Annotated in this window: 50 protein-coding genes (1 of these 50 only partly in view); 14 read left to right on the forward strand and 36 right to left on the reverse strand. The window is 72.3% G+C overall.

The window, feature by feature from the left end; genetic code table 11:
• From ABEA93_RS28585 to ABEA93_RS28600, 4 genes are all read right to left on the reverse strand, one after another.
• A partial coding sequence (locus ABEA93_RS28585; protein ID WP_345678703.1) for a serine/threonine-protein kinase occupies window positions 1-1224 on the reverse strand: 1224 nt, incomplete at its 3' end.
• A 43-nt stretch (window positions 1225-1267) separates the two neighbouring features.
• A complete protein-coding gene (locus tag ABEA93_RS28590) occupies window positions 1268-3571 on the reverse strand; it encodes a protein kinase domain-containing protein (protein ID WP_345678704.1) in 2304 nt (767 codons plus the stop codon).
• Between the two features lie 289 nt (window positions 3572-3860).
• A complete protein-coding gene (locus ABEA93_RS28595; protein WP_345678705.1) occupies window positions 3861-5342 on the reverse strand; it encodes an MFS transporter in 1482 nt (493 codons plus the stop codon).
• 114 nt (window positions 5343-5456) lie between these two features.
• Window positions 5457-5972: a cupin domain-containing protein gene (locus ABEA93_RS28600; protein WP_345678706.1), complete on the reverse strand. Its 516-nt coding sequence runs from the start codon at window positions 5970-5972 to the stop codon at window positions 5457-5459.
• Between the two features lie 211 nt (window positions 5973-6183).
• On the opposite strand from ABEA93_RS28600, the gene ABEA93_RS28605 reads away from it, so the two are divergent.
• A complete protein-coding gene (locus tag ABEA93_RS28605) occupies window positions 6184-6984 on the forward strand; it encodes a hypothetical protein (protein ID WP_345678707.1) in 801 nt (266 codons plus the stop codon).
• 72 nt (window positions 6985-7056) lie between these two features.
• Here the strand turns inward: ABEA93_RS28605 and ABEA93_RS28610 are convergent, their stop codons facing one another.
• The 3 genes from ABEA93_RS28610 to ABEA93_RS28620 form a co-directional block, all read right to left on the reverse strand.
• Window positions 7057-7377 carry a hypothetical protein gene (locus tag ABEA93_RS28610; protein ID WP_345678708.1) on the reverse strand — a complete coding sequence of 107 codons (321 nt, stop codon included), beginning with the start codon at window positions 7375-7377 and terminating at the stop codon, window positions 7057-7059.
• 85 nt (window positions 7378-7462) lie between these two features.
• Entirely contained in the window at window positions 7463-8770 is a 1308-nt protein-coding gene (locus ABEA93_RS28615) for a hypothetical protein (protein WP_345678709.1), read from the reverse strand.
• A gap of 440 nt (window positions 8771-9210) precedes the next feature.
• The gene (locus ABEA93_RS28620; protein WP_345678710.1) at window positions 9211-9633 is read right to left on the reverse strand and encodes a nuclear transport factor 2 family protein; all 423 of its coding nucleotides are present in this window, start codon (window positions 9631-9633) and stop codon (window positions 9211-9213) included.
• Window positions 9634-9815: 182 nt separating this feature from the next.
• On the opposite strand from ABEA93_RS28620, the gene ABEA93_RS28625 reads away from it, so the two are divergent.
• Window positions 9816-11417 carry a phosphotransferase gene (locus tag ABEA93_RS28625; protein WP_345678711.1) on the forward strand — a complete coding sequence of 534 codons (1602 nt, stop codon included), beginning with the start codon at window positions 9816-9818 and terminating at the stop codon, window positions 11415-11417.
• Between the two features lie 38 nt (window positions 11418-11455).
• Here the strand turns inward: ABEA93_RS28625 and ABEA93_RS28630 are convergent, their stop codons facing one another.
• From ABEA93_RS28630 to ABEA93_RS28650, 5 genes are all read right to left on the reverse strand, one after another.
• On the reverse strand, window positions 11456-11656 hold the full coding sequence (locus ABEA93_RS28630) for a hypothetical protein (RefSeq protein ID WP_345678712.1): 201 nt from the start codon (window positions 11654-11656) through the stop codon (window positions 11456-11458).
• A 158-nt stretch (window positions 11657-11814) separates the two neighbouring features.
• A complete protein-coding gene (locus tag ABEA93_RS28635) occupies window positions 11815-12519 on the reverse strand; it encodes a DUF305 domain-containing protein (RefSeq protein WP_345678713.1) in 705 nt (234 codons plus the stop codon).
• A 293-nt stretch (window positions 12520-12812) separates the two neighbouring features.
• Window positions 12813-14117 carry a copper amine oxidase gene (locus ABEA93_RS28640; RefSeq protein WP_345678714.1) on the reverse strand — a complete coding sequence of 435 codons (1305 nt, stop codon included), beginning with the start codon at window positions 14115-14117 and terminating at the stop codon, window positions 12813-12815.
• Window positions 14118-14218: 101 nt separating this feature from the next.
• Window positions 14219-15187, reverse strand: a complete 969-nt coding sequence (locus ABEA93_RS28645; RefSeq protein ID WP_345678715.1) for a Tat pathway signal sequence domain protein — start codon at window positions 15185-15187, stop codon at window positions 14219-14221.
• Window positions 15188-15757: 570 nt separating this feature from the next.
• Complete coding sequence (locus ABEA93_RS28650; RefSeq protein ID WP_345678716.1) at window positions 15758-16363, reverse strand: TetR/AcrR family transcriptional regulator; 606 nt, start codon at window positions 16361-16363, stop codon at window positions 15758-15760.
• Between the two features lie 184 nt (window positions 16364-16547).
• Here ABEA93_RS28650 and ABEA93_RS28655 point away from each other — a divergent pair, with 184 nt between their 5' ends.
• The 4 genes from ABEA93_RS28655 to ABEA93_RS28670 all read left to right on the forward strand — a co-directional run bounded on the left by ABEA93_RS28655 (window position 16548) and on the right by ABEA93_RS28670 (window position 20453).
• Window positions 16548-17702, forward strand: coding sequence for a thiamine pyrophosphate-dependent enzyme (locus ABEA93_RS28655; RefSeq protein WP_345678717.1), 1155 nt, complete (start codon window positions 16548-16550; stop codon window positions 17700-17702).
• Entirely contained in the window at window positions 17699-18757 is a 1059-nt protein-coding gene (locus ABEA93_RS28660; RefSeq protein WP_345678718.1) for an alpha-ketoacid dehydrogenase subunit beta, read from the forward strand. Before ABEA93_RS28655 ends, ABEA93_RS28660 begins: the two co-directional genes overlap by 4 nt.
• Window positions 18758-18836: 79 nt before the next feature.
• On the forward strand, window positions 18837-20198 hold the full coding sequence (locus ABEA93_RS28665) for a dihydrolipoamide acetyltransferase family protein (protein ID WP_345678719.1): 1362 nt from the start codon (window positions 18837-18839) through the stop codon (window positions 20196-20198).
• 108 nt (window positions 20199-20306) lie between these two features.
• A complete protein-coding gene (locus ABEA93_RS28670) occupies window positions 20307-20453 on the forward strand; it encodes a hypothetical protein (protein ID WP_345678720.1) in 147 nt (48 codons plus the stop codon).
• Between the two features lie 104 nt (window positions 20454-20557).
• Here ABEA93_RS28670 and ABEA93_RS28675 read toward each other — a convergent pair whose 3' ends face one another.
• Window positions 20558-21232 carry a DUF4097 family beta strand repeat-containing protein gene (locus tag ABEA93_RS28675; RefSeq protein ID WP_345678721.1) on the reverse strand — a complete coding sequence of 225 codons (675 nt, stop codon included), beginning with the start codon at window positions 21230-21232 and terminating at the stop codon, window positions 20558-20560.
• 261 nt (window positions 21233-21493) lie between these two features.
• Here ABEA93_RS28675 and ABEA93_RS28680 point away from each other — a divergent pair, with 261 nt between their 5' ends.
• The gene (locus tag ABEA93_RS28680; RefSeq protein WP_345678722.1) at window positions 21494-22237 is read left to right on the forward strand and encodes a GbsR/MarR family transcriptional regulator; all 744 of its coding nucleotides are present in this window, start codon (window positions 21494-21496) and stop codon (window positions 22235-22237) included.
• Between the two features lie 23 nt (window positions 22238-22260).
• On the opposite strand, the gene ABEA93_RS28685 is transcribed toward ABEA93_RS28680, so the two are convergent.
• The 3 genes from ABEA93_RS28685 to ABEA93_RS28695 form a co-directional block, all read right to left on the reverse strand.
• A complete protein-coding gene (locus ABEA93_RS28685) occupies window positions 22261-23085 on the reverse strand; it encodes an SDR family NAD(P)-dependent oxidoreductase (protein WP_345678723.1) in 825 nt (274 codons plus the stop codon).
• A gap of 5 nt (window positions 23086-23090) precedes the next feature.
• Entirely contained in the window at window positions 23091-23573 is a 483-nt protein-coding gene (locus ABEA93_RS28690) for a nuclear transport factor 2 family protein (RefSeq protein WP_345678724.1), read from the reverse strand.
• A gap of 85 nt (window positions 23574-23658) precedes the next feature.
• Window positions 23659-24708 (reverse strand): hypothetical protein, encoded by a 1050-nt coding sequence (locus tag ABEA93_RS28695; protein ID WP_345678725.1) that lies wholly within the window; start codon window positions 24706-24708, stop codon window positions 23659-23661.
• Window positions 24709-24918: 210 nt separating this feature from the next.
• Between ABEA93_RS28695 and ABEA93_RS28700 the strand changes: the two genes are divergently transcribed.
• Both ABEA93_RS28700 and ABEA93_RS28705 read left to right on the forward strand, forming a co-directional pair.
• Window positions 24919-26172, forward strand: a complete 1254-nt coding sequence (locus ABEA93_RS28700; protein WP_345678726.1) for an acyl-CoA dehydrogenase family protein — start codon at window positions 24919-24921, stop codon at window positions 26170-26172.
• On the forward strand, window positions 26169-27335 hold the full coding sequence (locus tag ABEA93_RS28705; RefSeq protein WP_345678727.1) for an acyl-CoA dehydrogenase family protein: 1167 nt from the start codon (window positions 26169-26171) through the stop codon (window positions 27333-27335). Before ABEA93_RS28700 ends, ABEA93_RS28705 begins: the two co-directional genes overlap by 4 nt.
• A 74-nt stretch (window positions 27336-27409) precedes the next feature.
• On the opposite strand, the gene ABEA93_RS28710 is transcribed toward ABEA93_RS28705, so the two are convergent.
• Entirely contained in the window at window positions 27410-27847 is a 438-nt protein-coding gene (locus tag ABEA93_RS28710) for a nuclear transport factor 2 family protein (protein WP_345678728.1), read from the reverse strand.
• 127 nt (window positions 27848-27974) lie between these two features.
• On the opposite strand from ABEA93_RS28710, the gene ABEA93_RS28715 reads away from it, so the two are divergent.
• Window positions 27975-29396 (forward strand): NAD-dependent epimerase/dehydratase family protein, encoded by a 1422-nt coding sequence (locus ABEA93_RS28715; protein WP_345678729.1) that lies wholly within the window; start codon window positions 27975-27977, stop codon window positions 29394-29396.
• 262 nt (window positions 29397-29658) lie between these two features.
• Window positions 29659-31266 carry an ABC transporter substrate-binding protein gene (locus ABEA93_RS28720; RefSeq protein WP_345678730.1) on the forward strand — a complete coding sequence of 536 codons (1608 nt, stop codon included), beginning with the start codon at window positions 29659-29661 and terminating at the stop codon, window positions 31264-31266.
• Here ABEA93_RS28720 and ABEA93_RS28725 read toward each other — a convergent pair.
• The 11 genes from ABEA93_RS28725 to ABEA93_RS28775 form a co-directional block, all read right to left on the reverse strand.
• Window positions 31241-31630 carry an alpha-L-rhamnosidase C-terminal domain-containing protein gene (locus ABEA93_RS28725; protein ID WP_345678731.1) on the reverse strand — a complete coding sequence of 130 codons (390 nt, stop codon included), beginning with the start codon at window positions 31628-31630 and terminating at the stop codon, window positions 31241-31243. The two genes, ABEA93_RS28720 and ABEA93_RS28725, sit on opposite strands and share 26 nt — an antisense overlap.
• Before the next feature lie 19 nt (window positions 31631-31649).
• Window positions 31650-32660, reverse strand: coding sequence for an acyl-CoA dehydrogenase family protein (locus ABEA93_RS28730; protein ID WP_345678732.1), 1011 nt, complete (start codon window positions 32658-32660; stop codon window positions 31650-31652).
• On the reverse strand, window positions 32657-33790 hold the full coding sequence (locus tag ABEA93_RS28735; protein ID WP_345678733.1) for an acyl-CoA dehydrogenase family protein: 1134 nt from the start codon (window positions 33788-33790) through the stop codon (window positions 32657-32659). Before ABEA93_RS28735 ends, ABEA93_RS28730 begins: the two co-directional genes overlap by 4 nt.
• Window positions 33791-33799: 9 nt before the next feature.
• Window positions 33800-34603: an enoyl-CoA hydratase/isomerase family protein gene (locus tag ABEA93_RS28740; protein ID WP_345678734.1), complete on the reverse strand. Its 804-nt coding sequence runs from the start codon at window positions 34601-34603 to the stop codon at window positions 33800-33802.
• 61 nt (window positions 34604-34664) lie between these two features.
• Entirely contained in the window at window positions 34665-35774 is a 1110-nt protein-coding gene (locus ABEA93_RS28745; RefSeq protein WP_345678735.1) for a zinc-binding dehydrogenase, read from the reverse strand.
• 248 nt (window positions 35775-36022) lie between these two features.
• Complete coding sequence (locus tag ABEA93_RS28750) at window positions 36023-36634, reverse strand: TetR/AcrR family transcriptional regulator (RefSeq protein WP_345678736.1); 612 nt, start codon at window positions 36632-36634, stop codon at window positions 36023-36025.
• 118 nt (window positions 36635-36752) lie between these two features.
• The gene (locus ABEA93_RS28755; RefSeq protein ID WP_345678737.1) at window positions 36753-37511 is read right to left on the reverse strand and encodes a FadR/GntR family transcriptional regulator; all 759 of its coding nucleotides are present in this window, start codon (window positions 37509-37511) and stop codon (window positions 36753-36755) included.
• A gap of 116 nt (window positions 37512-37627) precedes the next feature.
• A complete protein-coding gene (locus ABEA93_RS28760; protein WP_345678738.1) occupies window positions 37628-38809 on the reverse strand; it encodes a CaiB/BaiF CoA transferase family protein in 1182 nt (393 codons plus the stop codon).
• A 214-nt stretch (window positions 38810-39023) separates the two neighbouring features.
• Window positions 39024-39779, reverse strand: a complete 756-nt coding sequence (locus ABEA93_RS28765; RefSeq protein ID WP_345678739.1) for a TetR family transcriptional regulator — start codon at window positions 39777-39779, stop codon at window positions 39024-39026.
• Window positions 39780-39872: 93 nt separating this feature from the next.
• Complete coding sequence (locus ABEA93_RS28770; RefSeq protein WP_345678740.1) at window positions 39873-40514, reverse strand: TetR/AcrR family transcriptional regulator; 642 nt, start codon at window positions 40512-40514, stop codon at window positions 39873-39875.
• A 63-nt stretch (window positions 40515-40577) separates the two neighbouring features.
• Window positions 40578-41534 carry an alpha/beta hydrolase gene (locus ABEA93_RS28775; RefSeq protein ID WP_345678741.1) on the reverse strand — a complete coding sequence of 319 codons (957 nt, stop codon included), beginning with the start codon at window positions 41532-41534 and terminating at the stop codon, window positions 40578-40580.
• Between the two features lie 223 nt (window positions 41535-41757).
• On the opposite strand from ABEA93_RS28775, the gene ABEA93_RS28780 reads away from it, so the two are divergent.
• A complete protein-coding gene (locus ABEA93_RS28780; protein ID WP_345678742.1) occupies window positions 41758-43698 on the forward strand; it encodes a flavin-containing monooxygenase in 1941 nt (646 codons plus the stop codon).
• A gap of 171 nt (window positions 43699-43869) precedes the next feature.
• On the opposite strand, the gene ABEA93_RS28785 is transcribed toward ABEA93_RS28780, so the two are convergent.
• The 6 genes from ABEA93_RS28785 to rhaI all read right to left on the reverse strand — a co-directional run bounded on the left by ABEA93_RS28785 (window position 43870) and on the right by rhaI (window position 51656).
• Complete coding sequence (locus tag ABEA93_RS28785; RefSeq protein WP_345678743.1) at window positions 43870-44523, reverse strand: LutC/YkgG family protein; 654 nt, start codon at window positions 44521-44523, stop codon at window positions 43870-43872.
• Entirely contained in the window at window positions 44520-45956 is a 1437-nt protein-coding gene (locus ABEA93_RS28790) for a lactate utilization protein B (RefSeq protein WP_345678744.1), read from the reverse strand. The genes ABEA93_RS28785 and ABEA93_RS28790 overlap by 4 nt, the downstream gene beginning before the upstream one ends.
• The gene (locus ABEA93_RS28795) at window positions 45953-46732 is read right to left on the reverse strand and encodes a (Fe-S)-binding protein (protein WP_345678745.1); all 780 of its coding nucleotides are present in this window, start codon (window positions 46730-46732) and stop codon (window positions 45953-45955) included. Before ABEA93_RS28795 ends, ABEA93_RS28790 begins: the two co-directional genes overlap by 4 nt.
• 40 nt (window positions 46733-46772) lie before the next feature.
• Window positions 46773-48272: a rhamnulokinase gene (locus ABEA93_RS28800; RefSeq protein WP_345678746.1), complete on the reverse strand. Its 1500-nt coding sequence runs from the start codon at window positions 48270-48272 to the stop codon at window positions 46773-46775.
• 121 nt (window positions 48273-48393) lie between these two features.
• A complete protein-coding gene (locus ABEA93_RS28805; RefSeq protein WP_345678747.1) occupies window positions 48394-50442 on the reverse strand; it encodes a bifunctional aldolase/short-chain dehydrogenase in 2049 nt (682 codons plus the stop codon).
• Between the two features lie 47 nt (window positions 50443-50489).
• Window positions 50490-51656 carry an L-rhamnose isomerase gene (gene rhaI, locus ABEA93_RS28810; RefSeq protein WP_345678748.1) on the reverse strand — a complete coding sequence of 389 codons (1167 nt, stop codon included), beginning with the start codon at window positions 51654-51656 and terminating at the stop codon, window positions 50490-50492.
• Between the two features lie 173 nt (window positions 51657-51829).
• On the opposite strand from rhaI, the gene ABEA93_RS28815 reads away from it, so the two are divergent.
• Window positions 51830-52897: a LacI family DNA-binding transcriptional regulator gene (locus tag ABEA93_RS28815; protein ID WP_345678749.1), complete on the forward strand. Its 1068-nt coding sequence runs from the start codon at window positions 51830-51832 to the stop codon at window positions 52895-52897.
• A 122-nt stretch (window positions 52898-53019) separates the two neighbouring features.
• On the opposite strand, the gene ABEA93_RS28820 is transcribed toward ABEA93_RS28815, so the two are convergent.
• Window positions 53020-55491: a beta-glucosidase family protein gene (locus ABEA93_RS28820; protein WP_345678750.1), complete on the reverse strand. Its 2472-nt coding sequence runs from the start codon at window positions 55489-55491 to the stop codon at window positions 53020-53022.
• A 73-nt stretch (window positions 55492-55564) separates the two neighbouring features.
• Here ABEA93_RS28820 and ABEA93_RS28825 point away from each other — a divergent pair, with 73 nt between their 5' ends.
• The gene (locus ABEA93_RS28825; RefSeq protein WP_345678751.1) at window positions 55565-56203 is read left to right on the forward strand and encodes a TetR/AcrR family transcriptional regulator; all 639 of its coding nucleotides are present in this window, start codon (window positions 55565-55567) and stop codon (window positions 56201-56203) included.
• On the opposite strand, the gene ABEA93_RS28830 is transcribed toward ABEA93_RS28825, so the two are convergent.
• Window positions 56173-57462, reverse strand: partial view of an alpha-L-rhamnosidase-related protein gene (locus ABEA93_RS28830; protein WP_345678752.1) — the 3' portion only. 1074 nt of this gene lie beyond the right edge of the window; the window shows 1290 of its 2364 coding nt (coding positions 1075-2364); its start codon lies beyond the right edge, outside the window — the gene reads right to left on this strand; its stop codon occupies window positions 56173-56175. The genes ABEA93_RS28825 and ABEA93_RS28830 overlap by 31 nt on opposite strands.

A 57462-nucleotide genomic window follows, 5' to 3' on the forward strand; every position in this document is an offset into this window, starting at 1 on the left:
GACGGGCGGCGACGCGGCCCCGGCCGCTTTCACGCCGCCGTCGCCGCGCAGCGACCAGGCCGCGGCGACGCCGCCGGCGACGGCGACCGCGCCGACGCCGAGCAGCCCGACGAGCAGCTTGCGGCGGCTCGGATCGGGCCCCGGCGGCGGAGGCGCGTGCGGCGGCCGCGGGGGCATGTCGACGGCCGTGCCCGGCGCCGTCAGGGGAACCGTCGGCGGGGGGAACACGGCAGGGCCCGGCGTGGACGCGTCGGTGGGGTCCACGGGCCGGCTCCACGTGGTGGCCCCCGCGATCGCCTCGTGCGTCGCGCCGACGGGGTCGGGCGGCCGGATCGGCGTCGTGCCTCCCGCCATCACCTGGTCCATCGCGACGATGTCCGCGGTGAGGTCCGGCGGGAGCCAGCTTCCCGCCGACGCGGGCGGGCCGGTGCGGTCGACATACGCGATCACGTCGCGGGGTGTGGGGCGGTCCTCGGGGTTCTTGGCGAGGCATCGCTCGACCATGCCGCGGATCGCCGCCGGGACCGCGGAGGTGTCCGGGGCGTCGTACAGGACACGGTGCAGCACGTCGGGCACGGAGCCGCCGCCGAACGGGGGCACGCCCGTCGCCGCGTACAGGATCGTCGCGCCGAGGGCGAACACGTCGCTCGCCGCCATCGTGGGCCCGGCCAGGGCCTGTTCGGGCGCCATGTACCCGGGGGTGCCCATCACGGTGCCCGCCGCCGTGAACGGCGTGCCGTCCATCAACCGCGCGATGCCGAAGTCGATGACGTGCGGCCCGTCGAGCGCCAGCATGACGTTCGCGGGCTTGAGGTCGCGGTGCACCAGTCCAACCGCGTGAATGCCCTCCAACGCCTCGGCGATCCCGGCGAGCAGGGCGCGCAGCGGAGCTTCGGGCAGCGGGCCGCGCCGGGCGACCGCCTCGCCGAGGGTCAGGCCGGAGACGAACCGGGTGGCCAGCCAAGGCACTTCGGTGTCCGCCCCGGCGTCCACCAGCGGTGCCGTGAAGGCGCCGGAAACCGCCCGCGCCGCCGCCACTTCACGCCGGAAGCGTTCGCGGAACCCGGCGTCGCGGGCGAGTTCGCCGCGGACGACTTTGACCGCGACGGTCCGTCCGGCCGCCGACCGGCCGAGGTACACCCGGCCCATGCCGCCGGCGCCGAGTCGGCCGAGAAGCGTATAGGGGCCGACCCGCGTCGGGTCGGTGGCGTCCAGGCGATGCAAGGGCTCTCCAACGATCGTGCGTACGTGCGGAGCCGACGGCCGCTCAGGTGCCGCTCGCGCTCACCCTGGTCAGCGTCGTGCCCTTCCCGAACCACACCGCGCCGCCGCCCGCGGCGACGGCGGGCGCCCCCGGGGTGCCCGGGTTCGGGTCCGCGAACTTCCAGCGCGGCGCACCGGTCGCCGGGTCGACGGCCCAGAGGGTCGAGCGGTCGTCGGGGACGTACAGGTTGCCGTCCGCGATCCGGAGCCGGCGCCGCCCGTCGGTGCCGAGCGAGCCGCCGTCGAGGACGGTGCGCCAGCGGACCTTGCCGGTGGCCGCGTCGAGCGCGAACAGGCCGGGCTGCCCGGCCACGAACACCGTCTTGCCGTCCGGGGCGGCCACCGGCCAGCCGAAGTTCGGCTGCGCCGTGCCGGCGTCGAAATCCCATGCGGGCTTGCCCGTGAGGGCCTCGAAGGCCACGACCTTGCTTCCGGCGACCACGAAACGGTCCGCGGCCAGGCAGGCGGTCTCCCACGCCGCACCCATCTGGAGGTACGCGGCGCCCGGAACATCGGCTTTCCAGCTCTTCGCGCCGGTCGCCCGGTCGAGGGCGACGACGGAGCCGTTGATTCCGGTCGAGCGGCCGGCCAGCAGCGGGACGCCCGGCGGCGGGGCGACCAGCAGTGCCCCGATGTCGAGGCCCGAGGCCGTCCAGAGCGTCTTGCGGGCGGCGGTGTCGACGGCCCACACGAAACCGTCGCCGGGGGTGGTTGCGGCGCTGATGTTGTCCAAGTCCATGTGGCTGCCGCTCACATAGACCACGGAACCAGCGGTACTTGCTGCGCCCGCGGTCCCTGCTGCGCCCGCGGTACCGATCACCGACATCGCGAACCAGTTGGGCTCGGGCACGGCCAGCGACCACGCGACCGCGCCGGTGGCCGTGTCGACCGCCACCAGGCCGCTGCTCTGCACGGACGTCATCTGGGTCAGCCCGCAGAAGTAGAGCGTCCGGTCGACGACCAGGCCATTGGCACCGAGCGCGGTGCCGGTGGGGATCGTCTGCGTCGGCCCCCAGCGGAACGAGCCGTCGGTCCCGACCGCGCTGATCGACTGCGGGCCGAAGCTGACCACGAGGTCGCCGGCGAGGGCGATGCCCGACGTCGTGCTCGTCAGTTGCGCGGTCGACCATGCATTCGCGGCGCGCGTCGTCGACGCCAGGGTGTTGCGCGCAGCAGGCGTGGGCGAGTCGGATGCCCCCCCGAAGCCTTTGAGCAGTACGGCGGCGGTGCCGGCCCCCGCGAGGGCGACGGCACTTCCCGCCCCGATGAGCAGCGCCCGGCGGCTCGGCCCACGCTGCCCCCGCGGCGGGGTGGGCGGCGGGGTCGAGGGCGGCGGAGGCGGGGACCACGGCTGCCGGCCGGGGTGGATGCCGTCCGCCCATCCCGGCACCGATGCCGATGCCGTCGGCAGCTCGGACACCGCCGGCAACGCCGCGATCGCCGCGCGCACCGCGACGATGTCGGCGGTGATCCCGGGCGGCAGCCAACTGCCTTCGCCGACGGACGTCCCGTTGTCCTCGATGTACTCGACGATCTGCGCGGGCGTCGGCCGCTGCGCCGGGTCCTTCGCGAAGCACGCGGCCAGCAGGGTGCGCAGCGGCTCCGGCACCGGGCCCAGGTCCGGGTCGGTGCCCACGACGCGGAACAGCAGCGCGGCGTGCGTGCCTTGGCCGAACGCGCCCTCGCCGGTGGCGGCGTAGTAGGCGGTCGCGGCGAGCGAGAAGACGTCGCTGGCCGGGGTGAGTTCGTTGTTCAGCGCCTGCTCGGGCGACATGTAGCCGGGCGAGCCGATGACGGCGTCCGTGGCGGTCAGCGACGTGCCGTCCAGCGCCCGGGTGATCCCGAAGTCGATGACGTGCGGCCCGTCGAGCGCCAGCATCACGTTGCCGGGCTTGAGGTCGCGGTGCACGAGCCGTGCGGCGTGCACGTTCTTGAGCGCCTCGGCGATTCCCGCGACCAGCATGTGCAGCGGCCCGCCTTGCAGCGGACCGTGCTTGGCCACCGCGTCGCCGAGCGACAGGCCCGGGACGAACGCGGTGGCCATCCACGGCGGACGCGCGTCCGGAGCGGCGTCCACGACGGCCGCGGTGTAGGCGCCGGAGACCATGCGCGCCGCGTCGACTTCCTTGGCAAAGCGTGCCTGGAAGGCGGCCTGGTCGGCCAGGTCGGTGCGCACCACCTTGAGCGCCACGGTGCGCCCGCCGCTCGACCGCGCCAGGTAGACCGTCCCCATGCCGCCCGCCCCGAGCCGGCGGAGCACGGTGTACGGCCCGACCCGGCGCGGATCACCGGCCTGCAGGACTTCCAAGACTTCCCCCGTCGTTCGCAACGTGGCGCGAGAATACTCGCAGCGGCGAGGGATATTCGACCCTGTGCCCGACCGGTCGGTCATCAACGAAGGGGATGGGCTGAGGCCATGCTGCACGCCGGCCCAGGGGGCGACGGGGGTCCCGGCGTCAGACAGTGATGCGCCTGAACTCCGCCTCGTACTGCTTGGCCTGATCGGGAGTCAGGTTGAACGTCATCGGCGCACGTGGGCGCGCCTGAGGCCCTCCCAGCTAGCTGGAAGGGCCTTCAGGGGGACGCGGGTGCGAGGGTCAGACGTGTACGACCGGGCGGGGCTGGGACTCGGTCGGGGAGTCGGTCTGCTCGGCGATTTCGCGGGTGGCCGGCTTGCGGAGGCCGAGCGCGACCAGGACGGTGAGCGCGATGCCGCCGACCGCGAGCAGGATCGCGGTGCGCAGGCCGTCGGTGGTCGCCGAGCGGAGGGCGTCGCCGGTCAGCCCGTCGAGGCCGGAGTTGGCGACCGCGACGAGGAGGGCCAGGCCGACGGCGCCGCCGATCTGCTGGGTGGTGGACGCGACGCCGGAGGCGATGCCCTGGTCCTCGGCCGGCACGCCGAGCGCGGCGGCGCCGAACATCAGGGTGTACCCGGCGCCTTGGCCGACGCCGAGGACGAGCAAGCCGGGCACCAGCGCGAGGTAGGACGCACCCGTCGACATGCCGAGCGCGACCACGACCGCGCCGACGCCGCCGACCACCAGGGCCGCGATCATGATCGGACGGATGCCGTACCGGGTGGCGAGCCGCCCGGCCGCCTGCGCCCCTGCGGCGATGGCGACCATCGGGACGAGGAACGCGAGCCCGGTGGTCATCGGGCCGTAGCCGTGCACGCCCTGGAAGTAGACGGTGAGGAAGTACAGCAGCGTGCCGAAGGTGCCCATGTACAGGAACGTGATGGCGGAGCCGGTGGTCAGGTTCCGGTTGCGGAACAGCCGCAGTGGCAGCAGCGGGTGCGCGCTGCGCCGTTCGACGGCGACGAAGGCGGCGAGCAGGGCGAGGCCGGCGAACGCTGCGCCGAGCACCACGGGGGACGTCCAGCCCGACTCCGGGCCTTGGACGAGGGTGAAGACCAGCGCGGTGATGCCGACGGTCGAGGTGAGCGCACCCGCCAGGTCGAACGAGGGACGGTCGCCGGTACGCGGCGCGTCGGGGGCGATCAGCGTGAAGGACAGCAGCGCGGCCAGCCCGGCGAGCGGGACGTTGACGAAGAACACCGATTCCCAGCCGAACGCGTCGGTCAGCACGCCGCCCAGCAGCGATCCGAGGATCATCCCGCTGCCGCCCGCGGTCCCCCACACCGCGAACGCCCGGTTGCGCTCACGGCCTTCCGCGAAGCTCGTGGACACCAGGGTCAGGGTCGCGGGGAAGAGGAAGGCCCCTCCGACGCCCTGCACCGCCCGGGCCGCGATCAGTGTGCCGGGGTCGGTGGCGAGGCCGCCGAGCAGCGAGGACCCGGCGTACAGCGCGAGCCCGAGGGCGAACATCCGGCGCGGCCCGAACAGGTCGCTCGCCCGGCCGCCGAGCAGCAGGAACCCGCCGAAGGCGACGGCGTAGGCGCTGATCACCCACTGCAGGTTCTGCGCCGAGAAGCCCAGGCCCGAACCGATCTCGGGCAGGGCCACGTAGACGATGTTGTAGTCGATCGAGATGATCAGCTGGGCGAACGCCAGCAGGGCCAGGGTGAGTCCCAGGCGGCGGCGCGGGGCCGCGGCGTCTTCGGGCAGGTTCTCGGGCATGGGGGGACCGGCTCTCTGTGCGTGGCTGTGGGTGGGGCGGGGTGGGTGCGCGGGTGGCCGCGGGGGCGCGGTTCAGGCGGTGGTGCGTGCAGTTCGGTTGGCGATGTGTGCGGCTCAGCCGGCGATGTGCGCGGCGGCTTCGGCCAGGGACGCCTGCCACGCGGGGCTGGCGAAGTAGTGGTTGTCGTACGTCTGCGAGCTGTCCTTGATGTCCTGGACGGTGGCCTCGCCGCGGTTGACCCGCTCCAGCAGCCGGTAGTAGTCGAACCGGTGCAGGCCCGGGGTGAAGACGACGAGCATGTCGCCGGTCGCACCGGGAGCCGGCGCGAAGGCGTGCGGCACGGTCGGCGGGACGGTGAGGAAGTCGCCCTTCTCCAGGGTCAGTACCTCGTCGCCGACCAGGATCCGCATCGTGCCGTCCAGCACGAAGAACATCTCGGTGGCCTTCGTGTGGAAGTGCGCCGGGGCACCCGGCGAGCCCTTCTCGAACGTCGCCCGGTTCGCGGTCAGCGCACCGCCGGTGGCACCCGCGTCGGCGAGCAGCGTGATGAGGCTGGTGGGACCGTCCTGCAGCACCTCCGCCTGCTCGGCGCGGACGAGGACGGGAGCGGCGGTCGGGTTCGCGTTCATGATGATGTTCCTCCAGGTCAGAAGCACTTTCGGGCGGCTTCGCGGCCGCCCCGCCGGGCTTGCGGAAGTAAATCTAGAAGCCCGGATGACCCGGGAAATAGTTCAATCCACACGCGTTTTCATGGGTCAAATCTGCAAGCCGCTCAAGCCTGGCAACCTCCCTTCCGACCGGTCGAGTCGGCCGGGGGGCTTGTCGCTAGGCTTTCGGGCCGTGTCCAACCTGAGCGGCGTTCAGCACGCGACCATTAATGCGATAGCCGACAATGCCGGCCGCGCGACGCTTCCCTTCCAGCGAGCACACCGGGCGGAGGCGTACGCGACCGCCTTCTGGTTCAACGAGTTGCTGGAGACCACGGCCGACGGGGAAACGATCCGCCAGTACCTCGTGACCGCCGGTGAACCGGCCCGGGTGGAGACGGCGGAGTTCACTCTGCGGCCGGAGCTGTGCGCACCGGCGATGAGCGCGGAGAAGCTGCTGGTCTCCGACTTCGCCGACGGCTGGACGCACCTTCCCGACCTGGGGGTCGCCGTCACGTCCACTACGTGGTTGCACGCCCACGGCGCCCGCAAGGGGTGGGAGTGGACCACCGACGAGATCACCGACGGCATCGCGGCCAAGGACGAGGACATTGCCGCCCTCGGCAAGGAACCGGTGCCGGCCTATCTCCTCGGCCACGACGTGAACGCGGAGAACGGTGCGCGGGAGCAGGCCGTCGTGGTCGGCACGGTGAGCCGCGACCGTCGCGGCGGCGTGACGTGGGCCGGCAACGCACCCCAAGGATGCGTCGGTGCACCGGTGTTCGTCGGGGTGAGCCTCCGCGACGCGAGCTTCCGGCTGGTCTGCGTCGGCGTGCTCCTGCCCGGCCGTGGCAGCCACCCCATCGCCACGTTCGACCGCATCAGGGCCGCCTTGAGCAACCTGGCCGCGGACACCACCCCGGCCGCCGAGGCGACGGGACAGACTCCGCGGACGCCTGAACCCAAGCGACGGTGGTGGCAGCGACGCGGCTGATGGGGCCTACACCCCGACTGCGGTCCCGGGTGGGCGAGTCGGTCGTGGAGCCCGGTCACGGCGATGACGGCATCACTCGGCGTCGTGCGACCTTGCCGCCCACCACGGGTGATGGGTGGCAAGGTCGCGGCCCAGGAAGTCGGACCGGCCAGTGTGAGCGTCAATCAGCGCCGCGTACAGGTCGCGTGCCGCGGACGGATCGCCGGCCTCCCCCGTCCACTCGGCCACGTTGCCGCGCACATCCAGCGTCTCGAAGTCGTCCGGGCCCTGGGACGACGTCAACGCTTCCAGGTCGGTTCGGCTCGCGTCCCGCCACCTCGCCATGCGCTCCCGGTACTCCGCTTCGTCGGGCACCCAATCCGCCCCAGGCGCGAACGACTGCCGGTCGATCACCGCCCCCCTCCGTCTCGCACCGTGTCGGTTTCCGACCGGGCCACTCATCGTGCAGCCTGCACGCCTACGGAGAGCCAAGCCGCGGTCAGTAGCCGTGTTCCTGGCTGCGGCGTGCGGTGGTGTTGTCCCGGGGGGTGGCGCGGCTGTCGGGTGTGCGGCTGTTGGTGGAGCGGGGGGCGCGGGGTGGATCCGGTGCCTGTGGGCGTCGGGGGGTGTTGAGGGTGGAGACCGGGCCAAGGCCGACGGTGGCGAACGTGGCTGTGGTTGCGGGAGCCGGGGTGAAAGGCATCCCGCCTGGGCTGGTTGTCGGTGCGGGCATCCCGGGGGCGCGCGGCTCGGAGAACATCCTTGGGCCTGTCGGGCGAAGGCCGGGGAGGAGGGGCAAGGCCGCTCGGATATTCGCGGTGTGCGCTCGGGTGACGTTCCGGGCCGAGTAGCGTTGGCGGTCGATCTCCTGTTGGCGGGCGACCGGGTCGGCGGTCGGCAGGCCCGTCCGCGGGTCGAGGGATCGGCGCAGGTGGGCCATCCGGTCGCGGAACGGGCCGGCGTCGACGGTGATCGCGCCGTAGGAGTAGCCCAGTGCCGCCAAGGCCGTAGTGGCTTCGTCCGCATCCCAGCCCGCCACGTAGAGCTTGGTCTTCGACTCGGCGAACGCCTCGCTTTTGTTCATGGCGGCGTAGGTGCCGATGAGCACCTCGATGTTGTGCTCGTTGAGCATGGCCAGCTGAGGGGACAGCGCGAAACCTTCATGCCCCGGGCCGTTCCGCGCGGCCAACCTGCCGATCATGTGAGACGCGATGTCCTCGTACGATTCGCCCGTGTCCTCGGCCCTCGTCTTGGCCAGCAAGAGGGTCGTGCCAACGCTTTCGAGGTTGAGCTGGACGTCCCCCGGCAGCAGATTCGGGATGAAGTCGTCGACGAACAGCTCGGTGAGAGTCATTCCTTCGACGTGCGACAACTCGTGCAGCGTCGCGAGCGTCGCGACGAACTCCGGTGCCTCGTCCAGGAGGTGCGAAACACCGAGGCGGGCCGCGAAGTCCGGGATCTCCTCACGTCGGTCGTTGCCGAAGTGTGCGCGGCTCAGACGGACTCGGCCGCTGACATTGCCGCTGTCACCGAGTGTGCCGGGCCCAGGCCCCAGATCGTCGCTGTACAACAGGCCCCGGAGCCGGCCGTGCCGGGGCTGGTGCCGGAGCCATTGGTCGACGCCGAGCGCGACGAACTTGGTGTAGTAGAGGTCGCCTCCGGTGAAGTCGATCGCGACGTGGTTGCCCTGTGCCTCGTACAGGCGCTGGTTCACCAGGACGGCCAACTCCGCCGTGCTGCTCGCGCGCACGATCCGGTCGAGGAACTGGTCCGCCGCGGCACGGGGACGTTTGTGTGCCGGGTTCATCCTGTCTCCTGCGCGGTTTCCGGTGCAGCGCCGGGTCAGCTTAGCTTCGGAGTTCGCGCCGCACCGGACCACTGTCCCGGGAACGCGATGGGTCGTACGCGGGAGCGGCAGGGCAAGCCGGCCGGACGCGTGCGGACTTCGCGGCGGATACCGTGAGACCCGCTGTGGAAGGAGCATCGCGGATGGCTGACAGAGGTCAGGTACCGCCCGCCAGCGCGCCGCCATCTTCCGCAGTCCCGACGGGCAGCTTTCCGGCGGCGACCACGACCGCGCCAAGCTCCGCGGTGACCACGGCCGTGACGAGTGTTAGCCGCTCGGAGACGTGCGTCGGTCCGCGTCGCGGCCCGTTGCCAAGCAGGCCCTGAACTGTCCACTGCCGACCGGACATCAAGCGTCGGAAAGCGCTTCAACCCGGGGCCGTGGCTCGGCGCCTTCCTCGGTTACTCCTCGCGGCCGAAGATCATCCGGTGTCCGCGCGCGGTGTCCATGTACTCGCGGACGCGGTGGATCAGCCCGTCTCGGAGTTCGAAGACGAGGCAATAGTCGTTCTCGTAGCGGTTGCCGTTGGCGAGCGTTGCGGTCATGGTCTCCTCGACGATGACGCGCTCGCCGTCGGCGTGGAACGCGTGGAAGGTGACGGCGACGTCCCGGACGAACAAGCGCGGGAACTTCTCGGCGAGGAAGTGCGCGATCGCTTCCCTGCCGATCATGTGGCTGGGGCCGTTCAGCGCGACCGCCGTCGCGTTCCCCGGCGGCGCCGGCCACTCGGCGTCCTCGGTGAAGACGGCGGAGATCCGTTCCGCGTCGTGACTGGCGAACGCCCTCCAGGCGTCCTGGACGATCTCGCGGCTGCGTGGTGACATGAGCGCGAGGCTAAGCGCGCACGAGCCCCGGATCCGGCGGGTTTCGGACATCGTCACCCCGAAGGCCGCCGAACGCAGCGCCGTCGGCGCGAACTTGCTGCCGCACCTGGCGGATGCCACGCTGCCGGGAGGAAGATCGGGGACTCCCGCCGATGTCGGCGCCGGCGGGGTGGGGAGGGCGGATGGGTTTCGAGGACCTGACGGACGCCCAGGTCGCCGAGGCACTGGCCCAGCGACGGCGCGCGGTGAAGGACGCCGAGGCACTCGCCAAGCGACGGCGGGTGCGGAACGCCGGAACCAAACGTCCCGCGTCGCCGGACCCCGGCCCTGCCCCTGACTCCGACCCGAACCTGCCGCGCGCACGGAGCGTCCCCGGCGGCCGCCGGAACGAGAACTGGCGCGTGACCGTCGACGGCGACGAGTTGCTCCTGCAATTCCCAGCGCCCCTCAACACGTTCCATCTCGACAAGGGCGCCTATCCGCATCCCAAGTGTCCGCCGGAGCCACGGTGCCTTCACCAGTCCGACGTACTCCGCCATTTCAGCGCGAAGGGAATGTCCTGGTCGCCGACACTGCGCCACCGGGCGCCGGACAACCAGTTCTATCTCCGTGACTTCGAACCCGAAGCCGAATTCCCCGAGGTCGTCGACAACGACGACGTGTACTTCAGGACCTCCGAGCAGTGGATTGCCGCGGTGTCGGAGCAACTCCCCCGCGTCTGGGAGGAACGGGACGCCAACCCGTGGCGCGGGCCTATGCGGGGCGATCAACCTATGGACGTCGCCGAGCAATTCGCGGCGGTGTCCCGGAGGCTCACGTTCGTCATCGACTTTTACGAGTCCCGGAATCCGGGGCTGCTGGCCGCCCTCGGCCTGACCGACAAGGTGCTGCAACGCGTACAGGGCCGTCGACTGCCCCGCACGCACACGCCGTTCGGCTTGCAGCACAAGGACTTTCATCCCGGACAGGTGGGCCTCACACCCGACGGCGGACTCCTCGTCATCGACGAGGAGTTCGCCGCGCCGGGATCGTCCGTGTACGACATGACGACCTTCCTGCTGAACGACCACATCGGCACTCGCAACCCGGAGATGACCGCCCGGCTTCTGGACGCGCGCAGCAGGACGGAGCGGGCTTGGTTCAGGGCTTTCGCGCCGCTCGTCGCGGCCGGGAACGCGGTCACCTGGTCCACCTACCTCGTCCGCCAACTACGCGCGCGGTCGATATTCGAACCTGCCACGCACGAGGAACCGAAGGCAACGCTCGGGAAGAGCAATTGGGACCAGGAACTGACGCAGGCGGTGAAGACGTTGAATCGGGAGTTCACCGAATCGCAGCTCTACATTCCCGAGTTGGTCGCCGGACCGGAGAAGGTCCGGGATCGCCTGGACGAATACCTTGCCCAACCACGCGTCTTCGTCTTCACCGGCAAGGATTTGTCCGTCGGCGCCGACGGGCCGAAATCCCTGGCCGAGCGCCCGAAATACCGGGCAAGTCTGCGTCCGACGGTGGCGCCGCGCTCGGAGACGGAACCGGCTCTCCCTACGTTCCCTGCCGCGGCCTACGGGTTCGAACAGGTTTCCAAGTGGCCCAGCCGCCCTGCTCCGGCGACGCGCGCCTCGCCCGGACGGCAGAGAGGACTCCCGCGGCCTGACGGCCTTGCCGCGACGGTTGCCGACGCGGACAAGGCGGTGGGCAAGTTGGCGTACAAGGGCCAGATCCGCAATCTGGCGGTGACACCCTGGTTCGAGCGCCATGTCCACGGCTTGGCGCTCGAACCCTGACCCGCTCCGCACCGCGGCGGAGGCCCACCGCGTCGCCGCTAGCGGCGCTTCGCCGGGCTGCCGCGGCCTGCGCCGCGGGTCATGCGGAACACCCCGTAGGCCGCTTCGAGGGCGCCGATGACGATGAGCACGACGCCCAGCTTGTCGAGCGAGACGGCCGGGAGGTCGACCCGGCCGCCGTAGACCTTCAGCAGCACCCCCACGCCCGACAGACCGACACCGCCGACGACGTCCCTCATGTACGCGCTCCCCTCCGAGTCCTGAGTGTTTCCGACCCGGAAAACGCTAGTTCCGCCCTGGGGTGACCGCGTCCTGCCCGCTGAGGAACCGGCTGTAGACACTTCGATGCAGTCGGCACGGACAGCGGTCCGTTCGCCGCGGCAGGTGCCGGTGCGGGTCACACGTAGTCGTACAGCGTCCGCATCTGCACGATCTCGGACTGCTGTTCGGCGACGATGTGGCGGGCCAGGTTGCGGGTGAACACGTTGGCGCCGTCGGCGGCTTCGGTCCGGGCCATGGCGACCGCGCCGAGGTGGTGCTCGATCATCAGGTCGAGGAACATGCGCGACGCGGTCGGGCCGTCGGCGGCTTCGAGGGCCGCCAGTTGTGCGGTGGTCAGCATGCCGCCGGTGCCGCCGTGGTGGGCGGTGTGGTCGGCGACGGACTTCGCGTCCACCGGCACCGGGTCCTGGTCCCAGGCGGTCAGCCAGCTGTTCATGTCGGCGACTTCGCGGTCTTGGTCGGTGCGGATGCGCTCGGCGAGCGCGGTGACGAGGTGCTGCGTGCCCTGCTTGGCGAGCAGGATGCGGCTCATCTCGACCGCTTGCGCGTGGTGCGGGACCATCGCCAGGGCGAACGTCAGGTCGGCGGCGTTCGGCGGCTTCGGCGACGCGGCCGCGGGCCCGCCCGCGGACGGCGCCGGGGCGGCCGGGGCCCTGCCTGCCGGGGCGTCGGAGGCCGCCGACGGCGCGGCGGCCGTCGGAGCAGTAGCCGTCGGAGCGGCCCCGGCACCGCCGAACGCCAGCGCCGTGAGCGCGACGCCCGCGCCGGAAACGAACAACGCGCAGGCGGCGAACCATCCGCGGGCACGCGACAGCGACACAAGGCCTCCTCGAAGAGATGGCGGACGAAGGACGAGGGTCGCCGCACACCCCGCCGTGAGCAGGCGGGCGGCCCGGCGGCGAGGCGGGGTTGTTCGGTTCGGTGGCGCAGTCGCTTTTCGCGGCTCCGGTGCCGGAGGCTTGACGGGGTGGTGAGTGCCCGCTGCGGCGGGTCTCCCCCGCCGGGTGGGCCTGGAGGTTCATATCGGTTGGTGCGTCGGTGGCGGGTAGTTGGGGCGGCCGCCCCCACCCGTCGAACGGCACGGGCGGGGACGGCCGCACGAGGCGGTTCCGGTCAGTCGACCTGGCCGTTGTGGTCCGTGCGTCCCTTGGGCGTCAGCGGGTTCATCGCGGTCACGTCGCGCGGGAGGAGGTCGAAGCCCTGCCAGTGGATCGGCATCGGGCTCTGGTCCTCGTCGCGGGGGACGTGGTGGAACGGCACCGTCACCCACATCACCGGGTCGGTCAGTGTCTCGCCGTTGACGTATCCGGGGATGTCCTGCGCACCGCATTCCGGATCGGCGTTGAAGCTGGCGAACTTCTCACACGCTTTCGCCTGCGTGAACGATACTGCGGGCGACTGCGCCGGGTTGGCCGCGTACTGCTGGTTGGTCACGGTCTGCACCAGCTCGTAGCTGCGGTCGTGCCCGTCGCCGTTCTTGCTGCTCTGGCTGACGACGCGCCACCACCGCAGGTTGGCGTTCTGGAACGAGCCTTCTTTGGCGATGTCGGTCTTCGCCGTGCTGTAGACCTCGCCGCGCTTGCCGCGCGCGCCGGTGTCGACCGTGTCGTACTGCTCGACCTTCTCCCGCCCGTCGCCGTCGATGTCGAAGTCGACGCGCCACGTGGCGTTGTGGAAGTGGTTGCCGGATATGCCGGTGGCGTTCTTGCCGATCGGCCAGCCCTTGTCCGGCGTGGTCCAGTCCTCCGGCGACAGGTCGCCGGTGGCGCCGAGCCGTGCGGAGACCTGGCCGTCGTCGGCGAAGCGCCACTCCGTGACGTACTCGTACCAGTCGACCTTGGAGATCGTGTAGAGCACCAAGTCCTGCCCGTTGGCGGTGAACAGGTCGCCCAGGTCCGGGCTCATCCACTCCTGTTCCTGCGAGCGGTACGCCAGGCCGGCGTCGACCTTCTGGACGCACAGGACCTTCTTCGCGTCCTCCTTCTTGCCGATCCACTGGCCCTTGAGCTTGCCGCCCGGGCACTCCTGCTTGGCGATCGCGTGCGAGAAGTAGCCGCCGAAGCCGTACGACGTGATGTCGTTCCACTGGTGCTCGCCCGAGTCGTACGGCACGTTCAACTGCGCGAGCTGCGCCGAACGCAACACCGTGATCGGGTACTTCTCGCCCTTGGGCTTATAGCCGACGCGTTCCAGGACGAGCCCGGCCTTGGTGTCGATGCGCCAGCACATACGCCACTCGGTGCCGGTCTTCAGGGTCTCCTGCACCATCGCGTTGTTGCCGCAGTAGTTGAAGCGGTCCTGGTCCTTGCCGGCGGCGGCCGCGGCCCCGGCGGGCGCGGCGAGCACGGTCGCCGCCATCGCCAGGGCGGCGAGGCCGGCCGCCGCCCCGGTCGCCTTGCGGCGCAGTCTGCGAATCATCGGAATCTTCCTCTCATCCGGCGCCGGATGGGCGGGACGGGCCGGTCGGCCGGCCATGCGGGAGGTCATACGGGTGGTCATGCGGGCAGTGATGCGGGCGGTCATGCGGGCGGGAAGACGGCTCGGGCCGACAGGTCGACCACGGTCCGCGTCGTGTCGAGGTACACGCCGCCGCGCACCTTGACGAAGAGGATCAGGCAGCGGTGCGCGCCGCACTGGGCGGTCGCCGTGTCGCCGATGTCGGCGATGTACGACGAGCCGTTCGCGTCGAGCTGCTCCGGCCCGGCCAGGTCCGTACCGGTGGCCGCCTTGTACTGGGCCTTGAGCGGACCACCGGACGGCGACGCGACCAGCAGCTTGAGCGCCTCGGCGGTTTCGGCCCGCGACGGGGCGGGCTGCATGTTCGGCGCCTGGGATGAACGTTCCAGCACTCCGGCGGTCAGGTTCACCACGCGCTTGGCCAGGGTGTTGTCGGCGTAGTTGTAGAAGTAGACGTCGGCGCGGCGGGGCGCCTTGTCCGGGTCGGTCTCGGCGGGCAGCGGGTCGGACAGGTCGACGGTCAGCGGCTCGGGGCCGGCCGCGCCGGTGACGGTGCGGGCCGACTGCCGGAGCGCCGGGTCGACGGCCAGCCGCAGGGCGGTGTCGATCTCGTCGGGGGTGAGCGGATCCCGGCCGCTGCCCGTCGCGGGGGCGGGGCCCATCGGCTCGCTCTCCGCGGGGACTTCGCCACCGGGCGACGCCGATGCCTGTCCGCCGGGAGCGGCGGCGCCGGCCGTCCCCGCACCGGTGCCGCTTGGTGCGGGCGATCCGGCCGCGGCGGGCTTGCCGCTCTCCCCGGACGCCCCCATCGGGATGGCGACGGCGATCGACGCGACGGCCGCGGCCACACTGAGTCCGGCGCCGACCAGGACGCGGGACAGGCGCCTACGCCGGGGGACTTCGACCGCGGCGTCCGCGGTGTCTGCGGCGTCCGCGGTGTCTGCGGCGTCCGCGGACGGCGCGGCCGACGACTGCTGCGGCGGGGTTTCCTCCGCCGGGATATCCCCGGTTTCCGGGGGTCTGTTGTTCACGTGTCCTCCAGCACGGACTTCCACGGGTGTGCACGGGCCCATGCGGCCTTCTGCGGCTGCCGGCCCGGGCGGCCGCGCGGCCGGGGCCCGCAATGGAGGATCGAGGTCCGCGGTAACGCACAATGTCGCGTTGCATTTCCGCCTCGTTAATTGGCGGAATTGGATTCGGCGGAATAGCCGTCGAAAATCCGGACATTCCCGGAGGCATGACCGGCCGGGCGCGACGGCCCGCCGCAGTAGAGGAACAGGCAGGTGGGAGCGCTGCCCCCGCCCGATGCGGGCCAGGACGACGTCGCAGCCCGGCCGCGAGACCGCCAATCCACGAAATCACCCTCGGCCTCCCGCGGGTGCGCGCACGGAATTACCGGAAGGAAACCACGGGCGCCATGCGCGTTTGTCGGCAACACCGCCGGGACACCCCGACAATTGGCGGGTTCCCGACCGTGTGACCGACCTTTTGCGGACGCGGTGGCGGTGGCCACCGACGCGCCCGCCGGGGCGCCGCGCCGGTTGTACAGCGGGATCGACGCCGACCGGCTCGGGCATGACCGGCCGACGGCCCGGCCATCGCTACTCCGCGGTGATGCCGAGGAGTTCCAGGGCGGTCCGGGCATGCCGCCCCGCCTCCTCCTCCGTCGGGGCCGGGCGCAGGCCCAGGAGGCGTTCGCGGTGCGGTTCGCCGAGGAGAAGCGTGAAGAGCGCTTCGGCGAGGGGTTCCGGGTCCGGGCCGGGGAGCCGGCCGGTGAGCGCCGTGATGTAGCCGCGCGGGCCGTCGCGGTGGAAGCGGGCGGCCAGTTCGGGGAACGTCGTGGCCTCGGCGATCATCAGCCGGTGCAGGCCCACCGCTTCGTCGCCGTGCAGCGTCGCGACGATCCGGGCGGCGAGGGCGGCGAGCGGTTCCGGCGAGGCCGCCGCGGCGGGGGCGGCGAGGGCGCGGTCGCGGAGGCGTTCGACGGCGGCGGTGAAGACGTCGGACTTGTCGCCGAAGTAGCCGTAGACCGTGCGCTTGGTGACGCGGGCGGCCGGGACCAGGTCGTCGATCGACGTGCGCTGGTAGCCCTTGGCGACGAACAGCCGCACCGCGGCGTCGAGGATCTGGTCGCGGCGCTCCTCGCGTTCCCGCGCGGTGGGGCGGCCGCGCTTGCGGGCGGGAGGCGGGGGCTGGTCGTGGGTCACGGTGCGGATCGGTCCTCGTCGCGGGTCGGTCGTGGGGCGGGTCGGTCGTGGGGCGGATCGGCCGGGTTGCTGGTCGCTCGGGTGCGGCACCGTCCAGTCTATTAATGAAACGGCTTAGGTATCATTTCTGTCGTGGCCCCGAACGGGCCCGTCCTGCCCCACGAGGGTGAGAGGAGACTTCCGCATGCCCGCGTCCGCCACCGCCGCCGGCCAAGCCACCGGCACCGGCACCGGCACCGACCACGCCACTGCCGCCGACGAAGCCCCCACCGCCGCCACCGCGGCCCCGCACCTCCCCGACGACCTCCTGCTGCGCTTCCACCGCGAGATGCTGCTCGTGCGGCGGTTCGAGGAGCGCGCCGCGCGGGCGTACACCGAGGCGAAGATCGGCGGTTACTGCCACCTCAACCTCGGCGAGGAAGCCACGGTCACCGGGCTGGTGTCCGCGCTGGAGCCGTCCGACTACCTGTTCACCAACTACCGCGAGCACGGGTACGCCCTCGCCCGCGGAATCGCGCCCGGCCGGGTCATGGCCGAGCTGTACGGCCGCACCGACGGCGTGTCCCGCGGCTGGGGCGGCTCGATGCACCTGTTCGACGCCGAAACGCGGCTGCTCGGCGGCTACGGCATCGTCGGCGGCCAACTGCCGCTCGCCACCGGCGCCGCGCTCGCCGTCGACTACCGCGGCGGCTCGGAAGCCGTGCTGTGCGTGCTCGGCGACGGGACGACCAACATCGGCGCGTTCCACGAGTCGCTGAACCTGGCCGCGCTGTGGCGCCTGCCCATCGTCTACGCCGTGGTCAACAACGGCCTCGGCATGGGGACGACGACCGCGATGGCCTCCGCCGAACCGGACCTGTACAAACGCGCCGCGGCCTACCGCATGCCGTCGGCGCGCGTGGACGGCAACGATCCCGCCGCCGTGTACGAAGCGACCCGCGCCGCCTTGGCCGCCGCCCGCGACGGCCGCCCGTTCCTCCTGGAAACGGTGAGCGGGCGGCTGAAGGGCCACTCCGTCGTCGACCCGGCCAAGTACCGGTCCCGCGATGAGGCCGAGGCGCTGCGGGACGCGGATCCGCTCGTGTCGTACACGGCCCGGCTGCGCCTGCTGGGGCTGCTCGACGACGGGGCGGCCGACGCCGCGGAGGCGGACGCCCGGGCCGCCGTCGCCGACGCGGCCGCGTTCGCCGAGGCGAGCCCGCATCCCGACATCACCACGCTCTTCGACTACACCTACGCCACCCCGGTTCCGAACGACACGCGCCGCCTGCCCGGTCAACCGCTGTTCCCGGCAGCCGAGTTGCCGGTCACCGCGACGCCCGGAGGGTCCCCCGCATGACCGACGCACACACCGTCGAAGGCACCGGCCAACGCGCCGACTCGCGCACCGCCGCAGGGACGACCGTCAAGACCTACCGCGAAGCGCTCCGGGACACGCTGGCCGCCGAAATGCGGCGTGACGACCGCGTGTTCCTCATCGGCGAGGAGATCGGCGTCTTCGAAGGCTCCTACAAGATCACCGCGGGCCTGCTCGACGAGTTCGGCCCCAAGCGCGTGCGGGACACGCCCATCGCGGAGGAAGGCTTCACCGGTGCCGCGGTGGGCGCGGCGATGCTCGGGCTCCGCCCGGTCGTGGAGATCATGACGATCAACTTCTCGCTCCTCGCCCTGGACCAGATCGTCAACCACGCGGCGAAGATCTACGGCATGTTCGGCGGCCAGGCCCGCGCCCCGATGGTGATCCGCACGCCGGGCGGCGGCGGCCAGCAGCTCGGCGCGACGCACTCGCAGAACGTCGAGCTGTACTACTCCTTCGTGCCCGGCCTGAAAGTCGTCGCGCCGAGCAGCCCGGCGGATGCGAAAGCCCTGCTGCTGGCCGCGATCCGCGACGACGACCCGGTGCTGTTCCTGGAGAACCTCGCGCTCTACAACACCAAGGGCGAGGTCCCGGACGCCGACCTGCCCGCGGAGATCGGCCGCGCCGCGGTGACCCGGGCCGGCGCCGACATCACCGTCGTCGCCTACTCGCGTATGGCCGCTGTGGCGCTCCGGGTCGCGGCGGACCTGGCCGCGGCCGACGGGATCGACGTCGAGGTCGTCGACCTGCGCAGCCTGCGTCCGCTCGACCGCGAGACGGTCGTCGCGTCGGTGCGGAAGACGCACTGCGCCGTCGTCCTCGAAGACGACTGGCTGACGTACGGCATCGGCGCGGAGATCGCCGCGACCATCGCGGACGGCGCGTTCGACTGGCTCGACGCCCCGGTGCGTCGGGTCGCCATGGCCGAGGTGCCCCTGCCGTACGCGAAGTCCCTGGAGGCGGCGGCGCTGCCGTCCGCCGCCGACGTGGCCGCCGCGATCCGCGACACGCTCCGCGCGGTCGGCCGCCGCCGCTGACCAGGCCGCTCACCGTTCCCTCCCTGCCGGGGAACCGGGCCGCGCCGGCCCGTCCCCGCGTCCCAGAAAAGGCGGAACCATGATCGACATCCGCATGCCGCGCCTCTCCGACACCATGGAGGACGGCGTGGTCGCCGCGTGGCTCAAGAAGCCGGGCGATGCGGTCGCCGAAGGCGACGTCCTGGTCGAGATCGAAACCGACAAGGCCGTCATGGAGTTCGAGTCCTACGAGGCGGGCATCCTCGCGGCGATCCTCGTCCCGGAGGGCGGCAACGCCCCGATCGGCGCGGTGATCGCGCGGTTGGACGACGGCTCGGGCGACGGCGGGGGCGACCACGGGGACGAGCGCAGCGGCGCGGCTGCGGAGGGCCGCGGGTCAGCGGACGCCGACGAGCCGGAGAACGGGTCTCCGGGCGGGGGTGGCGGCGCTCGGGCGCGTGGTGCGGGGACCGCGCCCCAGGCGGGCGGCGCGGCCTCCACCGCACCCTCGGGGGCCGTCGACGCCGACCCGCGCGGTGCCGCCGATGCGGCGCCGCCGGCCGCGGAACGCCGGTTCGCCACCCCCTTGGTCCGGCGCCTGGCCCGGGAACGCGGCGTCGACCTCGCGTCCGTCCCGGGCTCGGGGCCGGGCGGACGCATTGTCCGGCGGGATCTGGAGGATGCGTCGGCCCGTCCGCCCGCGGTCCGGGCGGCGGAGGCCTCGGCCCCCTCCCCCACCGGCCACGCCACAGCCGACGAGCGCGAGCCCACCGCTGTGCCCTTCGACGCGGTCCGCCGGACGACGAGCCGCCGTCTCACCGAAAGCAGCACCACCACACCGCAGTTCAGCGTCACCTCGGCGGCCGACGTCGACGGACTCCTCGCACTGCGCCAACGCCTCAACGCCGCGCTTGCGGCCTCCGACGCGCCGACGGTCAGCGTCAACGACCTCGTGGTCCGCGCGTGCGCGCTGGCGCTCCGGGCGCACCCGGGCGTCAACGCGTCGTACTCCCCCGAAGGCCAGGGAGCGACGCTGCTGCACGGCCGGGTCCACATCGGCATCGCCGTCGCGGCGCCCGGCGGCCTGGTCGTCCCGGTGATCCGGGACGCGGACCGCGCCCCGGTCTCCCGGATCGCCGCCGAGGCCCGCCGCCTGGCCGCGCGTGCCCACGAACGCAAACTCGGGGCCGAGGACTTCGCCGCCGGGACGTTCACCGTCAGCAACCTGGGCATGTACGGCGTCGAGCACTTCACCGCGATCGTCAACCCGCCGCAGGGCGCCGTCCTCGCCGTCGGCGCGGCCACCCCCGAACCCGCCGTCGTCGACGGCACGGTGGCCGTGCGCCAGCGCATGCGGTGCACGCTGTCCGCCGACCACCGCATCATCGACGGCGCCCTCGCCGCGGAGTTCCTCGCGACCCTCACCGCGCTCCTGGAGAACCCGCTGCGGATCGTCGCGTAGCAGGGGCGTCAAGATCCCGCCAAGAGCCGCTGCACAGGGACGCCCGGCGGGCATGTGTCACCTACGTTGCCGAGCAACACAGCAGGCGACACCCCCGAAGGAGATGCCGTGACTCCTACCGATGCCCCCGCGCCGCGCCATGGCGACCCCGACGATCGCCGGGCGACGGCGATCGTCGGGCCCGGCGTCGTCCTGGTCATTCGGCTCACCGCGGCACTCGGGCTGATCGCCCTGTGCCTGCTGTTGCTCACGTGACCGCGGAGGTCGCCCCGGCACGAGAACACCCGCCCGGCAGCGGAACCGACCGCGGCCCCGGCGGGCGGCACAGCCGCCCGCCGGGGCCGTATCGGCCGCAGGTGTCAGAGGCCGCGGGCCGTGATGTCGCCTTGCATGGTGGTCGCCTGGATCGCCAGCACGGCGTCGGCGCCATCGGTGTTCTTCAGTGAGTTGCGGATACGGCCTTGGGTGGTGCCGGCGTCCAGCGCGGCCGAGACGCCGGGGGCGGCGGCGATCGCGATGTCGCCGGAGAGGGTCCGCAGGACGACCGCCCCGCCGACGGCTTCGGCGATGTCGATGCCGCCCCGCTGGGTGCTCACGTCGGCGGATCCGCCGAGGCGTCCGACGACGACGTCGCCGTCCAGGACGGCGAGCCGGGCGCTTGCCGCCTCGTCGATCTTGACCGTGCCCAGGCCGCCGTCCACGACGACGTCGCCGAGGCGTCCGACGCCGCGGAACTCGGCGCCGCCCGCCTTCGCCTCGACCCCGGAGCCGGCCGGCACCTGCACGGTGACCTCGACGGACCCCGACGGCCCGAACAGCTTGTTCCTGGCGGGCGGTGCGCACACGATGCGCACGACGCCGTCGGCGAAGGCGACGTCGGTCTCCTCCGCGGCCTTCACATCGCGGCTCTTCGCCGCGTTGGACGGCAGCACCTCGACGGTGGTGTCGGCCCGGTCGGCGGCGATGACCTGGATGCGGCCGGCGGGGATGTCGAGGACGACCGAGACGGCGGCGGGGGTGGCGAACTTCTGCATGGCGGGCTCCTTCGTCCGGTCCGGGGCGCTTCGTCGACCCGGTGTTTCCGATGGAGGAAACGCTACGTTGCGTTCATAGTCCCGGCAACACACTCATTGCGCTTGTGAAGCATAGCCGCAGCCCACAGCCCGTTAATCGTTGCAACCATCTGAAGTTCAATGCAACAAAACCTCGGGCATGCGTTGCAATGAATGAAGCTGAAGGCTACGCTCGGCATCGCCCGAGGACCCGGGATCCCCAGACCGCGCAGGAGGCCCGCAATGCCGGGAGGCAGACTCACCCAGCAGGAGCGGCGGCAGATCGCCCTCGGCCTGGCCGACGGCCTCGCCTATGCGGAGATCGCCCGGCGGCTCGACCGCCCGACCTCGACGGTCACGCGCGAGGTGCTGCGCAACGGCGGCCCCGGCACGTACCGCGCGGACGTCGCGCACCGCGCGACCGAACGCCGCGCCCGGCGCGCCGGAGTCCCGGCACGCCGCGACGCGGCGACCCCGGCGCCGGCGCACGGCCGCGACGCCGAGGCGGTGCACGCGTACGAGGAGCTGTTCACCACCGTCCTCGTCGAAGCGGGCCTCCCGGTCATGACGGCCCGGGTGATGGTGTGCCTCTACCTCACCGACGAGGGCAGCCTCACCGCGTCGGAACTCGTCCACCGCCTCCAGGTCAGCCCGGCCTCCGTCTCCAAGGCCGTCGCGCTCCTCGAAGCCCAAGGCCTGGTGCGCCGGGAGCGCGACGAACGCCGCCGTGAACGCTACGTCGTCGACGACGACGCCTGGTACCAGTCGATGATGGCCAGCGTCCGCGCGACCGCCCGGATGGTCGAGATCGCCCGGCAAGGCGCCGGTGTCCTCGGCACCCGCACCCCGGCCGGCACCCGGCTGGAGAACATCGCGCGCTTCTGCGACTTCGTCTCCGAGAGCATGGCCCGCGCCGCCGAGCAGGCCCGCGACGTCCTCGCCGCCAAGCCGGCGCCGCCCGAGCCGCGTACGGCGCGGTCACGCTGACGGCGACCCCGGCGGCAGCCGACCTACCGCGGGTCCCCGTCCAAGGTGCGGACCGTCAGGCCGAATTCGGCGATCAGGTCGAGGCTGATGTGGGTGTGTCCGGTGTGGTCCGCCGGGCAGTCGCACAGGGCGAGGATGGCTTCCACCATCTCCTCCATCGATTCGACCTGGTCCGGGCGGACGATGTCGCCGACCAGGTCGCGGGCGCCCTCGCTCAGCACGGCGGCGCGGGGTTCGACGGTGTTGACGCGGACGCCGCAGCCGTGGAGTTCGGCGGCCAGGCCGTTGCTGACGCGGTTCAAGGCCGCCTTGGACGCGCCGTAGACGGTGGTGCCCGTGCCGGTGCCGCCGAGTCGGAACGGCGGCCCCGGCCAGTGCCGGGCGGTGCCGCTGGACACGTTGACGATCCAGCCCTCGCCGCGCGCCGTCATCGCGGGGATGACGGCCTGGGCCAGGTGCAGCGGGGCCACGCAGTTGAGTTCGTGCATCAGGCGCACGCGTTTGAGCGGATAGTCCGCCACAGTGCCGTAGAGCGCGACCGCGGCATTGTTGACCAGGACGTCGATCGGGCCGCCGAGCCCGGCCTCGGCTTCGGGGACAACCCGCTCCCGGTCCGCTTCGTCGGCCAAGTCCGCCTGGATCAACGTCACTCGGCCGCCGAATCGGCGCAGCTCGTCCGCCGTGTCGCCGAGCGTTCCGGGGAGGTACGCGTCCGCCGCGTCGACGGTGCGGGCGACGATCGCGACGTCGGCGCCTTCGGCGGCGCAGCGCCGCGCGACGGCGGCTCCGATGCCGCGGCTCGCACCGGTGACCACGACGCGCTTGCCGTCCAATCGCTTGCTGCCCATGGGTGTCACCAGCTCCTCTGGCGGTCCGCCACGAAATCCACCTGGCGGAAGGGTGCCGACTCGATCGAGTCGAGGACGACCTCCTTGCGTCGGATCAGGTAGCCGGAGCCGGTCCGCGCCAAGGTGAGGCGGACGATCCCACTGGACAGGGTGCTCGGCCTCCGGTCCACGATCTGGGTGACGAAGAGGTAGGACTCCAGGTCGAGTTCGCCGTCGCGTTCGGCGGTGACGTGGATGTTCGCGGCATGGTGGCGCAGCGGGTACGGGCTGTGCCGGCGATGCTCCCGGGTCCACGCCATGGCGGCCTCGCGGCCGCGGCAGTCGGACCGGATGAACTCCTCGTGCGGATGCTGCCCGGTCTCGGTTCGCGAGCTGAGGTGGCAGTCGTCGGCGAGCAGGCCGGCGAGCTCGTCCAGCCGGCCTTCGTCGTAGGTGAACCACCAGCGGTGGACGAGCTGGTGCGCCGCAAAATGGTCGTGCGCAGTCAAGGGACACTCACTCCTGGTCGGCGTGCTGCAAAGGGACGGCTCGGCTGACGAGGCTCGGCTGACGGCGCGCGTCGGGCGGCGCTCGTCAGGCGGCGGGGCGGGCCCAGTCCTTGGCGGGGGTGATCGAGTAGGCGGCGATCAGCGCGCGGATGAAGTCCTGGTCGTGCAGCGGGTCCGACGGCTCGGGGACCTTGATCCCGCGGGTGCGCATGTCGGCCAGCAGGCGGTCGAAGACGATGTCGTGGGTGAGGTCGTCGGAGTGGTCCATGTTCTTCTTGACCTCGTCGAGGTCGCTGTAGACCTCGGCGTTCCAGTGCACGAGAAGCCGCATCTCGTCCGGACGGTAGCGGCGGATCACGTCGCCGTCCGTGGTGACCGCCCAGTCGTCGTGCTCGGCGTCGTAGCCGATGAGCGACCGGTGCTTCAGGCCGGGGGTGTCGCGCTCGTCCGGACGGCCGACCGGGTCGCCGCGGTGGAACATCGCCTCGTTCTGCACGACAACTCCCTTGTTCCACAAGGGGTGTTCGAGACGTTGCGGGTCACCGAGCGGTCCGTCGGGCCAGTACGTGAAGGTGCCGTTCTCCCCCAGGTACCACCACGTGATGACCTGCGCCATCTTCACCAGGTGCTCGGTGAAGAGGCCCGACCGGCCCATCACGTTCTGCAGCCACACCGGCGAGTTCTCGATGCGGATCCCGCGGAACGTGACCGCGTCGAGGTGCGAGTTCAGCCCGCTGCGGTGCGGGCCGCAGAAGTTGAACAGCATCATCGTGGGCCGCGCGTACTCGGCGCCGCCCCAGTAGTCCTTTGCCAGGCCGAGGAACCGGTCGTTGTAGAAGCAGTCGTGGAGCTCCGGGTAGTAGACGACGGAGTTCTCCGCGAAGAAGCCACGGAAGTGCGCGGAGGCGATGTCGTCGAGGGTGTAGTCGACCCGCTCGGCGGAGCCGCCGTTGGAGGTCGCGACCAGCTCCTCGACGGTGTCGAAGTGGTGGGCGCCGATCGTCGGCCACGGGCCGCGGTCCCGGATCACGCCGAGCATCCGCGCGTGCTGGTCTTCGGTGTACAGGTCTTGCATCACCCGGGGCGGCGCCGCCGGCCGGAGCACGTCGTTGAGTCGCTGCACATCGGTGGTCATGCGGGTCTCCTCACGTCCTGGCGGCCGAGACCCCGCGTGCCGTCCTGGGGCAACGAGCGTGGTGTCGGGACCTACACCGCACAGGAATACATGCCGTCGGGCACGACATCAATGGACGCGGCCGTTTTTTTGTATGCCATCCGCAAAATAGCGGCCGCAGGCTCCGCCCGGCAGCCCTCCGTCTTCGATCTTGAAGTCATGCATCTGTGCATGTATGACTGGTCGGGTACGGCGCCGGAGCGCGAAGCACCTGCGCCCGGAGACGCCACGGAGGGCTCGTTGGAAGACCACGACAGCATTCGCGCCCGGGTACGGGACCTCGTCGCCCGGCACGATCCCGGTGCCATGCCGCAGCGCGAGTTCCTCGGGCACCGGTTCGACGCCGGGCTCGCCTGGGTGCACGCACCCGAGGGCCTCGGCGGCCTCGGGGCGTCCCGCGCCCTGCAGCCCGTCGTCGAGGAGGAACTGGAAGCCGCCGGTGTCCCGCGGCTGAACGGGGCGCGCAACCCCATCGGCCTCGGCATGGGCGCCCCCACCGTCCTCGCGCACGGCACGGACGAGCACCGGGCCCGCTTCCTGCGCCCGCTGTGGACCGGCGAAGACGTCTGGTGCCAGCTGTTCAGCGAGCCCGGCGCCGGATCCGACCTCGCCGGGCTGGCGACCCGCGCCGTCCGCGACGGCGACGACTGGGTCGTCAACGGCCAGAAGGTCTGGACGTCGCTCGCCCACCACGCCCGCTGGGCGATGCTCCTGACGCGCACCGACCCGGACGCGCTCAAGCACCAGGGCATGACCTACTTCATCCTCGACATGCGGGCCCCCGGCGTCGAGGTCCGCCCGCTCCGGCAGGCCACCGGACAGGCCGAGTTCAACGAGGTGTTCCTCAACGACGTCCGCATCCCCGACACGATGCGCGTCGCCGAACCCGGCCAGGGCTGGACGGTCGCCACCACCACGCTCATGAACGAACGCGTCGCCATCGGCGCCGCCGCCGCGCCCCGCGAAGGCGGCCCGCTGGGCGAGCTGATGACGCTGTGGCGGGAACGCCCCGACCTGCGGACCCCCGGCCTCCACCACCGCCTGGTCCGCCTGTGGGCCCGCGCCGAGGCCTCCCGCATCGGCAACGAGCGCTCCCGGCAGGCGTCCGCGGCGGGCAAGCCCGGCCCCGAGGGATCGGCCGCGAAGCTGGCGTACGCGGCGCTCGCCCAGGACACCAGCCGCCTGCACCTGGAGCTGACCGGCGCGGACGCGCTCACGTACGACGACTACACGTTCCGGCGCAGCAACATGACCGGCAGCGGCGAGGTCCGCTGCACCGGCTTCCACTACCTGCGGACCCGCGCCAATTCGATCGAAGGCGGCACCAACGAAGTCCTGCGCGGCATCATCGCCGACCGGGTGCTCGACCTGCCCCGCGAACCGCGCACCGACACCCGGATCCCCTGGAAGGACATCCCCCGGTGACCACCACCAGCCCGGCCAATCCGCCGATTCCCGTGCTCGTGAACAGCGACGTCGAGGACGACCTGCGCGCCGCACTCCGCTCGCTCCTGCGCGAACGCAGCGCATGGCAGCGCGTGCTGCCTCGCCTCGACACTCCCGACGAGCCGTACGACGACGCGCTGTGGGAGACCCTCACCCGGGAACTCGGCCTCGCCGGCCTCCTCATCCCGGAGAAGTTCGGCGGCGCCGGCGCCACGGCCCGGGAGGCCGCCGTGGTGCTGGAGGAACTCGGGCGCTTCCTCACGCCCGTCCCCTACCTGGCCAGCGCCGTCCTCGCCACCACCGCGATGCTCAGCTGCAGCCCGTGGGCCGAGGCGGACATCGCCGACGACCTGGCGGTGCTCGCGGCCGGATCCGGCACGGCAACCCTGGCGGTCTCGGCCCACCTCGGGCCCGACGCGGCCTTCCCCGACGCGGTCGCCGGGGTGCCGGGCGGCACGGGCGTCACACTCACCGGCACGGTCCCCCACGTCCTCGCCGCCGATCGGGCCGACCTGCTGGTCGTCCCCTATGTCGTCGACGGCGCGCCGCATCTCGCGCTCGTCCGCACCGGCGGCTCCGGCGTCGCCGCCTCCCGCGAAACCGCGCTGGACGGCACCCGCCCGCTGAGCACGCTGGACCTCGACGGCGCCGAGGCCCGCGTGCTGGCGGGCCCGGACGTGGCGGCGGCGGCCCTGCGGCACACTCTCACGACCGGCGCCGCCCTGCTGGCCTCCGAGCAGCTCGGCACCGCGGAACAGGCCTTCGAGACGGCGGTCGAATACCTGCGCACCCGGCACCAGTTCGGCCGCCCGTTGGGGTCCTTCCAGGCGCTGCGGCACCACGCCGCCGACCTGTGGTCGGACCTGGCCGCGGCCCGGGCCACCGCCCGCTACGCGGCGGCGTGCGCCGCCGACGACTCGGACGACTTCCCGCTCGCCGCCGCCCTGGCGGCCGCGCACGTCGGCGAGATCGCCGTCCGCACCGCGGAGGAGAGCCTGCACCTGCACGGCGGGATCGGGTTCACCTGGGAGCACCCGGCGCACCTGTACGTCAAGCGCGCCATGAGCGCATCGGTCATGCTCGGCACCCCGGACCGCCATTACGCGGCTCTCGCGCAGTTCGCGGACATCCCCGTCGCGTAACGCGACGCCTGCGGCGATCGGACGGGCACACCGCCGATCGCCGCAGGAACCCGCGACTCCGGCGCCGCGGCCGCTCAGCCCAGGTCCGGCGGCGTCTTCGCCGCGTCCATGCGGAACACCCGCCGATTGATCCTCCAGCCGGCGGCCGTGCGGACCGCGTGGTCGGCGAAGCGTCCGGACGTGTGCGGGACGCCCGCCCGTTCACCGGCGGCGGTATTGAACATGCCGAGCATGTAGTAGTGCACCGTCGCGCCCTCGGGCGTCGGCTCGATCCACAGGTTGGCGACGACGTGCCAGGTATGGCCGGAGGACCAGCCGGCGGTGTCGCGGGCGTGCTGCACCAGGGCGTCGATCCCCTCGTAGACGCCGACCCCCACGAGTTCGGTGACGACCTCCGCGGTGAAGAGACCAGCGAGCGCGGCGTAGTCGCCGTAGTCGGAGAAATGACAGAACTTCGCCGGAAGTTCCGCCAGTTCGAGGCGGTCCGCGACCGCAAGACGTGCAGGTGCCACTGGTGCTCCTCGGGTAGGTGCCACGCCCTCCGGCCGCGGGTCCGGGCGTCGGATCCCCGCGGCGTTGAGACCTCACAGGAATTAGCGTAGCTTGCACACTTATTCCCGTGCGAAGGTAGGCGGCAGCATGACTACGCGCGTGTTCCTCACCGGCGCGACCGGCAACTGGGGCCGGTGCATCCTGCGCGAGTTCGCGGACCGGGGCGACCGGTTCCGGGTGGTCGCACTCGTCCTTCCCCACGAGCGCGACCACCCGGTCCTCGCCGAGTTCGCCGGCATGCCCAACCTGGAGGTGGTCTACGGCGACCTCACCGACTACCCCACCGTGGCGGCCTGCGTCGCGCGCGCGGACTACGTCCTGCACGTCGCGGCCGTGGTCTCGCCCTTCGCCGACGACCACCCGGACCTCGCCCGGGAGGTCAACATCGGCAGCGCCCGCAACATCGTCGACGCGGTGCGGGCCCAGCCGGATCCGGCAGCCGTCCGCGTGGTGATGGTCGGCTCCGTCGCCCAGACCGGGGACCGCAACCCGCCCCACCACTGGGGGCGCGTCGGCGACCCCCTGCGGGTGTCCCGCTTCGACGAGTACGGGCAGACCAAGGTCGTCGCCGAGCGCCTGCTGGTCGACTCCGGCCTCCCCCGCTGGGCGTGGCTGCGGCAGACCGGGATCTTCCATCCTGGCATGCTGGAGATCCGCGACCCGATCATGACGCACTCCCCGTTCGCGGGCGTCATGGAGTGGGCCTCCGCCGAGGACTCCGCCCGCCTCATGGCCGACATCTGCGAGGACGAGGTCCCGGAGGAGTTCTGGGGCGGTGTCTACAACATCGGCGGCGGCGCGGACTGGCGGCTGACCAACTGGCAGCTCCAGACCGGCATCGCCGCCGCGCTCGGGGTGCCGGACGTCCGCCGCTGGTACGACCGGAACTGGTTCGCCACCCGCAACTTCCACGGCCAGTGGTACACCGACTCCGACCGCCTCGAACAGCTCGTCCCCTTCCGCACCGACACCTTCGACACCGCGCTCCGACGGGCGATCACCGCCAACCCCGGACTCAAACGCGCCGGCAAGGTCCCCGGCCGGCTGGTGAAGCACGCCGTGATGAAGCCGCTCACCCGCAAGCCCCGCGGCACCATGGCCTTCATCCGCGACGACGACCACGAGAAGATCGCCGCCTACTTCGGCTCCCGCAGCGCATGGGAAGCCATCGGCGACTGGTCCACCTTCGAAGCACCCGAACCCGACCGCACCCCCTCCTTCCTCGACCACGGCTACGACGAAGGCAAGGACCCGGAAGGCTGGACCCTCGCGGACCTGCGCGGCGCGGCCGACTTCCGCGGCGGCCGCCTCCTCGCCGACATCTTCGAACCCGGCGGCGTCGCCACGCCGCTGCCCTGGCAGTGCGCCGACGGGCATGTCTTCCGCGGCAGCCCGAGGCTGATCCTCACCGCCGGACACTGGTGCCCCGACTGCGTCCGCGACACCGCCGGCTACACCCGCCAAGCACAGACGAATGCGTTCCTCGCCCAGGTCGTGCACGGCAGCTGAGCCGGTTCCCGCCGGTGCCTGCCGGAACTCGACGGTATATGGCGTACGCAAATTTGCCGTAGGTGGCTGACTTCTCAGGGATGTGCGGCTACCGTGACCGCACATCTCCGCGCGCAACGACCGTCGTCACCCCGCGTCGGCACGCCCGGCGGGCCCTCACGTGCATCCATTCGCCCGCCGGACGTGCCTCGTAGCGCGCGCAATCCACGCGGCACCGCCTCGATCCCCCACGCGCCACATCTCGTCACCGGGAGGCACGATCATGTCTGCACGCATTTTTGTACGGCATACACCACACGGCCCGTCCAGACGCCGCAGCGCCGCCGTCGCCAGCCTCGCGGCCTTGGGCCTGGCGATCAGCGCCTGCGGAGGCGGCGGCAGCGGCAAGAGCGCGTCCGCCACCGGAAGTCCGGCACCGGCGCGGTCCGGCGGCAAGCTGACCATGCTGGCGGTCCAGGACTCCGCCACGCTCGACCCCTTCCGGGTGGTCAACTCCGCTCTGGCGGACGAGCCGCGCATGGCGGCCCTGTACGACCCGCTGTTCGTCATCGACGCCAAGTCGCGCACGGTCGTGCCGCATCTCGGGGAGTCGCTGACCACGAACGACAACGGCGCCTCGTGGACCATGAAGCTCCGTCCCGGAGTGGTCTTCAGCGACGGCTCGCCGTTCGACGCCGCCGCGGTCAAGCTCAACTACGACACGCAGGCCGACCCGGCGACCCGCTCGTCGCACATCGCGGTCGCCGCGGCCGTCAAGACCGACGTGGTCGACGACCTCACGCTGAAGCTGACCCCGGTGGGCGCGCCGAACCCGAACCTGGATCGCGGCATCGCGACCGAACTGACCTACATCATGGCCCCGTCCGCTATCGCCAAGGGCCCGGAGAAGTACGGCTCGGAGCCGATCGGCGCCGGTCCGTTCGTGCTCAAGAGCTGGACCCGCGGATCCCAGCAGGTGTTCGAGCGGAACCCCGCCTACTGGCAGAAGGACAAGGGCCTGCCCAAGCTCGACCAGATCACGATCAAGAGCATTCCGGACATCAAGCAGGAGTACAACACCGTCAAGTCGGGCCAAGCCGACCTGTTCATCAGCTCCGACGGCAAGGTCCTCGAACAGGCGAAGAAGGAGCTGAACGTCGCCGAGTCGGCGACCGACGGCGGCCAGATCGTCCAGTTCAACCTGCGCAAGGCGCCGTTCGACGACGTGCGGGCCCGGCGCGCCCTGACGCTCGCCCTGGACCCCGCCGACATCCCGAAGACCCTCGACAACGGCTACGTGCCCGCGAAGAGCTTCTTCACCGCCGACAGCCCGTTCGTCGACCCGGCGGTCACCCAGCCGCCGCAGAACAAGGCGGAGGCGCAGCGGCTGTTCGACGAACTCGCCGCCGCGGGCAAGAAGGTGGACTTCACCTACCTCGTGCCGCAGAACCCGTCGTCCCTCGCGGTCGCGGAGTACATGGCCAGTCGGCTCAAGGAGTTCCGGAACGTCTCGATGCGCGTCGAAGCCGCGGAGATCGGCGCGTACATCGTCAAGTACGCGGTCCAGCGCGAGTTCCAGGCGACGCTGACCCAGATCTGGGCGGCCGACCCGGAACCGCTGCTGTTCGGCTACTGGTACTCGCAGAGCCCGTTCAACATCGGCGGCTGGAACAGCCCCCAGGCGGACGCCGCCCTCGCGGCCGGCCGGGCGAGCACCGACCCGGCCGTCCGCAAGCAGGCCTATTCGGATCTGCAGAAGGCCCTGGTCGCCGACGTCCCGCTGTGGTCGTACGCGGAGTCCCTGTGCGGCACGATCTACAGCGGCAAGGTCACCGGCGTCGAAAGCTACAACGCAGGCGTCGTCTTCATGGACCGGCTCGGCCTGAAGTAGCCGCCGGGGAAACGGCCTTCGGGGCGCGGCGGCGCCGATGGGAAGCTTCCGGACCTTCCCGCCCGCGCGCTGCGGACGCAGCGCGCGGGCGGGGCAGGCTCATCGGAAGGTGTGGCTCCCGGGCCCGGCGACCGGCTTGCGCGCCCGTCCGGAAGGCGGATGTCGGCTTCCGTCCCCGAGGGGACCGTGCGTCGAGGACGAAGCGGCCCTCCGCCAAGCGCCACGCCGACGCGATCGTCCCGTACGGTGACACGAACTGCGCCTCCGCGGAGGTGAGTCCGCCGCCGGGACGGGGCTCGATCGTGAAGCGGCGGTAGCCCGCCGAGTCCGGGCCCGGCTCGGCAGGCGGCGGGATCCCGGCCACGTGCGTGTGCAGCGGCCGCCTACGCGGTCAGTTCGTCCCAGACCGCGGCTTCGCCGCCCGCGAGTGCCCGGGCGCCGAGGTATTCGGCGCTGTGCGTCTCCGAGCCGACTTCGCCCGGCCACGCCCACAGGCGCTTGGTGTAGTGGTGCAGCGGATACTCGCGCGTCACGCCCATGGCCCCGTGGAGCTGGTGCGCGGTGCGCGCGCACACCGAGGCGGTCTCGGCGGCGACCACCGCCGCGGCGGCGGCTGCGCCCAGGCGGGCGGGCAGCGCCGCCCCGGCATCGGCCGCGTGCCGGTCGACGGCGCGGGCGAGGGCGGCGTCGAGTCGGACGATCGCGACCTTCATGCCCGCCAGTCCGGCCGCCACCGCCGGGATGCGGGCGAGCGGCTTGCCGAACTGCTCGCGCTGCATCACGTAGTCGCGGGTGAGCCGGTAGGCGCCTTCCGCGGCTCCGGCCACCGCGGCGGCGCGCAGCACCGTGTGCCGGCCGCGGACGTCCGGCATCGGCGGCGCGGAAGGCAGCGGCGTGCCGGCGGTGCCGACGATGGACAGCGTGTCGCGAGGTTCACCGGCGAGGTTTTCTGCTTCGTCAATCCGGGGGTCCTCGCCTGTCTCGACGAAGGAGGCGTCGTCGCCACCCCTGTAGACCACGACGCCTCCGCTCCGACGCAGCCAGGGCACGCCCGGGATGCGGAGCACGGACATGTCCTCGCGGTATTCGCCGTCGAGTGCGAACGCGAGGGTTGTGTCGACGCCGCCGACCTCGTGGTCGTGCGCCAGTACCCACGCGGAGAGGGCGCTCTCGCCGACCGGCAGCCCCACGGCCCGCTCGGCGAGCGCACGGACGACGACCACCAGGTCGGCGAACGTGCCGCCGGATCCGCCGCGGGCTTCGTCGACGCCGACGAGCGGCAGCCCGAGATCGCGCAGCGTCGCCCAGAGGCGGTCCGAGCCGCGTTCGTCCAAGGGGACGTCGTCGACCACGTCGGCGACCAGTCCCCGCAGCTCGCGTGCGTTGTCGGTCATGGGCGGGTCTCCTGTTTGGCGATGATCGAGAGCAGGACGTCGGCGGCGCCGCCGCGGATCGTGAAGCCGGGCGACGCCAGCAGCGCCTGGCCCCAGGCGGCGGTCACGTCGGGCCGGTCCGGGCGGCAGACGTCGCGGGCGAACGCGATCACGTCGTTCTCGAAGGCGTTGCCGAGGTACTTCAGCGTCGCGGCCTCGACCACGGGAGCGGCCCCGGCGTCCACGCTCTCCGCGACGTTCCGGGCGAGGCGGCGCAGCGTCGCGAGCCGGGCGACCAGACGGCCCAGCGGCGCCCTCTGCTCGGGCCCGGCGTGCCGGAGCGCCAGCGCGAAGAGCGGGTAGGTGGACAGGAAGCGCTCCGGGCCCCCGCGTTCGAAGGACAGTTGTTCGGTGACCTGCCGCCAGGCGTTGCCGACGGTGCCGAGGACCCGGTGGGCGGGGACGAACGCGTCGGTGAAGGTCACTTCGTTGAAGTGGTGTTCGCCGGCGAGGTCGACGATGGGGGCCACCGCCACGCCGGGCGTGTCCATGTCGACGATGAACTCGGTGAGCCCTTCGTGCTTGCGTTCGCCGCGTTCGGTCCGCGCGAGCAGATAGGCGTGGGTGGCGTGGTGGGCGCCCGTCGTCCAGATCTTCCGGCCGGTGACCCGCCATCCGCCGTCGGCGGGAAGCGCGGTGGTGCGCACCGCGGCCAGGTCGGATCCGGCGTCGGGTTCACTCATGCCGAGGCAGAACACGGACCTTGCCTCGGCGATGCCGGGAAGGATCTCCGCCTGCAACTCGGGGCTGCCGTGCCGGAGGACCGCGGGGCCGATCTGCCGGTCGCCGATCCAGTGCGCGGCGACGGGTGCGCCGGCGCGCAGGAGTTCCTCGTTGACGACGAGGCGCGCGAGCTGGCTGTGGCCGCCGCCTCCGACGTGCCGAGGCCAGGTCATGCCGATGAGTCCCTGGGCGGCGAGTTCCCGGCTGAAGTCCGGGTCGAAGCCGCGCATCCAGTTGTCGCTGCGCGGCTCATAGCGCCCCTCGGCCTGCCATCGGCCGGTCAGGTCGCGGACCCGTCGCCGCAGTTCGTCGAGGTGCGGCGCGTCCTGCGGGGCCCGGGTCGTTTCGGAGGTCGCCTGGGGGGTCATGGTGCCTCCTCAGCGGCCGGTGTAGGTGCCGGGGCGCTTCTCGCGGAATGCCGCCATGGCTTCCTGCGAGTCCCGGGTGGAGGTGACGACGGCCTGGTGCGACGAGATCAGGTCGAGCGCGGTACGCAGGTCGTGCCGCTCGCCCTCGCGGACCGCCCGCTTGATCAGCTGCACCGCGATCGGCGGTTGTGCGGCCAGGCGGGCGGCGAACGCGCTCACCGCACTGCCCAGTTCGCCGTCCGGGTGGACGGCGCTGACGAGGCCCAGCGCAAGCGCTTCGTCGGCCGTGACGAAGTCGCCGGTCCACAGCAGGCGCAAGGCCGCCGCGGTGCCGACGATGCGCGGCAGGTACCAGCAGCCCCCGTCGCCGGGCACGAGCCCGACGCGGACGTAGCCTTCGCTGAACCGGGCCGACGCCGCGGCGATCCGGATGTCCGCCATCAACGCCATGTCCATGCCCGCGCCGACGGCGACGCCGTTGACCGCCGCGATGTAGGGCTTGGTCAGGGCCTCGGCGGCGAAGGCGACCTGGTGGATGCGGTTGGTGAGCAGGGTCTTCTCGGACCAGGGGGTGCGCTCGCGTTCGGCGAAGACGTCCAGGTCGACGCCGGAGCAGAACGCGTTTCCGGCGCCGGTCACCACGACCACGCGGACGTCGGGGTCCCGCTCCGCGCGGCGCAGCGCGTCGGCCCAGGCGTCCACCATCTCCAGCGTGAAGGCGTTCTTGTGGTGAGGCCGGTTCAGGGTGATCACGGCGACGTGGTCGGCGACGGCGTAGTCGAGATCGGGGGCGTCGGGCTCGGTCGGGTTCATGTGTGCGCTCCTTGATGCGGTCGTGAGGGGGTGGGGCCGGTCGGCGCGGGCCGTCGCGCGCTCAGGGGACGATGCTCGCCCGGACCACCTCGCGCGCGTCCGCCGCGCGGAACGCCTCGTTGATGTCCGCCAGCGGGAACGCCGTGCTCTCCAGCCAGTGCTTGGGGAGGGTGTCGCGGACCGCGTCCAGGAAGCGCAGGCTCCTGCCGAGCGCGTCCGGCTCGTACAGCGACACGCCGATGATGCTCTTGTTGGTGAGGGTGAGCCGGGAGGGGTCGGCCTCATAGGTCTGCCCGTGGCCGATGTTCCCGACGCTCAGGTAGCGGCCGTAGCGGCCGAGCATCTTGATGCCCTCGCCGACCACCGCGGGCGAGCCGACGAGTTCCACCACGACGTCCGCGCCGCCGCCGGTGAGGTCCTGGACGCGCCTGACCCGCTTGCGTTCGTCGGGCTCGGCGCCGATGTCCACCACGGCATCGGCGCCGAGTTCGCGGGCCAGTTCCAGGCGCTCGGCGACCGTGTCGACGACCACGACGGTCGCGGCGCCCCGGGCCTTGGCCAGGGCGGTCGCATACAAGCCCAGCCCGCCCGCGCCCTGCACGACCACGGTCTCGCCGAAGGTCAGCTGGGCGCGGTCGTAGGCCTGCATCACCTGGGACAGCGCGCAGTTCGCACCGCCGACCACCTCGTCGGAGAGCGTCTCGGGGACCGGGTAGAACAGCGCACCTGGCGGCAGGAGGAAGTAGTCGGCGAAACCGCCGACGTAGTACGGGGGTTCGGCGCTGCTGGCGAGCATCGCCATGCTCATCCGGGCGCATCCGGCACGCCGCCCGGTCACGCAGTACCGGCACGTGTGGCAGGGGAAGAAGTACGGGAACACCACGCGCGTGCCCTCGACGAGCGGGCCACCCGCGGTGTCGTGGGTGACCCCGTCGCCGAGTCCCGCGACGACCCCGACCATCTCGTGCCCCAGTACCGTCGGCAGCTTGCCGCCGAGGCCGCGGGTATTGAACCGGCCGTGCCAGGCGTGCAGGTCGCTGCCGCAGATGTTGGCCCGGATGACCTTCACCAGGACTTCCCCGGGCAGCAGCCCGCGTCCCGCGAGAGACACCTCGCGGATCACGAACGGCTCGTTCGGGGCGGTGAATTCCGCGATGCGTCCGTCGAACACGGTGCCGGCCTCCCGGGCTGGTGCCGGACGGGGGTGCGGTGCCCGGGCCGGTCGGTGCGGTCCGGGGGCGATGGTCCGGCGGTGGCAGGATCTTTTAATTCCTGCACATGAAATACATGATTGCGGCCAACGTCAAGAGCCGAGAACCGTCGGCGGACGCACCACCGCACGCCGCCGCCCAGGAGGACGCGATGCCCACGCCCCGCCGCACGCGATCCGCGCCGCAGGACGCCGGCGGTCCCGGCCCGTCAGCGCGCCGCAGGACTCGCGATCATCGTGACCAGCGCGTCCACCACCTCGGCCATGTCGACGGACGGATCGATCAACCACTGCAGCTGGACGCCGTCCACCGCCGCCACGAGCAGTTGCGCGAGGACGGCGGCGTCGATGTCGTCCCTGGCCCGGCCGTCCTCCTGCATGACGGCCACGCCGGCGCGGATCGCGGCCCGCAGTTCCTCGTAGCGGCGGGCGAAGTACGGCCCCGCCGGATGCCCGGGCTCGGGAGCCGCCGCGGTCATCGCCACATACAGCCGCACCAGGCCGGGGACCCCCATGTTGTGCCGCACCGTGCGGACGATCGCCTCCAGCGAGTCCGCGGCCCCCTCCGCCGCCGCGGTCGACTCCTGGTCCCGCGCGTCGATGACGGCGAGGAACAGCTCTTCCCGCGAGCCGAAGTAATGCAGCACTCCGGTGTCGGTGAGCCCGACCCGTTCGGCGATCGCCCGCAGCGACGCCTTCCGGTCCCCCTCGGAGGCGAAGACCTCGAGGGCCGTCTCGAGGATCTGCGCACGACGGGCCACGCCCTTGGGATACGGCTTCTGCGCCTTGCGGCCACCGACGGCCGGCTTGTCACTTGTCACCCGACGAACGTACCCAACCCACCGTGTGCGCCGGAAAAACCGAGGAGCGCCAAGTTCTATGGCCGGGGCATGCCCATCCGACAGGCGGGCAGGACGGCCCGACGGTGCGGCGGCCCGGTCAGTAAGTCCACCGCACAGGGCGGTCCATCAGCTCCGGGTACCGGTGGCGCCAGTAGTTCTCGGCCTCGGCGAGGTGCTCGCGCATGGCCGTTTCGGCGCGGTCGGCATCACGGGCACGAAGCGCGTCGACGACGGCCTCGTGCGCGTCGGCGATGGCGGCCTGCTTGCGCGCCGAGTACTGCACACCGACCCGGACACCGTCCGCGATCGCGTGCAGCGTGTTGACGAAGACGTCCAGCACGACGCTCTGCGCGGCTTCCGCGATCAGCGTGTGGAAGCGCTGGTTCTGCGCGACGAAGACCTCGTGGTCGCCCGGGTTGGCGCGCAACGCGGCGATGCTGGCGTCGAGTTCGCCCAACTGGACGTCGCTGATGCGCTCGGCTGCGCGGCGGGCGATCATCGGTTCCAGCGCGGTGCGGGCGTCCGTGACATCGCGGAACGACGCCCCCTCGATCTGGAGCACCAGGCTCAAGGCCTCGCTGAGGCTCGCCTTCGGGGGACGGCGGACGATCGGCCCTCCCCCGGGCCCGGTCTTGAGGACGATCAGCCCGCGGGTCTCCAGGAGCCGCAGGGCCTCGCGCACGGTCGGACGTCCGGCACCGTACCGCGCCATCATCTCCTGCTCGTTGGGCAGGCGTTCGCCGGGACCCACCTCGCCGGACAGAATCGGCTGCGCCAGCACGTGGGCGAGCCGCTGCGACGACTTCGGCGCACGCCAAGACGTCGCATGGGCGTTCTGGTCGGCGGTCTCGGCCATCGCGGCGTGTCCGGCATCCTGGTCGGTCGGAGAAGATCCTGTACCGGGACAGCGTAGCCGGACACCGCCGCCGACCTGTGGTGCCCCGATGCGAACGCCGGCCGGGCGCGGGTCCGTCATTCCCCGCCGGGACCGAGGGCTTCGAGGATGGCGGCCGTGTGCTCGCCGTGCAGCGGCGGCGCCCTCCGCACCGGGGGCCGGACCCCGTCGATGCGCAACGGCGAGGCGACCAGGCGCACCGTTCCCGCCGGATGCCCGACGTCCTGGACCAGGCCCACCGCGTCGACGTGGTCCTCGCGGAACACCTCGTCGATCCCGTTGACCGGCGCGCAGGCGAGTCCGGCGTCCGCGAACCGGCGTTCCCAGGTGCGGGTGGACGCGCCGAGCAGTACGCCTGCCAGCAGGTCGTCCAGTTCTTCTCGGTGGGCGAGCCGGGTCGGGTTGTCGGCGAACCGGGGGTCGTCGGCCAGCGCGGGCCGCCCGATCGCCCGGCACAGCGCCGCGAACTGCCGGTCGCTGGTGGCGCCGAGGACGAGTTCGCCGTCGGCGGTCGGGATCGGGCCGTACGGTGCGACGTTGGGGTGCAGGTTTCCGAGCAGGCCCGGGACCACGCCGCCCACCAGGTGGTTCGCCGCCTGGTTGATCAGGGCGGAGACTCCGCACTCGAACAGCGGAACCTCGACCCGCGCGGCCTTCCCGTCCGGCGAGTCGCGCTTGGCGAACAAGGCTCCCAGGGCGCCGATGGCGGCGTACAGACCGGTCACCACGTCGACGATCGGAAGGCCTACCTTGGTGGGGCCGGTCGCGGGATGACCCGTCACCGACATGATCCCGGACCGCGCCTGCGCCATGGCGTCGTATCCGGGCTGGCCGCCCAGCGGACCGGCTTCCGAAGCACCGCGGATCGACACCCACACCGCCTGCGGACTGCGGTCGCGCACCGCGTCCAGGCCCAGCGAAGCCACCTGCGGCGGCAGGAAGTTCTCGATCACCACGTCGGCGTCGGCGGCAAGCGCGCACAGCGACACGCGGTCCTCCGACCGCCGCAGGTCCAGCACCATGCCGCGCCGGTTCCGGTTCACCGCCAAGTAGTACGCGGCGTCGGCCCCGTGGAACGGCGGCCCCCACCGCCGGGTCTCGTCCCCTTGCGGCGATTCGACCTTGATCACGTCGGCGCCGAGGTCGGCGAGCACGGTCGCCGCCAGCGGACCGGCCAGGATCCGCGACAGGTCGAGCACCCTGACCCCCGCGAGGGGCAGCCGCGGGTCCTGGGCATCGATGTCCTGAGGCCACGTCATACGCGTTCCTTTGCGGGCGGGTCGAGGCCCCCGGATGGAGCCTTATTCATAGCTATCATGGCTATGATCAGAGCATCCAGACCCGGCACCGTGTTTTTCGTATATCAGATACGCATAAAATGCCGGGCGCCTGAACCCCGGGAAGTCACGACGCCGCCCACCCACCGCTTTGTCGTGTCAGGGGATGACGGCCCTGACAGGCGCCGCAACGCGCCTACCAGGGGTCCGGGTTGCTGAACAGCGGCGACATCGGCGCGCTCAGGCGGGCCGGGCCGGGCCGGCGGGCAGCCGCCGGCGGGCCTGCGAGGGCTTCGATCGCGGCGATGGTGGCGTCGATGGCCGTGTCGTACAGCCGGTCGAACGCCTGCGGGAGTCGGTCGATGATCGCGCCGATCTCGGCGCGGTCGGTGTCGTCGCGCTCGTCGGCCTCGTCCAAGGCGCTGCGCAGGACCGTCACCGTCTGGTCGGCGGGCCTGCGTGCGGCGGCCATCGACGCCTGTCCGACGATCGTGGTGCCGACGAGGGTGATGGCGAGTGCCTGGTCGTCCTCGCTCAGCCGCAGGGGCTCCAGCACCCGCGTCAGGATGACGAACGAGGGCAGCCAGGCGGGCTGCCGGGTGGAGACGATGTACGGCAGCAGCTGCGGATAGGGCCGCAGGCTCTCCATGCTCAGGACCATCCACTCGCGCAGCTGGTCCTGCCAGGTGCCGGGGGACAGCTCGGTGATCGAGACCTTGAGGTCCTTCGTGAGCCGGTCCGCCACCGCGTGCAGGAGGTCGTCGCGGTCCGGGAAGTAGCGGTAGAGCGCCATCGGCGCCGAACCGACCGCGTCCGCCACGGACTTGATGGTCAGCGATGCGTGCGGGTCCTCGTACACCAGGCCGACCGCAGCCTCGACGATCAGGTCGCGCGACAGCCGCCGGGGCCGGCCCCGGCCGCGCCGAGGGGTGTCGTCGGGTTGCTGAGCCATGTTCCGTCCCTTCGCCACGCCCCCGTCGGGCGGTGCGTGCGCGTCCAGGGTACGCAGTTCGGCCCGTGCGCCACCCGGCAGACCCGGGTCCGGTCAGGAACCGTCCGCGTGATCGGCCCCGAGCGTGGCCCGCCACACCGCCGTCAACGTGTCGAGCATGGCGGACCGCTCCCGGTCCCAGCGGCCCGACTGCCACGACGGCATGAGCGTCTCCAGCTGGTTGATCAGCAGGAACGCGCGCCTCTTGGCCTCGGGACGGGTGAAGTGCGACCACCGCTCGGCGGGCCGGGTCAGCGACCGGATGAACTCCTGCTGGTGCGCGGCGTGCTGGCGGCGCAGGGTGTGCGGAAGCTGCTCGGCGAACAGCTTGAGGGCTTTCTTGTTCTCCTCGCCGGTCTCCACGTACTCGGCCAGCCAGCCGCGGATGCTCGCGGCCGACCAGTCGGGCAGCTCGGCGAACGCGGCGAACTTGCGGCCGGTGTCCGCCCAGATGCGGTCCGCCAGCTCGCCGACGATGTCGGCCTTGCCGGAGAAGTGCAGATAGAACGTCGCACGGGCGGCCCCGGCGCGGGCGGCCACGTCGTCCACGGTGGTCGCGTCGTACCCCTTCTCCTCGAAGACGTCGACGGCGGCGGACACCAGACGGGCACGCGTGAGCTGCTTGTGCTGCGCGCGCAGGTCCGGGGCCGGGGCCCCGGAGCCCGGCGCGGTCCGTCGACGCGTGGCGGGAGGCATGCCCACAGCGTAGTCGCCCACGTCCGGCCGCCGCGGCCGCCGGTCACGCTCCGCCACCGCGGGTCAGCCCCGCGGGTCCGGCCCGACGGCGTCGCGCAAGGCGCGGCAGGCGTGGTCGAGGGCGTCGGACGCCTCCGGGACGCGGGCGTAGTAGGAGAGGAAGCCGTGCGTCGTGCCCTTGACCTCCAGCACCCGGATGCGGCCGCCCGCTTCCTCGACCTTGTCGGCGTACGCGTACGCGTCGTCGATGTTGAGGTCGTACTGCGGGGCCACGATCAGCGCCGGCGGCAGGCCGGTGAAGTCGTCGGCGTACAGCGGCGAGAGGTAGGGGTTCCGCAGGTCGGCGCCGGCCGCGTAGGCCTGCCACATCGACTGCGAGGTGCTGCGCTTGAGCATCGGCGCGTCCGCGTGGGCGACGGTCGCGGGGCGCTCGGACAGGGCGTCCAGTCCCGGGTAGGCCAGCAGCTGGAACGCGAAGCGCGGGCCGCCGCGGTCGCGCGCCATGAACCCGGCCACCGCGGCGAGGTTGGCGCCCGCGCTGTCGCCGCCGAGCGCGACCCGGTCCGGGTCGACGCCGAGCAGGTCCGCCTGCTCGACCACCCAGGCGGCCGCCGCGTAGAAGTCCTCCAGCGCGGCCGGGAAGACGTGCTCGGGAGCCAGCCGGTACTCCACCGAGACCACCGCGCAGCCGCTCCGGTTGGCGATCTCCCGGCACAGCCCCTCGTGGGTCTCGATGCTGCAGATCGACCATCCGCCGCCGTGCGCGAATACCAGCGCGGGGAGCCGGTCGCCTGCGGCCGGGTAGTACACGCGCACCGGAATACCGCCGCCGGGGCCCGGCACCACATGGTCGGCCAGCGCGTGCACCTCGGGGCGCGGCTGGAGCGCCGCGGCCGCGTCGGAGCGCGCGCGGATCGCGGCCACGGATTCGGGGGTGACCTCGGGCAACGGCGGTATCACCGCCATGATCCGGGCCAACTCCGGCACCAGGACGAATCGTTCCGACTCGGGGACCGCCATCACGCCTCCGCTCCGGCCGCACCGCACACCGGCGGGCAGCCGCACACCTGGATAGACACTGCGTCTACCTTGCGCCGATCATGCACGGCCGAGCTCCCCGCGTCCAGAGCCGCGCCCCCGCAGGAAATCGCTACAGCCAAGGCGCCCTGGACATCGCCCGGCGCCGTATGCATCATGACCTTCGCTAGACACTCTGTCTATTCTCTGGCTACGGAGACCTCCGATGAACGACCGCCCCGTATCCGTTTACCGCCGTCCCGTCCCGGACGACCTCCCCCTTGCCGGCCCCGATGGCGATCCCGCGCCGGTGCGTGCGCGGCTGGCCGACGCCGAGCCGCGCACCTTGCTGATGGTGCTGACGCACCTGACGCGTGACGTTTCCCACCTCGACCGGTTCGCCGCGGTGTGCGACCCGGCCAACGCGGAATCGGGCGCCGAGCGGGAAGCGGACGAGATACGCGACTTGCTCGCCGACGTCCTGACCACGTCCGCACCTCGGGAGACGGGTCCGCTGCCGAGCGAGCTCTTCCGGCGCATGGCATCCGCCTACGTCCACGAGCCGGTCGACGAAGAGTTCGTTCCGCTGCTGCTCGACCAGTGCGGCTTCGCCAAGCTGGACGGTGCGCCGGCCGCCGCGGACCGCGGGCCCGGCGGCGACGGATTCCACGTGGTCGTGGTCGGCGCAGGCCTGTCGGGCATCTGCGCGGGGGTCAAACTCGGCGAGGCGGGCTACAGCTACCGCATCTACGACCGCAACAAGGACGTCGGCGGCACCTGGCTGACCAACGTCTACCCGGGCGTCGGCGTGGACACCCCGAGCCACTTCTACTCGTACTCGTTCGAAGTGAACCCGGACTGGCCGGAGTTCTACTCCAAGGGCGCCTACGTCCTGGACTACCTGCGCCAGTGCGCGGACGGCTACGGGGTCCGGGAGCACATCGTCTTCGAGACCGAGGTCGTGTCCTGCGCCTACGACGACGCGTCCCGGCGCTGGGCGGTGACCTCCCGCGGCCCCGACGGGACCGAGGAAGTCGAATGGGCGGACGCGGTGATCACCGCCATCGGCGTGTTCCAGGGCGCCGTCCGCCCGGACATCCCCGGGCTCGACGACTTCGCCGGGACCGTCGCGCACACCGCCGAATGGGACCCGTCCCTCGACCTGTCCGGCAAGCGGGTGGCCATCGTCGGCACCGGAGCCAGCGCCATGCAGGTCGGCCCGGCGATCGTCGACGACGTCGCCGGCCTCGCCGTGTTCCAGCGCACGCCGTCGTGGGTGATGCCGCGCCGCAAGGACGACCTGACCGTGCCCGAGGGCGCCCGCTGGGCGATGCGGCACGTCCCCTACTACGGCGAGTGGTTCCGCTTCCTCACGTACTGGTTCGCCTCGGACGGCAACTTCGTGCGCGTGGTCGTGGACCCGGACTGGCACATGCCCGACGTCTCCGTCTCCAAGGAGAGCGAGGCCATGCGGCAGTGGCTGCTGGCCTACGCGCGCGAGGAACTCGCCGACCGGCCCGACCTGCTCGAGAAGGCCATCCCGGACTATCCCCCGTTCGGCAAGCGCATCCTGCGGGACAGCAACTGGTACCGCATGCTCAAGCGGGACCACGTCGACCTGATCACCGACCCCATCGCCCGGGTCACCGCCGATGCCGTGGTCACCGCCGACGGCCGCGAAACCGCGGCGGACGTCCTGATCCTCGCCACCGGCTACCAGGTCCTGCCGATGCTCGGCCAGATCGACGTGACCGGGCGCGGCGGCACCCCGCTCGCCGACGTCTGGGGCCACGACAACCCCCGCGCGCACCTCGGCACCACCGTCCCCGGCTTCCCGAACCTCTTCGTCCTCGCCGGCCCGAACAGCGCCCCCAACCACGGCGCGGGCGTCAACATCCTGGCCGAGAGCCAGATCCACTACGTCGTCGGCTGCCTCGACCTGCTCCGGGAACGCGAAGCCCGGGCCCTCGAACCGCGCCAGGACGTGCACGACGCCTACAACGAGCAGGTGGACAAGGCCCTCGAAGGCCGTGTCTGGAGCCACCCCAGCGTGCGCAGCTACTACCGCAACAGCACCGGCCGGGTCGTCGTCTCCTGCCCGTGGCGCCTGGTCGACTACTGGACGATGCTCCGCTCCCCCGACCCGGCGGAATACACGCTCGACTGACGACGCTCAGCAGTGCCGCGCGCATCGGGGACGATGCACGCGGCACTGCTGGACGGTTTCGGGTGCCTCCGGGTCGCGGGCGCGGTCCTCGGCTGCCGCCGGGTCGGCACGGCGGCACTGGCGGACCCGCGGGACCAGCGCTGAGCCTGCCGCCCGGGCCCGCCGTCCCGGTCAGCCGTCCGACAGCAGCACCACGTCCAGTCGGCGCGGGCCGTGGACTCCCTCGACCCGGTCGAGTTCGATGTCGCTGGTGGCGGACGGGCCCGAGATCCAGGTCTGCGGGCGGCGCGGGTCGAGCAGCGGCAGGGCCTGCGGGACCGAGGCGACGATCTGGCCGGGTGCGCGCACGACGCAGATGTGGTGGTCCGGCACCAGCGTGAGGGCGCGGCGTCCCTGGCCTGGTCCGGCGTCGAGGACGATGGTCCCCGTCTCCGCGATCGCGAGCGCGCAGCCGGTGACGACGCTGTCGGTGCGGTCGAGTTCGGCCGCCGTGGTGAGGCCGTCGTCGCGGCGGACCGCCACGTCGGCGTCGTCCGGCAGCCAGGCGGCGGGCAGGTCCGGGGGCACCACCACCGTGCGTGCGCCGCGGCCGGTCAGCAACTGTCGGAGGGTCTGCGCCAGCCCCGCCGCCGACGCGCGGTGCACGTGCGCGCGGTAGTCGGTGAGGTTCTCCGCCAGGAGGTCCGCCAGTGCCGCGGGGTCGGCGCCGGTGTGGCGCTCGCGGTAGCCCCGGGCCACGGGCTCGTCCTCGGGGCGCGCGGCGCGGTCGGATCCGGCGACGGCGGTGCGGATGCGGCCGAGGATCAGCGCGCGGGAGTCGGTCATGGCGTCTCTCCGGAGGTGTCGCGGCGCTGCCACCAGGTGCGGAACGATTCGGCGGGGACGGCCGGGAGGTCGCGGGTGGCGCCCCAGGCCTTGGCCCAGCCGGGGAGCGCCGCTTTGCGCGGGTGCAGGGCCCGGGTGCGCACGGCGGTGCGCTGCAGGGCGGTGTAGCGCTTCGGGTCGCTCATCACCCAGGCGGCCGCGGCCAGCGCCGCGCGTTCGACGGGGTGGCCGGGCTGTGCGGCGACCTTCTCCCGCAGGTGGACGAGGACTTCGGGGATGTCGATGGCGACGGGGCACACGTCGTAGCAGGCGCCGCACAGCGATGACGCGTAGGGTAGCGAGGCGTCGATCTCGCTGGTGGTGCCGCGCAGTTGCGGGGTCAGGATCGCGCCGATCGGGCCGGGGTAGACGGAGCCGTAGGCGTGGCCGCCGGCCCGCTCGTAGACCGGGCACACGTTGAGGCAGGCCGAGCAGCGGATGCAGCGCAGCGTCTGGCGTCCGACCTCGTCGGCGAGGACGCCGGTGCGGCCGTTGTCGAGCAGCACCAGGTGGAATTCGCGCGGCCCGTCGCCGTCGGTGGTGCCGGTCCAGGTGGACGTGTAGGGGTTCATCCGCTCCGCGGTCGACGACCGGGGCAGCAGTTGCAGGAACACTTCGAGGTCCCGCCAGGTCGGGACGACCTTCTCGATGCCGACGACCGAGATCAGCGTCTCCGGGAGCGTCAGGCACATGCGCCCGTTGCCTTCGGACTCCACGACGACCAGCGTCCCGGTCTCCGCGACCAGGAAGTTCGCGCCGGATACGGCGACCTTCGCGCGCAGGAACTTCTCGCGCAGGTGCAGCCGTGCCGCTTCGGCGAGTTCGCGGGGTTCGTCGGTCATGCCGTCCGGTGCCGGGACGCCCCACTCCCCCATCGTGCCGGCGAAGATGTCGCGGATCTCGCCGCGGTTGCGGTGGATCGCCGGGACGAGGATGTGCGACGGGCGGTCGTCGCCGAGCTGCACGATCAGTTCGGCGAGGTCCGTCTCGTACGCGGTGATCCCGGCCTCGGCGAGGGCCTCGTTGAGCCCGATCTCCTGCGTGGCCATCGACTTGACCTTGACGACCTCGGTCTCGCCGGCGGCCCGCACGAGTCCGGCGACGATGCGGTTCGCCTCCGCGGCGTCGGCCGCCCAGTGCACGTGGCCGCCCGCCGCCCGCACCGCGGCCTCGGCCTGTTCGAGGTAGCGGTCCAGATGCCGGAGGGTGTGGTCCTTGACCGCCGCTCCGGCCGCGCGCAGTTCGGCCCAGTCGTCGAGTTCGGCGACCGCGGCGGCCCGGCGGCCGCGGATGGTGCGGGTGGCGTGCCGCAGGTTGCGGCGCAGCGTCGGGTTGCGGGTCGCGTCGCGGGCCGCCTTGGGGAAGGCGGGCATGCCGAGCGGGACGGCGCTCATCGGGGTGCCCCCTTCCGGGCGGTGGCGGATGCGAGGTCGACGGGGTCCGCCTCGGTCGCGGCGAGGATCTCGGCGATGTGCAGCGTGCGCAGGGGCGATCCGCGGCGGCCGGCCATGCCGCCGAGGTGCATGAGGCACGAGTTGTCGGCGGCGCACAGCACGTCGGCTTCGGTGGACTCGGCGTTGCGGATCTTGTCGGCGCCCATGGCGGCCGAGACGTCGGGGTTCTTGACCGCGAACGTGCCGCCGAAGCCGCAGCATTCGTCGGCGCCGGGCAGTTCGACGAGGTCGATGCCCCGGACCTCGGCGAGGAGCGTGGTCGGCCGGTCGCCGAGGCGGAGCAGCCGCAGCGAGTGGCAGGTGGGGTGGTAGGCGACGCGGTGCGGGAAGTACGCCCCGACGTCGGTGACGCCCAGGACGTCGACCAGGAATTCGGTCAGTTCGTAGACGCGGGGAACCACCGCGCCGACCGCCTCGGCCAGTTGCGCGTCGCCGGAGCGTTGCGCGGCCTTGGGGTGGTTGTCGCGGATCATCGCCCCGCACGAGCCGGACGGGGTCACCACCGCGTCGTAGCCGGCGAACGTCTCGGCGAAGGACCGCACCATCGGTTCGACGCGGCGGCCGTAGCCGGTGTTCCAGTGCATCTGCCCGCAGCACGTCTGGTCGAGGGGGAAGTCGACGGTGCAGCCCAGGCGTTCGAGCAGGGTTACGGTCGCCTGCCCGGTGCGGGGGTAGAGCAGGTCGTTGACGCAGGTGAGGAACAAGCCCACACGCATGACGCCGGATCTCCTTGCGTGGTCGTCGGTCGGGCGGCGTTCAGGCGGCCGGGACGCCGGCGCGGAGGGCGGCGAGCCGTTCCGCGGCGGCGTCCCAGGGCCGCCGGTCGCCGGGTTCGTACCGGCGCAGGTGCTGGGTGCCGCGCAGCAGGCTCCGCAGGTCGCCGAGCGTGCCGTGCACGATACCGAGGGCGCGTGCCTGTACGAGGATGTTGCCCAGGGCGGCGGCCTCCACGGGCCCGGCGACGACCGGAAGGCCGCAGGCGTCCGCGGTCAGCCGGCACAGCAGTTCGTTCTGCACGCCGCCGCCGACGATGTGCACGGTGTCCACCGTGCGGTCGGCGGTGCGGCACGCGTCGGCGACTGCGGCGCGGTACGCCAGCGCCAGGCTGTCGAGGATGCACCGGACGATGGCGCCGCGGGTCTCCGGGACGGGCTCGCCCGTCCGGCGGCACGCGTCCGCGATGCGCCGCGGCATGCCGCCGGGGGCGAGGAACGCGTCGTCGCCCGCGTCGACGAGGGAACGCAGCGGGGTCGCCCGGTCCGCTTCCGCCAGGACGTCGGACAGGGCGACGTCCTGCCCGTCGGCCTGCCACTGCCGCAGGCATTCCTGCAGCAGCCACAGGCCCGTGATGTTGCGCAGGTACCGGATGGTGCCGTCCACGCCGAGTTCGTTGGTGAAGTTGGCGGCGCGGGCGGCTTCGGTACGTACCGGGGCGTCGAGTTCCAGGCCGACGAGCGACCAGGTGCCGCTGGAGATGTAGGCGAAATTGCCGCCGTCCGCGGGTACTCCGGCCACCGCCGAGGCGGTGTCGTGCGAGCCGACCGCCACGACGGGCACCGGACCGGACAGGCCGGTCTCGGCGAGCACCTCCGGCAGCAGGAATCCGGCGGGGTCGCCGGGGCTGCGCAGCGGCGGGAACAGCGCGGGATCGATGCCCAACGCGTCGGTGACGGCGTGGGCCCAGTCCCTGCTCGCCGGGTCCAGGAGCTGGGTCGTGGACGCGTTGGTGCGTTCGGTGCCGGCGACACCGGTGAGCCAGAACGAGATCAGGTCGGGGATCAGCATCGCCTGCCGGGCGGCGGCGAACTGCGGCGTGTCCCGGGCGGCGACCAGCTGGTGCACGGTGTTGAACGCGGCGTGCTGGATGCCGGTGGCCGCGTACAGGTCGGCGGCGGGCACCGTCGCGTGGACGCGGTCGGGGACGCCTTCGGTGCGGGCGTCGCGGTAGTGCACCGGGTTGCCGAGCAGGGCGCCGGACGCGTCGACGAGACCGAAGTCGACGCCCCAGGAATCGATGCCGACCGACGTCAGCCGCCCGGCGGCGGTGCCGGCCGCGCGCAGGCCGTCGAGGATGCCCGCGTACAGGCCGAGCGCGTCCCAGTGCAGCGTTCCGGCGACCCGCACCGGCCGGTTCGGGAACCGGTGCACCTCGGCAAGGCCGACGCCGTCCGGGGTGACCCGTCCGACGATGACCCGGCCGCTGGACGCGCCGAGGTCGATGGCGCCGAAGGCGGCGGTCTGGGGGGCGGCTGGCATGCGGAACACCTCGAAGGCAGACGGGTCTCGGAAGAAGGAATGGCGGGATGCCGTATGCGCCGCGCCCGGGTCCCTCAACAGCCGGGCGCGGCGCATACGGCGCTTCCCGCGCCGGTGCGACTCAGCGCAGGAAGGCCGCGGCGACTCCCGCGTCCACCGGGATGTGCAGGCCCGTGGTGTGGGAGAGGTCGCCCCCGGTCAGGGCGAACACCGCGTTGGCAACGTGCTCGGGGAGCACTTCACGCTTGAGGAGGGTGCGCTGGGCGTAGAACTCGCCGAGCTTGTCCTCCTCGACGCCGTACACGGCGGCGCGTTGTGCGCCCCAGCCGCCGGCGAAGATGCCCGATCCGCGCACGACACCGTCGGGGTTCACCCCGTTGACGCGGATCCCGTGGTCGCCCAGTTCGGAGGCCAGCAGCCGCACTTGGTGCGCCTGGTCGGCCTTCGTGGCGCTGTAGGCGATGTTGTTCGGACCGGCGAAGACCGCGTTCTTGGACGCGATGTAGACGATGTCGCCGCCCATCGCCTGCCCGATCATCGTGCGGGCGGCTTCGCGCGAGACGAGGAACGAGCCGCGGGCCATGATGTCGTGCTGGAGGTCCCAGTCGCGCGCGGTCGTCTCCAGCAGCGGCTTGGAGATCGAGATGCCCGCGTTGTTGACTACCAGGTCGACCCCGCCGAACGCGAGTGCCGCCGCCGCGAACGCCGCCTTGATCTGCGCTTCGTCGGTGACGTCGACCGTCACCGCGACGGCCCGGTCCGCTCCGCCGAGCTCCTCGGCGACCGCGGCGGCGGCCTCGGCGTTCAGGTCGGCGACGACCACGCAGGCGCCCTCGGCGGCGAGCCGGTGCGCGACGGCCTTGCCGATGCCCGAGCCGGCGCCGGTCACCAGCGCGACCCGGGTGGCCAGCGGCTTGGGCTTCGGCAGCCGGGCGAGCTTGGCTTCCTCCAACGCCCAGTACTCGATGCGGAACTTCTCCGCTTCCTCGATCGGGGCGTACGTGGAGACCGTCTCCGCACCGCGCATCACATTGACGGCATTGACGTAGAACTCGCCCGCGACCCGGGCGGTCTGCTTGTCCTTGCCGAACGAGAACATGCCGATTCCGGGGACCAGCACGATCGCCGGGTCGGCGCCGCGCATCGCGGGCGAGTCCTCGGTGGCGTGGCGCGCGTAGTAGGCGGCGTACTCCTCGCGGTAGGCCGCGTGCAGCTCGCGCAGCCGCGCCGAGACCTCCTCCAGCGGCGCCTCGGGTGCCGTGTCGAGGACGAGCGGGGCGACCTTGGTGCGCAGGAAGTGGTCGGGGCAGGACGTTCCGAGCGCGGCGAGCCGCGGGTGTTCGGCGCGCCCGACGAAGTCGAGCACCACGCCGGCATCCGTGAAGTGGCCGACCTGCGGCCGGTCGGTCGAGGCCAGGCCCCGGAGCACCGGCGCGAGTTCGGCGGCGCGTGCGCGCCGGGCCGGCTCCGGGAGCGGGGCGTACCGCGGCAGCAGGTCGCCGAAGGGGTGGCGCTCGGCGTCGAAGCGCTCGGCGATGAAGGCCTCGGCCGTGCGGATGATGTGCAGCGAGTTCGCCTGGCATTCCTCGGAGGTTTCGCCCCAGGCGGTGATGCCGTGGCCGCCGAGGACGCAGCCGATCGCCTGCGGATTCGCCGCCTTGATCGCGGCCATGTCCAGGCCGAGCTGGAAGCCGGGGCGGCGCCACGGCACCCAGACCACGCGGTCGCCGAAGCACTCCGCGGTCAGCTTCTCGCCGTCGGCCGCGGTCGCCAACGCGATGCCGGAGTCCGGGTGCAGGTGGTCGACGTGCGCGGCGTCCACGAGACCGTGCATCGCGGTGTCGATGGACGGCGCGGCACCGCCCTTGCCGTGGGCGCAGAAGTCGAAGGCGGCGACCATCTCGTCCTCGCGGTCGACACCGGGGTACACGCCTATGAGCGCGCGCAGCCGGTCGAGCCGGAGCACGGCCAGCCCCGCCTCGGTCAAGGTGCCCAGGTCGCCGCCGGAGCCCTTCACCCACATCAGGTCGACGGCTTCGCCGGTGACCGGGTCGCGGTCGAGGCCTTTGGCGGAGGTGTTGCCGCCCGCGTAGTTGGTGTTGCGCGGGTCGGCGCCGAGGGCGTGCGAGCGCGCGATCAGCTTCGCGGCCTCGGACGGGATGCCGGACATCGGGGAAACTCCTGGTGTGCGAGACGGAACGGGATGCGGACAGCGGGTCAGGCGCCCCAGCCCGCCTGGGTGCCGCCGACGCGCTCGGCCTTGATCCGCTCGGCGTATCCCGAGCGGGCGTAGGCGGCCATCGGGTCCGGGGCCAACCCGGCCTCGTCGCGCAGTTCGGCGAGCAGCGCACGGACGTCGGTGTTGTAGGCGTCCATCAGCACCGCGTTGGCGCCGAGCACATCGCCCGCGCGCTGCGCCGCGGCGAGCGCGTCGGCGTCGACGAGGAGCGCCTTCGCCGTGGCCTCCTGAACGTTCATCACCGAGCGGATCTGCCCGGGGATCTTCGGCTCGATGTTGTGGCACTGGTCGAGCATGAAGGCGACCTCCGACGCCGGGTCCAGGCCGCCGCCGCGCACCACCTCGTGCATGATGCGGAACAGCTGGAACGGATCCGCGGCACCGACCATCAGGTCGTCGTCGGCGTAGAAGCGCGAGTTGAAGTCGAACGCGCCGAGCTTCCCCTCGCGCAGCAGGAACGCCACGATGAACTCGATGTTCGTGCCCGGCGCGTGATGGCCGGTGTCGACGACGACCTTGGCCCGCTCCCCCAGCTTGAGGCAGTGCGCGTAGGCGGTCCCCCAGTCCGGCACGTCGGTGGTGTAGAACGCCGGCTCGAAGAACTTGTACTCCAGGATCAGCCGCTGCTCGCCGGTCAGCCGCGCGTACACCTCGGCCAGTGCCTCGGCGAGCCGGTCCTGCCGGGCCCGGATGTCGTCCTGGCCGGGGTAGTTCGTGCCGTCCGAGAACCACAGCTTGAGGTCGCGCGAGCCCGTCCCGTCCATGACGTCGACGCATTCGAGCAGGTGGTCGACGGCCTTGCGGCGGATGCGCGGGTCCGGGTTGGTCACGGAACCGAGCATGTAGTCGTCGTCCTGGAACACGTTGGCGTTGATCGCGCCGATCCGCACACCGAGGTCGGCGGCGTGCTTGGCCAGTGCGGCGTAGTCGGCGACCTTGTCCCACGGGATGTGCAGCGACACGGTCGGCGCGACGCCGGTGAACGCGTGCACCTGCGCGGCGTCCGCGATTTTCTCGAACGGGTCGCGCGGGACGCCCTGCTGCGCGAAGACCTTGAAGCGCGTCCCGGAGTTCCCGTACGCCCACGAGGGCGTCTCGATCTGCTGACCCTTCAGCGCGGCGCGCACGGCGGACGCAGTTGTCATTGGCTCGGCTCCTTGCCCACCCTGGGACGATTCTGAAACGTTTCAATCCGATGCCCGTAAGGTAAGGGCGAAACATATGCCTGTCAACAGAACGTCGCTTCCGGAAGGATTCAAAAGGCCCGGTCGCACCGTGGATGATCACCCCGGGCACCGGGCCGCCTACGATGGCCTCTATGCCCAGATCGACACCGAAGCGCGACGAGCCCGCCCGCAGCGCCGGGCGCGTGGGGATCAAGGACGTGGCGCGCGGCGCCGGCGTCTCGGTCGGCACCGTCTCCAACGTGATCAACAACCCCGAGATGGTGTCCGAGGAGACCCGCCTGCGGGTGCGCGCGGTCATCGAACGCCTGGGCTACGTGCGCAGCGAGTCCGCCCGCCAGTTGCGCGCGGGGCACAGCCGCATGGTCGGCATGCTCGTCCTGGACCTCGCGAACCCGTTCTTCGCCGAGGTGGCCAAGGGCGCGGAGCATGCGCTGAGGGCCGCCGGACTCGGTGTGATGGTGTGCAACAGCGCCGCCAGCCCGGCCGAGGAAGCCGAGTACCTGGCGTTGTTCGCCGAACAGCGCATCCGCGGCGTCCTGGTGACGCCCGCGGACACCGGCGGGCGCACCGTCGAGTCGTTGCGCGGCCAGGGCACGCCGTTCGTCCTCGTCGACCGGTCGTTGGCCGCCGAGGAAGGCTGCTCGGTGTCGGTCGACGACCTCCGCGGCGGCACGCTCGCGGCGGCCCACCTGCTCGACGCGGGGCACCGCCGCGTGGCCTTCGTCGGCGGGCGGACCGACCTCCCGCAGGTCCGCGACCGGCTCGCCGGTGCGCGCTCCGCCGTGGCCGCCGCCGGGTTTGCCGACGACGTCCTGCTCCACCTGGCCACCGACCGGCTGGACGTCGCCGCCGGCCGCGACGCGGGGGCCCGCCTCCTCGGCCTCTCCCCCCGCCCCACCGCGGTCCTGTGCGCCAACGACCTGCTGGCCCTCGGGCTCCTCCAGACGCTCTACGCCGCCGGGGTCCGGGTCCCGGAGGACATCGCCCTGGTCGGCTACGACGACATCGAGTTCGCCGCCGCGGCCGCCGTGCCGCTCACTTCCGTCCGCCAGCCGGCCGGCCTCCTCGGCCGCACCGCCGCCGACCTCCTCCTCGACGAGATCACCGCCGAAGGCGTCCCGCACGCCCACCGGCGGATCGTCCTGCAGCCCGAACTGGTCGTCCGGGATTCGAGCGCGGCCCGCGTTCCGTCGTCCTGACCGCGAGCGGCGCGGACCGGCCCGACCATGTGAATCACCCGAGGGTTCGCCGGGGGGGCCGACGGCGGGGCGGCCTTCGCGGCCGTCCCCCTTCGGCCCACACCTGCGTGCCCGGCCGGTCCTCAGCCGACGCGCAGCGTCGTCGACAGCGCATGGGCCTCCGCGCTGTCGCCGATCAGCAGCGTGAACGCGCCCGGTTCGACCTGCCAGCCGTCCGCCCAGTGCGCGAACGCGCGCGGGGCGAGCCGCAGGTCCACCGTGGTCTCGGCGCCCGGGGCCGCCTCGGCGGTGGCGAACCCGGCCAGCCACAGGGCCGGCCGGGCCACGGCCGAGTCCTCGCGCCGCAGGTACGCCTGCACGGTGTGGCGGCCGTGGCGCGGGCCGGTGTTGCGCACGGTCACGTGGACCACCGTGTCGCCGTCCGCGGGCACATCGTCGGGTGCCGAAACGGCGACGTACTCCCAGGTGGTGTAGCCGAGTCCGTGGCCGAACGGGTAGGCGGGCCGGTGGCCTCCGGCCGGCCGGCCGCGGTAGCCGATGTCCAGGTCGTCGCCGTACGCGACGACGCCTCCGACCGGCGTCGTCGAACGCAGCGCCGGGGAGGCCTCGTCCGCGGGCCAGGTCACCGGCAGGCGGCCGCCCGGTTCGGACCGGCCCAGGAGGACGTCCGCGAGCGCATGGCCGAACTCCTGGCCGGGGAACCAGGTGAGCAGCACGGCGCCGACCTCGGCGCGCCACGGGAGCAGGACCGGGGCGCCGGCGTTGACGACGACCACGGTGCGCGGGTTCGCCGCGGCGACGCGCCGCACCAGTTCGTCCTGCGCCCCGGGCAGGACGAGGGTGGTCCGGTCGACACCCTCGGATTCGACTTCCTCGTTGGTACCGACCACCACGACGGCGACGTCCGCGTCGGCGGCGAGGGCCACCGCGCGGCGCATCTCCTCGTCGGCGGGGGTGTCGGGCGCCTCGATGCCGAGGAGGAAGCCGACGACGAGGGCCCCGGTGGGGAACTCGTGCCGGAGGCGCAGCCGTACGCGGCCGTCGGCGGGCAGGTGGTGCGTCGTCGACCGCTCCGGGGGATGGAGGATGCCGCTGAGCGGGTCGTCTTTGGCGATGTCCTCGTCGACGAGGACGGTGTCGTCGGCCGTGAGCCGGAACCGGCCGGAGCCGGCGACGCCGATCCGGTGCGGGCCGCCGCCGGGCATCCGCACGTCGGCCTCGACCTCGACCGCGCAGGCCTGCTGGACGATGGCGTCACTCAGCCACAACAGCCGTGCCGAGAGCCGGAGTTCGTCGAGGACAAGGGAGCCGTCGGGGGCGTGGAAGCGGACGCGGAAGCCCGGGGCTCCGGTGACCGGGTCGGTCGCGTGGCGGTGGTCGAGGGCCGGCAGCCGGGGCCGGGTGCGGACGCCCGGCTCGTGGGTGATCTCGACGCCGTCTCCTAGCGCCGCGCGCAGGCCGTCCAAAGGGCTGACGGTGTGCCGGGGCTGGACGGTGGCACTGCCGCCGCCTTGGACGCGGGCGGTCGCGGCGTTCGGCCCCAGGACGGCGACACGGCGCAGCCCTTCGGCGGACAGCGGCAGGAACCCGTCGTGATTGCGGACGAGCACGGTTCCGGACACCGCCGCGGTGCGCAGCAGTGCGCGCTCGTCCTCGGGCTCGTGCGGTGGCAGGGTGCCCTCCCCCGGGTCGCCGAGTGCGCCGACCCGGGCGGCGAGGCGCAGCAGGTTGCGGACTTTGGCGTCGACGGACTTCATCGGGACGCGGCCGGCCTCCACGGCGGCGGCGAGTGCGTCGCCCCAGGGCCCGTGCGGGCCGGGCATGGCCAGGTCGAGGCTGCCGAGGGCGGCGCCTTCGGTGCTGCGGGCGGCGAACCAGTCGGAGACGACGAGTCCGTCGAATCCCCATTCGCCGCGCAGCGGTTCGTCGAGGAGGGGGCTTTCGGTCATGGTGGTGCCGTTGACCGAGTTGTAGGCGGCCATCAGCGCCCAGGGCGCGGCGGTGCGGACGATGTGCTCGAACGGCGCCGCGTACACCTCGCGGAGGGCACGCGCGCCGATGCGGACGTCGACGGTGTAGCGGTCGGTCTCGAAGTCGTTGCCGACGTAGTGCTTGACGGTCGCGGCGACCCCGGCGGCCTGGAGGCCGGCGACGGTGGCGGCACCCATCGCGCCGCTGAGCAGGGGGTCCTCCGAGTAGCACTCGAAGTTGCGGCCGGCGTACGGGCTGCGGTGCAGGTTCACGGTCGGGCCGAGGACGACGTCCACCCCCTTGCTGCGGGCCTCGGCCGCGAGCAGGCCGCCGAGGCGCCGGGCCAGTGCGGGGTCCCAGCTCGCCGCGACCGCGGTCGGGCTGGGCAGGACGGCGGACGGGTCGCGTTCGTCGAACCGCTCGCCGCGCACCCCGGCGGGTCCGTCGGAGAGCACCAGGGCACGGAGCCCGACGGCGGGCTCGGCGTGTGTGCGCCAGAAGCCGGAGCCGGTCAGGAGGCGGATCTTGGCCTGGGTGTCGAGCCGGGCGAGGGCGCTCTCCACCTGCTCGTCGAGGGAACTGGGGGATGCCGGTGACGAGCTGTCATCATGACCGGTGTTCACTACACGGTGCATAATACCTTCCAGATGGCATGTATTCACTGTCGGACACGGGATCGCAGGGAGCAGGGCGGCAATGGCGGAGCAGACGGGGCGTCGGGGGCCGTACGCCAGCGGAGTCGCGAGGCGGGAGGAGATCGTCGTGGCCGCGCTGGAGCTGTTCGCGGCGCGGACCTACGACGCCGTGTCGTTGCGGGAGGTGGCCGCGAAAGTAGGGATCACCCACAGCGGTCTGCGGCACCACTTCGCCTCGAAAGAGGAACTGCTGACCGCGGTCCTGCACTACAACGACCAGGTGTCGCTCACGCCCGACCCGGAGCACGAGATCAGCGGCGTCGAGGTGCACGGCGTCGACTGGATCCGGGCGAGCGTGGACGTCGTCGCGTTCAACTCCCGGCAGCCGCTGGTGATCCGCCTGTTCGCGACGCTGTCGGTGCAGGCGACCGATCCGCACCACCCCGCGCACACCTACTTCGTCAAGCGCTACGCCGTCGCGCGGGGCCTGGTCGCCCGGGAGTTGGAGTTCGCCCGGGCGAACGGCGACATCCGGGCGGACACCGACGTGGAAGCGGCCGCCGAATCGCTGCTGGCGACCATGGACGGGCTCCAGATCCAGTGGCTGCTGGATCCCGAGCACGTCGACATGGTCAGCGCGTACCGGCAGTTCGTGGACCGCTTCCTCACCTATCTGACGTCGCTCGACTCGGCGGGCTGACCGGCGGGCAGCGTGATGCCGTGCCGTCCCGCCGCGTAGTCGCCGCCGCCGTGCCGGAACGGGACGGGGCTGTCGACGTCCAAGCGTGTCGGGGTGACCGCGACGGTGATCAGCCCGGCCGGGCACGGCACTTCACCGGACGCCGAATCGAGCGTGCCGAGCGCCGGTTCGATGCGCGCCACCCCGAACCCGGGCTCGGCCGGTTCGACGCCGAGCACCCGCACCACCAGGTCGCGGGTCGGGGTCGACGACCAGCCGTGGCTGACCGTGCCGCCGTACCAGGTCTCGGACCACGAGGTCGCGCAGCGCTCCAGCGCGGCCGTCCAGTCCCGGCACAGCCCCGCGACGAGGTCGGCGCGCCCGGCGGCGGCGAGCGCGTCGTGCACGACGTACCGGAAGAACGGCTGGGCCCGGACGACCTGCTTGTCGGTGTCCCACCACGGCTCGGGGTGGCCGATGCGCAAGTAGTCGCCGCCGACCGGGAGATCGCCGCCGGGCACGGCGGGCGCGTCCGGGCTGCTGAACGCCGCGTCGACGTGCGCGGTGGTGTCGGTGAGGACGTCCACCAGGCGCGCCCAGCGCTCCCGCGGGGCGAGCCCGCCGACGATCGCGGCCGCCTGCGCGTGCTGCGAGGCCGCGGTCACGCGGCTCCCGCCGACGAGCGCGTCCGCGTACCGGCCCCGCTCGCCGTCCCACAGGAGGTCGAACCCGGCGGCGAGCCGCCGGTGGACGTCGAGCGCCCAAGCGGCGCGGCCCTCGTCGCCGAGCCATGCGGCCATGTCGGCGAATTCCCGCAGTGCCCGCCCCCACAGACCGCACAGTGCGGCGCAGACGCCTTCGGTGGTGACCGACGCCCAGTCGATCAGCACCCAGCCGAACACGTCCTCGAGGAGGCCGTCGGCGTTGCGGAACGGGAGGAACCAGCGCAGGACGCGCTCGGCCACCGGCAGCAGCGCGGCGATCTCGTCGCGGTCGCCGACGTACCGGTAGGAGTTCCAGACCGCGTGCACCCAGTGCAGTGACCAGTCCGGGATGACCGTGAAGTCGGCGTACTCCACGTCGCCGGCCACGGCCATCGGCAGCATGCCGTCGCTGCGCGGCGAGGCGGCCATCCGCGGGTACCAGCGGGCCAGCCGCCAGTCGGTGTTCGTCGCGAAGTCCACCATCTGGTGGACCACGGCGTCGCCGACCCAGGCGCGCTGTTCGCGGGTCGGGCAGTCGATGTACGCGTCGGCGGAGCACAGCGTGACGGTGCGGCG

The sequence above is a fragment of the Yinghuangia aomiensis genome (assembly GCF_039542225.1).
Lineage (GTDB): Bacteria > Actinomycetota > Actinomycetes > Streptomycetales > Streptomycetaceae > Yinghuangia > Yinghuangia aomiensis.

Coding starts and splice junctions, on each gene's coding strand:
- ABEA93_RS28595 (WP_345678705.1), bottom strand. CDS start 5,342: ATGCCCGAGAACCTGCCCGAAGACGCCGCGGCCCCGCGCCGCCGCCTG.
- ABEA93_RS28600 (WP_345678706.1), bottom strand. CDS start 5,972: ATGAACGCGAACCCGACCGCCGCTCCCGTCCTCGTCCGCGCCGAGCAG.
- ABEA93_RS28615 (WP_345678709.1), bottom strand. CDS start 8,770: ATGAACCCGGCACACAAACGTCCCCGTGCCGCGGCGGACCAGTTCCTC.
- ABEA93_RS28620 (WP_345678710.1), bottom strand. CDS start 9,633: ATGTCACCACGCAGCCGCGAGATCGTCCAGGACGCCTGGAGGGCGTTC.
- ABEA93_RS28625 (WP_345678711.1), top strand. CDS start 9,816: ATGGGTTTCGAGGACCTGACGGACGCCCAGGTCGCCGAGGCACTGGCC.
- ABEA93_RS28630 (WP_345678712.1), bottom strand. CDS start 11,656: ATGAGGGACGTCGTCGGCGGTGTCGGTCTGTCGGGCGTGGGGGTGCTG.
- ABEA93_RS28640 (WP_345678714.1), bottom strand. CDS start 14,117: ATGATTCGCAGACTGCGCCGCAAGGCGACCGGGGCGGCGGCCGGCCTC.
- ABEA93_RS28655 (WP_345678717.1), top strand. CDS start 16,548: ATGCCCGCGTCCGCCACCGCCGCCGGCCAAGCCACCGGCACCGGCACC.
- ABEA93_RS28660 (WP_345678718.1), top strand. CDS start 17,699: ATGACCGACGCACACACCGTCGAAGGCACCGGCCAACGCGCCGACTCG.
- ABEA93_RS28665 (WP_345678719.1), top strand. CDS start 18,837: ATGATCGACATCCGCATGCCGCGCCTCTCCGACACCATGGAGGACGGC.
- ABEA93_RS28675 (WP_345678721.1), bottom strand. CDS start 21,232: ATGCAGAAGTTCGCCACCCCCGCCGCCGTCTCGGTCGTCCTCGACATC.
- ABEA93_RS28680 (WP_345678722.1), top strand. CDS start 21,494: ATGCCGGGAGGCAGACTCACCCAGCAGGAGCGGCGGCAGATCGCCCTC.
- ABEA93_RS28685 (WP_345678723.1), bottom strand. CDS start 23,085: ATGGGCAGCAAGCGATTGGACGGCAAGCGCGTCGTGGTCACCGGTGCG.
- ABEA93_RS28695 (WP_345678725.1), bottom strand. CDS start 24,708: ATGACCACCGATGTGCAGCGACTCAACGACGTGCTCCGGCCGGCGGCG.
- ABEA93_RS28700 (WP_345678726.1), top strand. CDS start 24,919: ATGTATGACTGGTCGGGTACGGCGCCGGAGCGCGAAGCACCTGCGCCC.
- ABEA93_RS28715 (WP_345678729.1), top strand. CDS start 27,975: ATGACTACGCGCGTGTTCCTCACCGGCGCGACCGGCAACTGGGGCCGG.
- ABEA93_RS28720 (WP_345678730.1), top strand. CDS start 29,659: ATGTCTGCACGCATTTTTGTACGGCATACACCACACGGCCCGTCCAGA.
- ABEA93_RS28730 (WP_345678732.1), bottom strand. CDS start 32,660: ATGACCGACAACGCACGCGAGCTGCGGGGACTGGTCGCCGACGTGGTC.
- ABEA93_RS28735 (WP_345678733.1), bottom strand. CDS start 33,790: ATGACCCCCCAGGCGACCTCCGAAACGACCCGGGCCCCGCAGGACGCG.
- ABEA93_RS28740 (WP_345678734.1), bottom strand. CDS start 34,603: ATGAACCCGACCGAGCCCGACGCCCCCGATCTCGACTACGCCGTCGCC.
- ABEA93_RS28755 (WP_345678737.1), bottom strand. CDS start 37,511: ATGGCCGAGACCGCCGACCAGAACGCCCATGCGACGTCTTGGCGTGCG.
- ABEA93_RS28760 (WP_345678738.1), bottom strand. CDS start 38,809: ATGACGTGGCCTCAGGACATCGATGCCCAGGACCCGCGGCTGCCCCTC.
- ABEA93_RS28765 (WP_345678739.1), bottom strand. CDS start 39,779: ATGGCTCAGCAACCCGACGACACCCCTCGGCGCGGCCGGGGCCGGCCC.
- ABEA93_RS28770 (WP_345678740.1), bottom strand. CDS start 40,514: ATGCCTCCCGCCACGCGTCGACGGACCGCGCCGGGCTCCGGGGCCCCG.
- ABEA93_RS28775 (WP_345678741.1), bottom strand. CDS start 41,534: ATGGCGGTCCCCGAGTCGGAACGATTCGTCCTGGTGCCGGAGTTGGCC.
- ABEA93_RS28780 (WP_345678742.1), top strand. CDS start 41,758: ATGAACGACCGCCCCGTATCCGTTTACCGCCGTCCCGTCCCGGACGAC.
- ABEA93_RS28785 (WP_345678743.1), bottom strand. CDS start 44,523: ATGACCGACTCCCGCGCGCTGATCCTCGGCCGCATCCGCACCGCCGTC.
- ABEA93_RS28790 (WP_345678744.1), bottom strand. CDS start 45,956: ATGAGCGCCGTCCCGCTCGGCATGCCCGCCTTCCCCAAGGCGGCCCGC.
- ABEA93_RS28795 (WP_345678745.1), bottom strand. CDS start 46,732: ATGCGTGTGGGCTTGTTCCTCACCTGCGTCAACGACCTGCTCTACCCC.
- ABEA93_RS28800 (WP_345678746.1), bottom strand. CDS start 48,272: ATGCCAGCCGCCCCCCAGACCGCCGCCTTCGGCGCCATCGACCTCGGC.
- ABEA93_RS28805 (WP_345678747.1), bottom strand. CDS start 50,442: ATGTCCGGCATCCCGTCCGAGGCCGCGAAGCTGATCGCGCGCTCGCAC.
- rhaI (WP_345678748.1), bottom strand. CDS start 51,656: ATGACAACTGCGTCCGCCGTGCGCGCCGCGCTGAAGGGTCAGCAGATC.
- ABEA93_RS28815 (WP_345678749.1), top strand. CDS start 51,830: ATGCCCAGATCGACACCGAAGCGCGACGAGCCCGCCCGCAGCGCCGGG.
- ABEA93_RS28825 (WP_345678751.1), top strand. CDS start 55,565: ATGGCGGAGCAGACGGGGCGTCGGGGGCCGTACGCCAGCGGAGTCGCG.